Source organism: Parenemella sanctibonifatiensis, from assembly GCF_002250565.1.
Taxonomy (GTDB): Bacteria; Actinomycetota; Actinomycetes; order Propionibacteriales; family Propionibacteriaceae; genus Parenemella; species Parenemella sanctibonifatiensis.
On record NZ_NMVJ01000007.1, the window covers coordinates 1 to 57671 of the forward strand.

The window sequence follows — 57671 nt, forward strand, 5'->3', positions numbered from 1 at the left end:
ACAACCGGATCCGCTTCTTCGCCTCGCGCAGCTCGGCCGCGGACCGATTGTCCCCGGCCGGAGCATCAGCACGGTCAGCTTTCGACAGCCAGTTACGCAGGCAGGACTCGCTGATCCCGAAGTCCTTGGCGATCTGACCGATCGAGGCCTCCCCTCTGCGAGCAACTGCGACCACATCATCACGGAACTCTTTGGGATGGGGCTTGGGCATGACATACATCCTCTCACCAGGCCCTCACGGACCTGAGCTGTCGATGTCAACCAAACCCGGGGCAGTCCCCACCTGCGGGTCTGGTTCCTGCGGCGCCATCCCGCACGGTGTACGTCCCCAGAGGTGGCGCGTCACGCTGTTCGGTCCTGAGGAGGCGCCTGATGTTTCGTACTGATTTTGTCCATACCTACGAGTCACTGCTGGAGTTCAGCGCCAAGGGTGTGCGCGTGCTCGGCCCCGGGCGGCACCGCCGCCAGCGTGACTGCACGTACACGTTGGTGGACCGCCGCGCCTTCACGATCGAGATCAAGCCCCAAGAGATCCCGACTGCCGGTGGCATGGCGGTGCGTGCGTCCGCGGTGGTGGAGGCGCGGGTGATGGAGCCGGTGGCCTACATCACTGAGTCCGTCGAGCCGCGCAACCGCGTCTATGCCGCGACCCAGATCGCGCTGCGGGAGGCGATCTCCTCCCTCACCTTCGAGGAGGTGCTGGAGCGCAAGGTCGACCTGAGCGAGCAGTTGCCTGCGGTGCTCGCAGCTGCCGCGGCGGTGGGCCTGGAGGTGCTGGACGTCAGCCTGAAGGATGTCGGCGCACCGTACGACCTGGAGCAGGCACACCGGGCGACCGCGATCGCGGAGCTGACTGCGAAGGCTGACCTGGAGCGGGCGCGTTCTGAGGCAGCGACACTGCGGATCCGCGCCAACAGCGTGAAGCTGCTCGAGCAGCACCCGCTGCTGGCACGGCTTCAGCTGCTCGAGGCGATGCCGATGGGCACCAAGCTCGTCATCAACGGCATCGACGTCGAGGTCGACAGCGACCAAGGCTGAATCGGGTGGGGCCGCATGCTGCGGCCCCACCCGATTCATTCAGGGACCGCGGGACCACGGTCGGTCCGGCTTGGGGACTCACCTCGTCCGGCCGCGGCCCTGAAGCGTCCCCGCCACGCAGCCGCGGACTGCGCATTGCAAGCGGCCCCGCCGGGAAGCGGACATCTCAGGGAGACCTGGCAAGACGTCACATCGGCCACCACCCGTCGGCTCCGGAGGTGGGGTCCGACCACCAGCCGCCCCTCTGAAACGTCCCGGGCACACCCCTGTGCACCGCGCATTGCGACTGGCGCCGCCCCACGCGGACATTCAGGTGCCGAACTGCCGGCTCCGTCAGCCGGACCCGGTCTGCGGTCCCGGTCGACTCACGGCCAGGGGTTGGGCGCGGCCAGCAGCGCCGGCAGCCGGGCCAAGTACTCGTCGCGGTCGATCTCGATCGCGCCCAGCGTGGCCAGGTGATCGGTCAGCCACTGGACGTCGATGAGCGTCTGGCTCGTGTCGTCGTAGGTCGACTCCAGATGGTCGACCAGTCCGATCAGGGCGACCTTGGAGGCGTCCCTACCCTGCGGCAGGTGAAACATCGACTCGCCGGCGAACAGTCCGCCGAGGCTGATCCCGTACAGGCCTCCCACCAACTCACCGGCGAGCGTACGGGTTTCGAAGCTGTGGGCGATGCCCCGGTGGTGGAGCTCGAGGTAGAGCTCGCGCATACGTGAGTTGATCCATGCCCCCGTCCGGTCGGGGTTGGCGCAGGCGCGTACCACCGCGTCGAAGTCGGTGTCGATGGTGACCTGGTAGTGCTTGGCGGACTTACGCAAGGAACGGCTGACCTTGAGCTCAGTGAGGGGCAACACGCCACGCCGGAGCGGCGACCACCAACCGATCGGGCTGTCGTTGGGGACCGCGGCGTCGTCGTCGAAGGACTCCGGGTCGATCGGCATCGCGAACACTCCGGCCCGATACCCCTCGACCATGACGTCAAGGTCAATGCCGGGCGAAAAGAACAGCAGGTCGCGCTCGGGCCACCACTGCGGCTGCGTGAACATCTCGCCCGCCGTCCTGGGGCGCTGTCGCATCTGTCCTCCGCTTGCTCATCCAGCCTGTGCAGCCTCGGAGTCAAGCAGCGAACTCCAGGCTGGTCCATTGTTACGCGCCCGCGGCAATGTCCGCCGTAGGACTGCGCCGACTGCAGTACGCCATCGGCGGCTGCCTCCAGCGACACTTCAGGGCGGGCTGGGTCGTCCACAGCCGGCAACGGACGAGAAGTGTTGTCCACAGATGTGCCCGGGGCCGACGAAACTTGCCTTGGCGAGCCTCTGGTGTGGGTATGCGAGACAACCGAGTCATCTGTCGGACCAAGCACCTGAAGGAGGAGGGATGGAGCGATTGGCAGATTCGTAAGGCGCTCAGCCGGGGCGAGATCGCCCGGCTGCGTCGAGGCTGGTACGCGCTGGGCCCAGTCGACTCAAAGGTCGTGACTGCGGTGACAAAGGGCGGTGCGCTGTCGTGCATCAGCGCGCTGGGCGAGTACGGCGTGTTCGTTCCGATCCATCACACCCTCCACATCCGCAGGCCTGAGCGTGGGCATCGGCAACGGGGCGGCTGTCGTGGTCATGGTGATCACGCTCCAGTCAACAGCGGGATCGACAGCCCGGCCCAGGCCCTGCGGTGCGCCGTGAAATGCATGCCAGCCGAGTGGATTGTCGTCATCATCGAGTCAATACGGGTGAAGGAAGTGATGACGACCGCGCAGATCCTGGATGCGATAGCCGGCGTACCGAAGTGGATCAACCGGCTGCTGCAGAAAGTGGACAAGGGCGAGTCTGGCACCGAAACGTTGGTGCGGCTGCGGCTCCGTGCACTGGGGATCCGGCTGACCTGTCAGGTCGAGATCGACGGGGTGGGGCGGGTTGACATGATCATCGGCGACCGGCTCGTGATCGAGGTGGACGGTGTCGAGTTTCATTCATCGCCGGAACAGTTCGAAGACGATCGGGAACGCGACCGTAGGCTGACGGCTCTGGGATACACGGTGGTGCGGCTGAGCTGCAAACAGGTGATGTACGGCTGGGGCGAGGCTCTGGCCGACATTCTGGGGATGGTCCGCCAAGGCATCCATCGCCGCCGACGTAACCGGTGGCGTACGCTCGTGTGACCTCAATGCTGACCTGAGCGGCGCCGGCTCACGAACTCTCGGGCCGCCGTACGCCCGATCCGCTGCGTCGTCCAACCGTCGGCCACCAGACCCACGGCACCGCCCACCACCGGAATCCGCTTTGAAGCAAAGACGGCCAGGCGCTTTCCGCCGACCCCGGCAGCCATCTCCCCTGCAACCCGGTCGGACACCTGGCGGTCCAGGGCCAGATCAAACACGGGTGCGGTGGCTACTGACAGCGCCGACCGCGGGATGTCCTCGTCCTGCAGCGCGGACAGGTTGGTCATCATGCACATCAGCAGCGCGGTCCTGACCCGGGGCTCATCAACGTCATAACCGCGTACGTGGGCGATCGCCGCCACCATCCGCACCTGTAGAAGGGCGAGCCCGAGCACATTGGCCGGCAGCGCGACGATGGCCGTCGCGAAACCACCCAGATTGGTCACAAATCCCTGAGCTCCCGCCAGCGAGGTGTGCTGAGCGATGAGTGTGGCCACGGCACGGTCGTGATCGCCGGCGTGGTGCTGCAGGTGCCGCCCTGCGGCCTGCTTGGCTGAAGGCAGTGGACCGACCCCGCCGATACCGGCGTCGAGCAACCTGCGCAGCACGCCCCCGGACGCGGGCGGCGCCATCATCGGCACCAATGACGACACAACCTTGCCAACCTTGGCCATCTGGACTCCCCTCGTTTCACCGCCAGATTACGGGACCCTCCGAAACCGCACCTCAGGGACACCCCTGACCTGCGCAACCCTGCAACGCCCGCCCCAGACGCCTGTCGATCGCAATCCGACCTCCGCATGCGGCAGCGGAGGACGGATCAGGGAGGAGCGGACGTGCAGACGTGTTGAGGTTGATCTTCACGCAGCCCCCTCCCCAGCCTCGAACTGCTGGGGACGCGAGCAAGCGGCAGATGCGGTGGCCACGTGGGCCACGACCTTGGGCTGAGCCCGGACGCCCAGCAGTCTGAAATGTCCGGTGCAGAGGATCGCCAGACGCAATCCGCACACCCAGGCCCGGGGAGGCGGACGATTCGGACCGGGTGGGGTGGCGGGCATCCCGTTCAAGAGATCGGCTGTTGCTGCGCCACTGTCCAGCACCAGTACCCGCGCCGAGCCTTCGCCAGCGACTCGCTCCAGGGCGATGCTCGGTAAGGTGGAACGGCTCCACGAAAGAGACTGGGACGGAGACCCCGATGAGCAGCACTCGCGCCGAGATTGACCTCGGCGTCCTGCGCGCAAACGTGGCCGCCCTCGCTGAGCGGGTACGCCCCCGCTCCCTGTTGGTTGCGGTGAAGGCCAACGCGTACGGACACGGCGCAGTCGAGGTGGCGCGAGCACTGGAGGCTTCGGGAGACGTCGACAGGCTCGGCGTGGCAACGATGGCCGAGGCCATCGAGTTGCGGAAGGCCGGGGTGAATCTACCGATCCTGCGACTGTCGGTGACGCTGCCTGATGAGGTACCGGCTGCAATCGAGCATGACGTCGAGGTGATGATCGCCGATTCGGAGCTCGACTGGCTGTCCGGTGCTGCCGGGCTACGAGTCCACCTGAAGGTCGACACCGGAATGCATCGGATCGGCGTACGCCCCCAGGATGCCGCCGACGTAGCCCGAAAGTTGGAGGAGTCGCAGGTAGAACTGGTCGGCATCGCGACCCACCTGGCGACCGCCGACGATCCTGGCGCGGACGAACGTACCGGGGCCCAGTTGGCAAGGTTTCAGGAGGCAGTTTCTGCCGTGGAAGTGGCGATTGGGCGACAGCTGGACTTGGTGCACAGCGCAAATTCGGCCGGCCTGATGGCTCATCTGGGCCGGACAGGACCGGGCGATGCGCGCGAACTGGTCCGCGCCGGGATCATGGCGTACGGGTACCGGCCAGGTCCCGAGACCCCGGGCACGGTGCGGACCCGGCCGGTTCTGAGTTGGTATGCGCCGCTGGTGCAGGTGAAGCGAATCGAGGCCGGTGAGCGGGTCGGCTACGGCGCAACATGGGAGGCCAGCGAGCCGACGTGGATCGGGACCGTGGCGGTTGGCTACGGCGACGGGTACTCGCGACAGGCATCGAACCGCGGCCACATGTTGGTGGCGGGGCATCATTGCCCGATCGTGGGCCGCGTGTGCATGGACCAGACCATGATCGACCTGACCGAGGTCGTCGCCTCCGGTCTGAATCCGTCGCCTGGCGACGAAGCGGTCCTGATCGGCTCGAGTGGACAGACCCGCATCACCGCCGACGACCTCGCCAGCTGGATGGGCACCATCAGCTACGAGGTCACCTGCCTGATTTCACACCGAGTCCCGCGCCAGTACGTCTGACCGGGCACGCCACTCCCGCGGCTGCACTCTGCAACGTCCGCCGGAGGCAGCGATCGAGAGCGCATCGCAGCTCTCGGCCGGCGCTGGCGGACATTCCCGGGATTGCCGGGCCCAGCATCCTCCAGGCTCGAGCCCGCAGTCCCAGCGCCACAAGGTCCCCACCCCCGGCGTCACAAGGTCCCCCGCGTCCTCACACCGGGCCGGACCCCCTGTGACGTCCGGCCCGGGCGCTCATGGATTGCGCATGGCAGTTCCCGACAGCTCTGACCGACGTTGCAGGGCAGCGATCGGCGGACTCGGTGGGGCAGACGTGATCGGGCAGGCCGGCGGGCGGGCGCATCGCGGTCACGTTCGCTCCATGGAGACGGGACGAGGCTGTCTCGAGCACAGCCGCCCACGAGTCGAGCCCCCGTACGCCGGCGGGCCTGGCCAGCTTGGACTCCCCCGCAACGTCCGCCACGGGCACTCATCGACTGCACATGGCGACTCCCACCAGTGTCCGGAGGACACTTCGGAGCTGCCTCGGACCGGGTAGCCGTGTCGACTGGCGTCCCGCGGGTGCCGGTCGCCAGGAGCCGCCCGGCCAGACTCCCCTGCAACGTCCACCGCAGACCGCAGCAGACTCCAATGGACGTTGCAGAGCCCGCCAACCGACCGCGCACAACCCAAGCCGCACCCCATCGGTACAACGCAAGCCGGCCAGACTCCCCTGCAACGTCCACCCCAGACACACACGAGTCGCCCATCGCAGACCGCAGCAGACCACGATGGACGTTGCAGAGCCCGACAACCAACTGCGCACAACCAAGCCGCACCCATCGGTGTGACGGCGGCCGAGGCGAGGTGCGGCGCAGGTCACGCCGGGGTGGCCGGTGACCGTGCGCCGGCGCGAGCGCCGACAAATGGCGCCTGTGTGCTGGCAGCCATGGGAAAGGTGGGCGCTGATGCCCAACGCCCCGGAGTGGACCTGTGGGCACGGACAAACTGGCTGCCGTGGCCTTGTGCAATTCGCACGATCTTGCCCGGTTGGCCGCTGCTAGCGTGAAGGACGGACATTCAGGAGGCCACGTGAGGGACAGTTCGACACCAGGATCCTTTGAGGACCGCGGGGAACCCGTCCAGTTGCTCACCCCGGACGGCGTCCGCGTCGAGCACTCCGACTTCAGCTTCACCGGCGACGACAGCCTGCTGGTCGACTTCCACCGCGACATGTTCATGACGCGACGCCTCGATCGCGAAGCAACTGCCCTGCAGCGACAGGGCGAGCTCGGCCTGTGGACCCCGCTACTCGGCCAGGAGGCTGCCCAGATCGGATCGGGCCATACCGTCGGCCGCCACGACTACGTCTTTCCCAGCTACCGCGAACACGGCGTCGCCTGGGTGATCGGGCTGCCCCCGGTCGATCTGCTCGGCCTCTTCCGCGGCACCGCCATGTCGGGCTGGGACCCCGCCAAGTACCGCTTCCACCCCTACACGCTCGTCATCGGCGCCCAAACCCTGCACGCCACCGGGTATGCCATGGCGATGCAGATGGACGGACTGGTCGGCCACGAGGACCCCGACACCAGCGGTGCCGTGCTGGCGTACTTCGGTGACGGCGCCATCAGCCAAGGCGACGTCAACGAGTCGATGGTCTTTGCCGCCTCCTACCAAGCACCGGTGGTCTTCTTCTGCCAGAACAACCAGTGGGCGATCTCCGAGCCCATCGAACGCCAGTCACGCATCCCGCTCTACCGCCGAGCAACCGGCTTCGGCATCCCCAGCGTCCGCGTCGACGGCAATGACGCGCTGGCCGTTCACGCCGTCACCGACTGGGCGATGCGGCACGCCCGCTCGGGCCAGGGCCCGGTCATGATCGAGGCCTTCACCTACCGGATGGGCGCCCACACCACCGCCGACGACCCGACCAAGTACCGCCTCCGCGAGGAGGAGGACCACTGGCGCGGCCGCGATCCGATCGCCCGCCTGGAAACCTATCTGCGCAGCCGCGACCTGCTCACCGACGCGGACCTGGCCGACTTGGAGGAACAGGGCGACCAACTCGGCGTCGACCTGCGGGAGGGCTGCCGTACGCTACCCGAACCGGACCTGGCGCGTACGTTCACCGAGACCTACGTCGAGCAGACCGGGGAGCTCACCGACCAGCTTGAGGAATACGAGGCGTACGCCGCGAGCTTCGAGGGAGACGCATGAGCGTGACCACCATGACCCTGGGCAAGGCCATCAACGCGGGCCTGCGCCGGGCGCTCGAGGCGGACCCGAAGGTGCTGCTCGCCGGTGAGGACATCGGCAAGCTGGGCGGCGTGTTCCGGATCACCGAGGGTCTCCAGAAGGACTTCGGCGAGGACCGGGTGGTCGACTCCCCGCTGGCCGAGTCCGGCATCGTCGGCACCGCGATCGGCATGGCGCTGCGCGGCTATCGACCAGTGTGTGAAATCCAGTTTGACGGTTTCGTCTTTCCGGCGTTCAACCAGATCACCACCCAGTTGTCCCGGATGTATGGCCGAACCCACGGGCGTACGCCGATGCCAGTCGTGATCCGGATCCCAACCGGTGGCGGAATCGGCTCCGTGGAACACCACTCCGAATCGCCCGAAACCTACTTCTGCCACACCCCGGGCCTCAAGGTGGTGTCCTGCTCCAACCCGAACGACGCGTACTGGATGATCCAGCAGGCCATCGCATCCTCGGACCCAGTCATCTTCCTCGAGCCGAAGCGGCGCTACCACGACAAGGGCGAGGTTGACACCTCGATGGCGCCGCCGCCGCTGCACCAAGCCAAGATCGTCCGGTCCGGCACCGACGTCACCCTGCTGTCCTGGGGCCCGATGGTGAAGACCTGCCTGGAGGCGGCCGAGATCGCCGCCGAGGAGGGCCGCAACGTCGAGGTGGTCGACCTGCGTACGTTGTCCCCGATCGACACCCCTACCCTGCTCGCGAGTGCGCGCCGCACCGGTCGCGTGGTCGTGGTGCACGAGGCGTACAAGACGTTGGGACTGGGCGCCGAGCTCGCCGCTCGGATCAGCCAGGAATGCTATTTCGAGCTGGAGGCGCCCGTGCTCCGCGTCACGGCGCCGGACATCGCGTACCCTCCCAGCCGGGTGGAAGAGGACTATCTGCCCACCCTCGATCGCGTTCTGGACGCGGTCGACGAGAGCCTGTCGTACTGACCCATTGGAGACGTCATGAAGGATTTTCGACTGCCGGATCCCGGCGAGGGCCTGGTCGAGGCCGACATCGTTTCCTGGCGGGTCGCCGTCGGTGACGAGGTCAAGGTCAACGACGTGCTGTTGGAGATCGAGACCAGCAAGTCGTTGGTGGAACTGCCAAGCCCGTACGCCGGCACCGTGGTCAAGTTCCTCGTCGAGGAGGGCCAGACCGTCGAGGTCGGCACGCCGATCATCACCATCGACGACGGTGAGGATGAGGCCCCCGAGGGCTCCGGGCCCAATCTGGTCGGCTACGGCTCAACCGGCCGCGGTCCCAAGCGTCGGCCCCGGCGTGAGAAGGATCCCAGCCCCGAGCACGAGCTGATCCAGCAGTCACTGGACTACACCGGCCCGGTGGGGCGGCGCTCCGACGACGTCACCCCCTTCGAGCCGGAGGCGAATCGCTGGCAGGCCGGCGAGCCGCTGCCCAGCCCAGGCGTTCCCGAACGGGTCGACTCGGGCGCAGACCGCCCCAAGGCCAAGCCGCCGGTCCGCAAGTACGCCCGGGAACGCGGCGTCGACCTCGCCGAGGTCAGCCCGACTGGCCCCGACGGCACCATCACCCGCGAGGACATCGACCGGGCGCTGGCCAATCCCGGCACCGGCAAGGAGACCCGCATCCCGGTCAAGGGCGTACGCAAGGCGACCGCCGACGCGATGGTGAAGTCGTTCTATTCGGCGCCCCATGCGTCAGAGTGGATCACCTTCGACGTGTCCAACACGATGGAGTTGGTGGAACAGCTCAAGGCGCGTCGGGAGTTCCGCGACGTACGCGTGACGCCCCTGCTGGTCTACATCCGCGCGATCTGCCTGACCCTGAAGAAGCATCCGGAGTTGAACGCGACCTGGGATGAGAAGAATCGGGAGATCGTCCAGCACGGCCAGGTCAACATGGGTATTGCCGCCGCGACTCCACGTGGCCTGATGGTGCCCAACATCAAGGGCGCCGAGCAGTTGACGCTGCTGGAGCTGGCCCAGCAGGTGACCGACCTGGTGGCGACCGCACGCGCCGGCAAGCTGCAGCCCCGCGACTACGCCCACGGCACCATCACATTGACCAATGTCGGCGTCTTCGGTGTCGATTCGGGCACGGCGATCCTCAACCCGGACGAGACCGTGATCGTAGCGATGGGCTCGATCGAACGGCGGCCCTGGGTCCTCGGTACGGGCGCCGATGAGCGGATCGAGCCGCGCTGGGTGACGACGGTGTCGATGACCTTCGACCACCGCGTCATCGACGGTGAGCAGGCATCGCTCTTCCTCAAGGACCTGGCCGGGCTGCTGCGCGATCCGGCACTGGCGATGATCTACTGAGGCGCCTCGCCGGCGTCCGAGCAACACGAAGGGGATGGGCGCGATGCCCATCCCCTTGGTGTTGCGTGAGTGCTGGAGGTCAGCCCTCGAGCTTGATGCGGATCTTGCGGACTTCCTGCGCGGTGCGCACGGTCGCGATCAGCGCTTCCAGGCTCATCCGGATCAGCGCCGTGTAGAGGAAGAACCCGATGGCGAAGCCCACCAGCGCGAGCAACGAGAGCAGGATGCCCAGACCAGCCTGGTCGTTGACCGCCATGCCGATGAAGATGATGCCGACGTAGGACAGCGCGCCGAGTGCAGACAGCACGATCCACAGGATGTAGGCGATCTTGATCAGCGACGGGGTTGCGAACTTCTGGAAGGAGAAGTCGAACATCGCGGTGAACGGGTTCTCGTCCAGGTCGTCGTCCTCACCGCCGACCGGCGAGTTGTACATCGACGCCGCATACGGGTTGCTGCTCGGGGCAGGCTGCTGCCCGTAGCCACCCTGGTCGGACGGGTAGGAGGCTGAAGCAGCGCTCGAGGGGTACTGCGAGGCGGAGTCGAAACCGCTCGCGCTCGGCTGCCCGTAGCCGCCCTGGCCAGGGTTGGGCGAGTAGCCGCCCGGGTTCGGGCCCTGGTTCTGGTTCTGGTCATAGCCACCCTGGCCGTAGCCACTCTGGCCGAAATTATCCTGAGACATGGGCCCCATTGTGCCTGTCCGGGGCGTCACCGCAGAACCCAACCGGCTGAAAAGCCGATAAGTCCGCAGAAATAATCGCTGCTGGCCCGACGCCGTTCAGCTCTGGCTCGGTTGGGGTCCGCCCTGAAATGTCCAGCCAGCCCGGGCGCGGAAGGCGTATTGCAATCGGCGATTGCCAGACGCAGACACTTCAGGGCGGGTCGGCCAACAACGGGATGGGACTGTGGGCGGCTGGAGCTGCCGGCGGCAGGTGCTGGCGGGAGTTGCCGTCGGGCTGGCCCGGTTGGGGTCCGCCCCGAAATGTCCAGCCAGGCCGTGCGCAGGAGACGTACTGCAATCGACGATTGCCAGACGCGGACACCTCAGGGCGGGGCGCCGCCACGCAGTACGGTCCCGCACGAAGTGCGGGGTCCTGCCGTTGTCAACGTCAGGATCGGCGGCGTGCCGCGGCGGCGCCGGCGGGAATCCGCAACGTCACCACCTGGAACGGTCGCAGATCCAGCTCGATCCGGTCCGCGCTGGCGGTCACCACCGCGGCGGTCACCAGTGGGGAACGGTCGTCGAAGTCGTGCTCCAGCAGGTCCACCTCGCGCACCTGATCCAACGCCAGATCGCCGGTCAGCACGGCGCTACGTCGGTTGCCGGTGGCCTCGTAGAGCCGCAGCACCAGGTCGCCGCTGCGGTCGCGGGCCAGCTTGATCGTCTCCAGCACGGCCCCGTCCAAACGCACCAGCGGGCCCTCGTCGGCAGCCCCTCCAGCACCGGCCGCCTGCTCCAGCGGCAGGTTGAGGTGGTGTCCCAGTTCGGCGGCACCGGCGACGTCGCGGCCCGGCGCCAGCCGCCAGTTCCATCGGTGTACGCCTTGGTCGGCGCGCGGGTCCGGATAGCGCGGCCCCCGCACCACGCTGGCGCGCACCACCGAATAGGTGCCACCCGTGGGCTTGGCGCAGCGGCGTACGTCCCAGCCGTAACTGCCGGTGTTGGCGATCGCGACCTGATAGTCGGGCTCGCCGAGATGGACGAAGCGGTGCGCGTTCACCTCGAAACGGGCGTGATCCCAGCTGGTGTTGGTGTGGGTGGGCCGAGTCAGGTGGCCGAACTGCACTTCGAACCGGGCGTGGTCGGTGTGGACGTCCAGCGGGAACGCGAGCTTGCACAAGGTGTCCTGCTGCTGCCAGTCGATCTGCAAATCCAGTTCGAGCTCGTCGCCGCTGGTCGGCAGCCGCAGCTCCTGCACGAAGGCCGAGTCGCCGTGGTGGCGGCGCACCCGGATGGTGGTGCCGTCCACCTCGACCTGGTCGGCGTCGTTGAGGTCGATCACGGTGTGGCGGTGGGCCTCGTCGATGTCCCAGGCATCCCAGGCGTTGGGGAAATCGTGGTGCAGCTGCAGCAGGTTGCCGGCCTCGCCGGCCGGGATCAGTTCCCGGCCTGCCCGCAGGTCGACCAGCGAGGTCACCAGGCCGCGGGCGTCGATCCGGACCCGCAGGGTGCCGTTGTCGAGCAGCAGATCGCTACCGTCCCGCTGCGGGGTGACGTGCTGGTCGAAGCCCGCGTCGGGGGTGCCGGAGCCGTACGCCGGGATGCCCGCGCGGGCGTAGGGTGCCGGGTTGAACCAGCCCCCACCCAGGGCACGCTGAGCTTGGTCGATGATGTCGCGGAGGTCGCGGTGCAGCTGTTCGGCGCGGGCGACCACCTCGCGATAGACCCAGGCGATCGAGGAGCCGGGCAGGATGTCGTGGAACTGGAAGAGCAGTACGTCGCGCCAGATCCGCTGCAGTTCCTCGTACGGGTAGGGGTGACCGGCTCGGATCGCCGCGATCGCGGACCACGCTTCAGCTGAGTGCAGCAGCGACTCGCTGATCCGATTGGTGCGCTTCACCTCGACCTGACTGGTGAACGTGCCGCGGTGCAACTCCAGATAGAGCTCCCCCACCCAGGTCGGGGCGTCGGCGTACTCCGCCATCGCTTGGGCAAAGAAGTCATCAGGGTCGGCGATGCGGATCTGCGGCGACCCGGCCAGGTCAGCGCTGCGACGGGCCTGTTCGATCATCTCGCGGGTCGGGCCACCACCGCCGTCGCCGTAACCGTAGGGCACCAGCGAGGACTGGGCGCGGCCCTTGTCGCGGAAGTTGGTGGCGGCGTGGTGCAGCTCGGCGGGGGCCAACGTCGCGTTGTAGGTGTCGACCGGCGGGAAGTGGGTGAAGATCCGCGAGCCGTCGATGCCCTCCCACCAGAAGGTGTGGTGGGGGAAGTCATTGATCTGGTTCCAGGAGATCTTCTGAGTCAGGAACCAGTCCATCCCGGCCAGCTTCGCCAGCTGCGGCAGGGCGGCGGCATATCCGAAGGAGTCCGGCAGCCAGACGCCGCGGCACCGCTTGCCGAGGTGTTCGTCGAACCAGCTGGTGCCCTCGACGAGCTGGCGTACGAACGCCTCACCGCCGGGCAGGTTGGCATCCGACTCCACCCACATGCCTCCGACCGGGATGATCCGGCCGGCGGCCACCTGCTCCTTGAGGCGGGCAAACAGTTCGGGCTGATCCTCGGCGAGCCAGGCCGCATGCTGGGCGGCCGGCAACACGAACAGGTGCTCGGGGTGATCGCCGGACTCGATCAGCTGGAGCTGGTTGGCGACCGTTCGGGCGACCTTGCGGCGGGTTTCCCGCAGCGGCCACAGCCAGGCCGAGTCGATGTGGGCGTGACCGACGGCGTACGCCCGGTGAGCGCTCGGGTGGGCCGGGGTCGCCAGTGCTTCGGCGAGATCGGCCCGAGCCGCGGCGGCGGTGCCGGGAATGTCGTTGGGGTCGAGCTGGTCGATCGCCCGGTCCAGTGTGATGTCGAGGCCGGCGCGGTGGCCGGAGTCCTCCGGCAGGGTCGCGGCCAGGCCCGACAGTGTCGCCAGGTCAGCGGCCAGCGCGCGTACCTCGGCGCGCACCTCGACGAGGTCAGCCCGGGCAAAGACGTAGCGCGGGTCCCGGCCGGCGGTCAGCACGTCACCCAGCTCGGTAGGCCCCTGTCGGCTGACGATCGGGTTGGCGGCCGCCTCGATGTAGACCTCGATCCGGCCCTGGTCGTCGGCCTCGACCGGCAACCAGGCGTTGCGCGGGTTGAGCGCCTTGATCACAGAACCGTCGGGTCGCAGCGCCAGCCCTTCTGCCTGGAAACCGGGCCCGGCGCCACGGTCCCACCCCAGGTCGATCTCCAGTTCCAGGGGCAGGTCGGCTGCCTCGGTGGGGACTGCTCCAGTGAGTCGGAACCAGGTGGTGCCCCAGGCCGGGCCCCACGGCGTACCGGTCTGGAAAGGTGTGTAGGTCGCCGCGAGCGCAGTCTGGTGGTCGACCGGGTCGCCCTGCCCCGGTGCGGCCGGGGCATCGGTGACCTCCCAGTGCTCAATCGTCAGCGGTGCCACCACCCGGCTGATGGCCGGGATGATGCGCTCGCCGAGGTGGCGGGCAACCCGCTTGTTCAGGATCGGCCGGTGGTCATGCATCGCTACTCCGTGAATCGTCGCTCTGGTCTGAAGTCTCGGTGGTCAGGGCCGGTACGCCGGCCAACTGCGCCTCAAGGTGGGCCCAGTCGCGGTAGCTGGCGCTGGGGATGTGTCGGGCCAGTTCGGCGAGCCACTGGGCCTTCTGTTGGGAACTCTTGAGGACGTCCTCCGCGGTCAGGCCCACCGCGGTGTCCACCAGCCACCGTCCCTTGATCCAGAAGTCGTCAGGCTCACGGGACATCAACCAGGTCATCATCACCGGATTGATCACCTGGTGCGCATACCGCTGCGCCACCGGGGACCTGTCCCAGGCCTCGACTGCGAATCGACGGTTGAACTCGGCGGACTCCAGATCGATGACGGGCCTGGCGCCGATGGTGACGGCCAGCCAGACCCGCAACGGCGGCAACCAGCCGTCCATCTCCACCAGCACATAGTTGATGGTGTCCCGTTCCAGATGCAGGAATCGACGTCCGTCCACCTCGCCGATGATGAGGTGCCGGATCGGCCCCGACCGGCCAGTCGGCTCGTGGGCGCCCCAGTGGTCGGCCTCGAAACGGGCCAGTTCAGTGACCTCGGCGGTGTAGGTCATCCCCTCGGGCAACTCGAGGCGTTGCCATTCATCCTTGCGGGGACCCGACACTGCACCCCACAGGAGCAGTGCGACCAACAGAGCGGCCGGCAGGCCGAACAGCCACAACAGGAAGTCGGGCACCGCCACCCCGACCAGGGCCAACACGAACAGCACCAGCCACACCAGCGGTGTCGCGAACCACAGCAGCGCGACCGCCGCGAGCACCGGTTCGTCCTTGACCTCGTGGAGTTTGGGCAACGCCATGTCGGCACTCTACGCAGCGGCCATCTCAGTCCGAGAGAGACATGGGATCGTGGACCCATGACGACCGAATGGACGCCCGAGGCGATCGCGCAGGCGTACGCCTATCCGCTGGCTGACCGGACCGACGACGAGGATGCCCAGCGCGGTTGGCTGCGCGCCAACATGGTCACCAGTCTGGACGGCGCCGCCCAGATCGACGGGCGGGTCGGCGACCTGACTGGCAGCGCGGACCAGGTGCTGCTGACCGCCTTGCGCGCGATGGCGGACTGTCTGATCGTGGGCGCCGGCACCATCGAGGCGGAGGGCTACGGTCCGCTCATCACCCCACCGCAATGGCGGCAGTACCGGGCCGATCTGGGCATGGCGCCGGATCCGCGGCTGGTCATCGTGACCCGTCGTGGCCGAGTCGACGTGCGCCGACCCGAGCTCGCCGCCGCCGACCCGCTGGTCGTCCATCCCTCAAGTTGCACCGCTGATTTCGGGGACGCCGAGACGCTGGTCTGTGGCGAGAGTTGGGTGGATCTGCCGAGGATGGTGGCCGACCTGCACGAGCGCGGCTGGCGTCGCATGCTGTCCGAGGGCGGCCCGACCCTGCTGGCCGAACTCTTCACCGCCGACCTGGTCGACGAGTTGGACTGGGCAATATCCCCCACCGTCGTCGGCGGCCCCGGGCTGCGGCTCAGCCACGGCCCCGCGATCACGCCGCTGCGGTGGCATCAGCTCGCCGCGACCACCGTCGGGGAACATCTGTTCACCCGGTGGACCCGCGACCGGGGCTGAGGCACGGCCGCGGACGTACGCCTCAGGCCACCCGATCCATGTCGGCTGCGGTGACCTCGCACAGCATCGGCTCGCCGGCACGGAAGCGTTCCAACTCGGCGACGATGTGGCGACCGATCCGCAACCGACCGTTGCCTGCCAGCCCCGCCAGGTGCGGGGTGGCGTGGGCCAAGGTCCGCAGCGGATGATCCGCGGCGGGCGGCTCGGGGTCGAAGACGTCGAGGAAGACCGGTCCCAGATCGCCCTGCTGGAGCCGAGCCGTCAACGCCTTCTCGTCGATGAGGGAGCCGCGGGAGGTGTTGACGAGCACCGTGCCCGGCTGCAGCAGCGCCAGCGTCTCGGCATTGAGCATGTGGCGGGTGGCGGGCAGCTCGGGGGCGTGGACCGAGACCACCTGGCTGGTCGCGAGTAGTTCGTCCAGGTCGAGCTTGATCGCTCCCATCGCGGCGGCGTCGGACTCGCTGAGGTAGGGGTCGTACACCGCCCGCTCCACCTCGAAATTGCCCATCAACTTGAGGTAGTGGCGCCCCACCCAGCCGGCGCCGAGCACGCCGACCCGGATGTCGTTGACCTCACCGACCCCGTCGCGACTCCAGCCGCCGGCGGCGACCTCGGCACCAGTCGCGACAATGTTCTTGCGGCCCACGATGGTCAGGCCCAGCGCGGTCTCGGCGACCCCCTCACCGAGCGGCTTCACCGCCGAGGTGACCCGAGCTCCGGACTGCCACAGGGCGTCACTGACGACCGGCTTCACCGAGCCGGCGGCATGCAGCAGCACGGCCGGCTTGGCTGCGGCGATCACCTCGGTGTCGACCCGGGGGCTGCCCCAGGAGGTCAGGATCACCTCGGCGCCGGCGGCGGCGTCGACCGCCGCTGCGGTGTCGTGCGGGTCGACCAGTTCGACGACGTCGCCGAGCTGGGCCCACGCCTGGTCGGTGAAGACAGTGCGTCGGGTGTCGGGCTTGATGAGGCTGAGGATGCGCATGTCACTCTCCGTATCCGGGCAGGTAGTGCCCGGCGAGGTCGATCAGGTTGGGGGCCGGCTCGCCGGGCTGCTGCTGCGGCAGCCGGGCACTGAGATCAGCCCAGTGCAGGTAGTTCTGCGGACCGTTGCTCTCGAAGGTTGCTCGTTCCAGTCCGGGCAGTGGGGTGAGTCTGCTGGCGACCTCCCGATTCCAGGCGACCAGCAGCGGCGGCGCGGTGAGGTCGGCGACCAGGCAGTTCATGCCGGCCCGACCGGCGGCCTCGATCATGGCGAAGCTGCGGGTGAGGGTCTTTGCGCTGGGCTTGACGGCGATGACCGAATACCCGGTGGCCGCGCGGCGCTCCACGCTGGCTGTGTCGAAGGCGGATTCGTCGGCACCGATCGGGACCGGCAGGTCGCCCAGGTGTTCGTCGTTGGCGACCGGCAGCGGCTCCTCGACCAGAGCAATCCGGTGCAGCGCTCCGGCGTCGTCGATCCGGTCCAGCAGGGTGAGCAACGTGGCCTTGTCGGGATAGCGGCCGTTAGCGTCCAGATAGAGGCGCACCCCGGTGGCGCCGGCCTGTTCGGCACGGTCGACCATGGCGGCCACCTCGATGACCCGGTTGGCGTCGAAGTCCAGCATCGCGCTGGGGTCCTTGTCCCGATTCGGGTCGGCTCCGATGCGGATCTTCAGCAGCGGCAGGCCGCGGGCCAGCAGCTCCCCGATCTCCTCGGCGCCGGTGGTCGGCGAGACCAAAGGGATCTCCGCGGCCGGCGGGGCGTTCGCCGGGTCAACCGGCAGATAGGGGCGTACCGAGGGCGGAATCAGGTCAGCAAAGTCGCGGATCTCGTGCCGCCTGGCCCAGCGTTGCCACATCGCCTGGTCGATCGGCACCAGCGCATTCATGACGAAGCTCTCGGCGATCGACTCGTTGGTCATCTCCCGGGCCAGCAGCAGGACCTCCGGCATCAGCCGCGCCTGCACCTCGACCGGATCGAGGTCCTCGGGCAGGTCCGCCGCGACCCGAGCCGCGTGCCCCGTGATCGCCGCCATCATCATGTTGGCGCCGTCGATGCCAGCCAAATCGACCACCATCGGGTCGCCCCAGACCGGTGATTGGGCGCCCAGCCCCCAATCGATGCCGCCGGCGCCGTCAGGGAGGCCGACGATCACCTGCCACAGTTCGTTGATCTCGTGGGCCTTGAACGCAAAGGGGCCGATCAGCGGCTCGCGTACGACTTGGAAGGTGACCATGACTCTCGCAACCATGCGGGGACAGTTTCGAGGGCCACGCTACCCGGGGTTGACCACCGTGGTGACCGAGTCGCGCAGCACAAGATGGGTGCCGACCACGATCGGGCCGAGTTCCGGACGCCAGGTCTCCTGACCCTGCACCAGCCGGGTGGCGCGGCGGCCCAGTTCCTGCCACGGCATGTGGACCGTGGTCAGCGCGGGCTGCAGGTAGCCGCCGACCGGGCTGTCGTCGAACCCGACCACCGACAGATCCGTACGCCCGAGATCCGCGGCAGCCTTGTAGACGCCGAGCGCCAGGTCGTCGCTGTCACCGAAGAATGCCGTCACCTCAGGGTGGGCCGCGAGGATCTCCTTGGCACCTTGCCAACCGCCGGTGCTGGAGCGGGGCCCGGCGCGTACCAGCTCGGGATCAAGCTCGATGCCGGCCTGCTCCAAGGCAAGCTCATAGCCACGGGACCGCTGGATGCTGGTGCTGAACGTTTCCGGGCCGCGGACCAGGCCGATCCGGCGGTGGCCCCGATCGATCAGCATCGACACCGCGGCCACGGCGCCGCCGACATTGTCATAGTCGACCACCATGGCGCCGGCCTCGATCAGTGGCAGTGGGTCAGGCAGTGACCGGCCACACAAGACCACCGGTTTGTCGTTCGATCGCAGCGTGCTGACCAATGTCTTCTCGCGACCCGGGTCCAGATGGGTGCCGCCGATGACGACCACACCGGCGATGCGGTCGTCATCGAGCATCGCCGCCAACGAACCGCGCTCCCGCTCCGGATCACCATCGGTGACGGTCGCGATGGTCCAGCTGCCCGCCTCGCTGGAGGCATCCTCGACTCCCGCGACCACGCCGACGGTGACGAGATTGCGCAACGACGGGGTGACCAGGCCCACCACCGGTGCCGCCTTGCGGTGCCGAGCCTGCCCCTCGTAGCCGAGCTCCTCCACCGCAGCCATCACCTTTGCCTTGGTGGGCGCCGCAATCGAGCTGTTGCCCGTCAGGGTGCGGGAGGCGGTTGCCACGGAGACGCCGGCGCGCTCCGCGACCATCCGCAGGGTGGGTCGCTTGGGTTCGGAGGTCGTCACGAACGCCAACTATACGGAGACCGCCCACGAGACGGACGATTCGTGGTGGGTCAGCGAGCAGCGAGTGCCTGCCGGATCATGGCGGGGCGGTTGGTGATCAGGTCCCGGACCCCCAGGCCAACCAGTTCGGCGGCCCGCTCGGGATCATCGACCGTCCACGCCCGTACGTGCAGTCCCCGCTCGGCGCAGGCCGACACGGTGGCCCGGTCGATGCTGTCGCGGTGCAGGTGAACAGTGGGGATCGCGTTGTCGACCAGCCAGGCGTACGGATCCTCCGTCGGCTTGCCGCCGAACATCTCCACGGCTTGCGGGAGGACGGACAGGCCTTGCTCGGGCAGCAGCACGGCGAGCTCGGCCTCGGGCAGCACCTCCCGGACGCCCAGCAAGCCAACCGGATTGAACGAACTGAACACCACCCGGTCACTGGCACCGGAACGTAGGACCTGGGTCGCCGCCGCAGCGGGAAGCCCCTGGTCGCGTACCGATGTGTCCTTCAACTCCACGTTGATCGGGATCGTGGTCGCCTCAAGGACCTGCGCCAGGGTCGGTACGCCGAGTGCCTCCAGTTGAGCCGTGGTGCAGCTCGTCACCTCGCCGGTGGCACCCGGGAAGGTCCGGTCGAGAGTCTGGCCGTGGATCACCACCACGTCGCCGTCGGCGCTGCGGTAGGTGTCGAGCTCGATCCCATCCGCCTGCTGGTCCTGCGCCAAGGCAAAAGCGGCCAGGGTGTTCTCGGGGGCATCCGCACTGGCACCGCGGTGCGCCCAGATGATTGCGGCGGCACCCGGAACGGGCTGGGGCAGGATCACAGAAGTCACCATGGGGACCAGTTCATCACGTCCGACGCAAGCCCGTTCGACGGCCTGAGACGAACATCGTGTGAACTCTTCGGAGTCCCGCATGAACTCTTGCGGACCAGGATGAACATTGCCTCCACGCGGTTGCGGCGCGCCGAGCCGTCGGCCGAATCTGGGAGAAATCTGCGCATTTTCCGGAGGAGAACTCATGTCCAACCATGCCCGCTTCCGCAGCTTGGCTGCGGTCGCCTGCGCCGCTGCGCTGCTGGGCGGACCGGCTGCTGTAGCCGTCGCCCAGCCCGGCCCCGCCCCCTTGCAGGCTGCTGATTGCACCGCGATCACCATCCTCAGCTTCAACGACCTCCACGGTCACATCGACCCCGAAGAGATCGTCCCCTTCGCTGGCACCATCGAGGAAGAGCGCGCCGCTGCCGGCGAGGAGAACACCGTGGTGGTCTCCGCCGGCGACAACATCGGTGGCAGCCCCTACATTTCCTCCAGCCAGCAGGACAACCCGACGATCGACATCCTCAACGAGTTGGAGATCGACGCCGCAGCAGCGGGCAACCACGAGTTCGACAAGGGCTGGGACGACCTCAACGGTCGCGTCTCCGAGCGGGCCAACTTCTCCTACCTCGCCGCCAACGTGCAGCTGACCGACGGTTCGCAGCCGGCCAACCTGCCGGCGTACGAGATCGTCGAGAAGCAGGGCATCCGGGTCGCCTTCGTCGGCGCCGTCACCTCAGACCTGACCTCGCTGGTCTCCCCCGCCGGCATCGCTGACCTCCAGATCAGCGACCCGGTCGAGTCCGTCAACCGTGTCGCCGGTGAGCTGCAGGACGGCGACGACAGCAACGGCGAGGCCGACGTGATCGTCGCCGTCTACCACGAGGGTGGCCCGAACTCCGGCTCGGTTTCGGAAAACCTGGACAACTCCACCTTTGCCTCGATGGTCAACGACACCGATGAGAGCGTCAGCCTCATCATCAACGGCCACACCCACCAGACCTACGCCGAGGCGTACAACGGCCGTCCGGTGATCCAGTCGACCCAGTACGCCGAAAACATCGGCAAGACCGTGCTGAGCGTTGATGCGACCGGTGCCGAGTGCGCGGCTCCGACCGTCGAGAACCTCGACCCGTCCGAGACCCCTGCCGACTCGCTGATCGGCGCGTACCCGCGCGTGGCGGCCATCAGCACCCTCGCCGAGGACGCTGCGGCGACCTCCGACGAGATCGGCCAGGAGGTCATCGGCGATGCCTCCGCACCAGTCTCACGTGGCGTGAAGGCTGACGGCTCGATGGATGATCGTGGCGCCGAGTCGACCATGACCAACTTGATCGCAAACATGTTCCGCGAGGTCCTCTCCGAGCGCACCGGCAAGGACGTCATCGGCGTCCAGAACCCGGGCGGCACCCGCGACGACTTCGACGCCGGCGAGATCACCTATGGTGAGGCCGCCGCGGTGCTGCCCTTCGCGAACACCCTGATGACCACCGACATCACCGGTGAGCAGTTCAAGACCATGCTCGAGCAGCAGTGGCAGCCCGAGGGCGCCAGCCGCCCCTTCCTCAAGCTCGGCCTGTCGAACAACGTCAGCTACACCTATGACGAGTCGCTGCCCGCCGGCGAGCGGATCACCTCGGTGACCATCGACGGCCAGCCGCTCGACCCGAACACCACGTACACCATCGGTTCGGGTAGCTTCCTGATCTCCGGCGGCGACAACTTCACCGTCCTGGCCGATGGTCAGAACTCCGCCGACACCGGTCTGGTTGACCTTGAGGCCTGGGTCCAGTGGATCGCCGACTACGACGGCGCCGTTGAGCCCGACTACCGCAAGTACGCCGTGAACGTCTCCCCGCTGCCCACCGAACTCACCGCTGGTGAGACCGTGACCTTCTCGGTCAGCGACCTCAACATCTCCGGCCTGGAGATCACCGAGGCCCAGACCCTGCAGGTCCGTATCGGCGACGACGTGGCCACGGTCGACGTCACCGACGGCGCCGCTGAGGTCACCTTCACCGTGCCCGCCGGCCTGTCCGGTGCTCAGGTCCTGACCCTGGTCAGCCCCGAGACCCAGACCGAGGTCACCCTCCCCGTCCAGGTCCTCGCCGCCGACGCCGGTGACGACGACGGCGACGACGGCGACGACGGCGACGACGGCGACAAGCCGGGTCTGCCCGACACCGGCTCGTCCACCGGTGGTGTCGCCGCCGCGCTGGTCCTCACCGTCCTGGTCGGTGCCGCCGCAGCCCGCCGGCGCTGAAGCTGAGCCGCCAGCCCGATGAGGGCGTGATCGGCTGACGCACGGCCCCGCACTCCGGTGCGGGGCCGTGCTGTGTCCCGGCCATCTTCCGTGTCCGGGCTCGCCCTGAAACGTCCCCGCCAGCGGCTGCGGATCGCACATCGCCATCCCCGACCGCCCCAGCCGGACACTCTGGGATGATGCGGGTGTGGACTTGCTGGCGGCGTACGACGCGCAGCTTCGCGCCGAGGCCGAACTGGGCGGAGCGGTGCATGTCGCGACCCACGGCCCGCTGTTCTGGGCGACCTTCCATGGCGGGCGCGGGTTCGTCACCTATCGCGATCTCGCTGGATCCGGTGATCTGGAGGCGCTGGTGACGGCAACGAAGCAACACTTCAGCCGGCACCGGTCTGTCGTCGAGGTTGAGTGGAAGGCCCGGGGCCACGACCTGACGCCGGGGTTGGAGGCGATCCTGGCTCGCCAGGGTTTCGTCGCCGGAGACGTGGAATCCGTGATGATCGGCGAGACCGCCGGGGTGCCGAGGCTACCGCCACCGGAGGGAGTGCGCCTGCGGCAGGTCCGGGCGTACGCCGACGTGGAAGCGGTGGCCCGACTGCACTCCCAAGTCTTCGCGGATCCCTACCCGCTGGATCAGCGGGTTGGCTCGTTGATGCGGCAGCTGAGGGAGAACGAGGGCCTTGAGATCTGGGCCGCAGAGGCGGACGGACTCGTGGTGAGCGCCGGCCGGCTCGAGCCAGTACCCGGGACCGATTTCGCGGGGCTCTGGGGTGGCGCAACCCTCCCGGAGTGGCGAGGGCGAGGGATCTACCGCGCTCTGGTTGCGCGGCGGGCAGACGCGTCGGCCCGCGCCGGCAAGCGCTGGCTGCATTCCGACTCGACCCCGTTCTCCCGCCCGATCCTCGAACGGTGCGGGTTTCACCGGGTCACCACGACCATCCCGTGGACTTGGCACCCCTGAAACGTCCCCGACAGCCGGTCGCCGATTGCACATGGCACACGGCAGGCCGTTCAGGCGGACATTGCGGTGGACTGCAGCAGCGGTCTGTGCAAGGCTGACGCGATGACCGCTGATCCCCAGCCGCACCGTTACGAATCCACCGCAGCATGGCGGGAGGTCGACGACTACTTCGCTGATGCGCTGGTCCACGAAGACGAGGCACTCACCGCCGCACGACAGTCGAGTTCGCGCACCACCATGCCCAACGCCGAGGTGGCGCCACATCAGGGCGCACTGCTCGGGCTGATCGCTCAGATGATCGGGGCACGGCGCGTGCTGGAGTTTGGGACCTTGGCCGGTTATTCAACGATCTGGTTCGCTCGGGCCGTCGGCAACACCGGCTCCGTCACCTCCCTCGAACTCGAGGAGCAGAACGCCACCGTTGCCCGCGCCAACCTCGCTCGGGCCGGCGTCGGCGATCGCGTGAGGGTCATCGTCGGGGACGCCACTGCCTCGGCCCGTCAGCTCATCGACGACCGAACCGAGCCCTTCGACCTGGTCTTCATCGATGCGGACAAGCCGAACAACCCCCGTTATCTGGCCGCTGCCCTCGAACTGACCGGGCCGGGCGCGGTGATCGTCATCGACAATGTCGTGCGCAACGGCGCGGTCACCGACGCCGACAACACCGATCCGCGGGTCACGGGCGTACGCGCCGTCGTGGCCGACATCGCCGCCCATCCGGGACTGTCGGCGACGGCACTCCAGACTGTCGGCGTCAAGGGCTGGGACGGACTCATCCTGGCGCGCCGGCTCTGAAACGTCCGCGCCAGCCGGTTGCCGGTTGCGCATGGCACTCGGCGACCCGCTGGCGCGGACGTTTCAGGGCGAGCCTCAGCTCTGGGAGATGGTCACTTCGTACAGGTGGGTCTCGTCGACCGTGTAGAGCTTGCCGGTGGCGGCAACGCTCAGCCGCTTGAGGGCGTGTCCGTCGTCGAGCACCTGCCAGGATTCGGTGGCCGGATCGAGCGCGAACAGCTTGTTGTCGGCCAACCCGTAGAGCAGCCCGTCGCTGGGATGGCTGACCAGCGTGCAACCCGAACCCCAAGGCGATCCGGTGCCGCCCATGCCGTGGGCGATGGTCGTGGTGACCGTCCGTGATTCGATGTCGAAGGCGAAGAAGGAGCCGCTCTTGGTGATGCCCCAGACCTGACCGTCAGCACCCAGCGCGAGCTCACAGATGGTGTCATTCTTCGCGACCGGCACCACATGGTGCACCAGCGAGCCGGCGTCCGGGTCGAAGACCAACAGCTCGGCGTCTCCGGAGCCGTTCGGGCTGGAGAGGCCACCGCGGATCGAACTGCCGGCGTACACCAGACCATCCGGTCCCCACAGCACCGCGACGACGCTGTGACGATCGATGAGGTCGCGGTACACCTGGCGGCTGCCGTCTGCTTCGACGATTGTCAGCGCACCACCGGTGACGCCATAGTCCGCCACGGTGCCCATCGCATACCGGGTGCCGTCCCCGTCGGCGGCGACGATGCGGTCCTGGGCCTCCGCCTTGAGATTGAAGTCCAGCGCAGGGTTGGTCCCGAAGTCCCATTCTTGGGCCGGGTCGCCGCTGTGGACCAGCGCACCGGGATAGCTGCCCAGCAACAGTTGGGAGCCAACGGTGAACACGGTGTCGACCTGACCCGGGCTGGACAGTTGCTCGCTGGTCCCCGCGACCGGGTCGAAGCGTGTCGTGACGCCGGGCCCCAGATAGGTCGGCACGTACACGCGGCCATCCGGGCCGACGCCCAGTGAGTTGGTGGTGAGTGGCGCCCCCTCGACGACGGTGTCGAAGAACTCGTGCTCGCCGCTGGCCGGGTCGAAGCTCCAGAAGGAGCCGTCATTGTTGCCGCCGTAGAGCATCGGCCGAGCTGTCCGGCCGCGGCCCACCATCATCATCTCCAAGGTCCGATGACTGCCGGTCTCCTCCAACCCGGTGTCGATCCACCCGGTTGCGGTGACCTTGCCGGTGGCGGAGTTGAACTCGTGGATCTCGCCCTCCGACTTGTACCAGACCCGACCGTCGGGGGTCGCCTGGGTGATCGGCCCGTTGAGGCTCAGGAAGGTGGGGATCCCGCCGTCGTGGACCCAATCCTCGGCTTCGGTGTCCCAGAACAGCACATTGGTGCCACCCTCCAGACCCGGCGAGAATGCCATCGCCACCAGCGAGCCGATCCGGCGGAACCAGTAGAAGTAGGTGAGCCGCTCGTCATACTCCTGGGGCAGCGGCAGCTCGGTCTTCTCACCGGTCTCGATGTCAATCTTGACGGCGTGGCCCTGCCCGATGCCGGTGCCCACGTACAGGTTGCCGCCGACCTTCTCGAAGCCCCAGGCGTACGTGTCGGTGCCCTCGGCGACCTTGCCGTAGTCACGGGTCTCCCCGGTGACGAGGTTGTACGCAAAAGCCTTGGCTCGCGGGTAGGTGCAGCCGTACATCATGTCGCCGTCGACCCGCAGGTTACGGGTGACCGCGTCTCCGGTGGGGCTTTCGACGAGGAACTCGACGTCGTTCAGTTTCGGGTCGTAGCGGTAGACCAGGGTGCTCTTCCCATCCCGGACCGTCAGATAGACCCGGCCGTCGTCGGCGACGCTGGGGTAACCGCCGACCGACTTGGGCGGCAGCGGGAAGGAGCCAACGAGCTCCCCGGTCTCGGTGTCAAGCACGTTGAAGGACACCGGATTGCCGTCGGACAGCAGATAGAGCAGCGGGGTCCGGCGAAGCGAGGGACCGATCGCGCCCGAGCGCACATTGCGTTCCGTGGCCACGACGCCGCGATCGGCAACGTGGGCGGTGAGACCGAGGTCGGCCTCGGCGGCGTACGCGCGGCTGGTCAGGCCGGGCAGTCCGACCAGGCCGACGCCGGTGAGAGCGCCGGCAGCGAGAAGACCGCGCCGACTGAGGTTGAAGGGCTGAACAGGGCTGGGCTGGGCAGGGGTTGGACGGTCGTTGTCCATGGTCATCATCTCCGATGCTGGGGGTTTCCCCAGCATAGAAATCGGTTCCCGATGGGTCAAGAGCGCCGCCCTGAAACGTCCACCCCGGTCGATCATCGATCGCGTATTGCCAGCGGCGACGCGCACCGGCGGACAGTTCGGGGCGAGATGAAACGAGCGGAGCCAAGGGCCCCGAGGGCAGGGACCCGCAACACCAAGGAATCGGGCAGGCTGGATCGGGCAGGCGAAGAGAGTCCGGAGGCACCACGCGCTCGGCGCCGCCCCTCGGAGAGGGACGGCGCCGAAACGACAGGGCTGGCGAGGTCAGGCCAGGGAGGCAACCCAGGCCTGGTGGAGGGCGGCGTAGCGGCCGCCTTCGTCCTGGATCAGTTCCGCGGGGCTGCCGTCCTCGAGGATCTGGCCGTGTTCCAGCACCAGCACCCGATCGGCGACCTCGACGGTCGACAACCGGTGCGCGATGATCACCGCCGTCCGGTCCGCGAGGATCGTGTTGAGGGCACGCTGCACCAGCCGTTCACTGGGTACGTCGAGGCTCGAGGTGGCCTCGTCCAGGATCAGCACCGCCGGATCCGCCAGGAACACCCGGGCGAAGGCGACCAGCTGCCGCTGCCCCGCCGACAACCGCGACCCGCGCTTCTCCACCGAGGTGTCATAGCCCTGCGGCAGCGCCGAGATGAACTCGTGCGCGCCCACGGCCCTGGCCGCCGCCTCGATGTCGGCCTGACTGGCGCCGGGCCGCCCGAAGGCGATGTTGTCCCCGACCGACCCGTCGAACATGAAGTTCTCCTGGGTCAGCATCACGACGGCACGGCGCAGATCTGCCTCGGACAGTTCCCGCAGCGGTACGCCGTCCAACCGCAGGTCGCCCTCGTTGGGGTCGTAGAAGCGGCTGATCAGCTTCGCAATGGTGGTCTTGCCGGCACCGGTCGTGCCGACCAGCGCAACCGTCTGCCCCGCCGGGATGTGCAGGTCCAGGTCCGGCAGCACCGGCCGGTCCTCGACATAGGCGAAGTGCACGTGGTCGAAGTCGACCTTGCCGTGCGCGTGCGGCAGCGGCGTCGGATCGGTCGGCTCGGCGACCTCCGGCTCCTCCTCCAGCACACCGGAGATCTTCTCCAGTGCCGCGCTGGCGGACTGGAAGGTGTTGTAGAACTGGCTGATCTCCTGCATCGGCTCGAAAAACATCCGCAGATAGAGCAGGAAGGCCGTCAGCGTTCCGACGGTCATCGTGTCGTCCGCCACGAACAGACCGCCGATGATCAACACCGCGCCGATCGCGAGGTTGCCGATCAGCTTGATGCTGGGCATGAAGATCGCGACGTTGTGCATCGCCTCGACGTTGGAGTCGGCGTACTTCACTGCGACATCGGTGAAGATCTGCTGGTTGCGAGGTTCACGTCGGTATGCCTTGACCGCCTTGATGCCCGACATCGTCTCGACGAACTGCACGATCACCAGCGCCGCGAGCTCACGCACCCGCCGGTAGGTCCGGGTGCTCGCCCGGGAGAACCAGCGCAGCAGCAGCACGATGAAGGGGAAGGTCACCAGACAGATCAGGCCCAGCCGCGGGTCGAGATAGATCAGGATCACGCCGACACCGACGAGCGTCAGCGCCGCCGTGATGAGGCCATCGATACCGCTGACGAGGAGCTCGGACAGCGAGTCGATGTCGTTGGTCATCCGGGAAATCACCCGGCCCGAGGTGTACCGGTCGTGGAACTTCACGTCGAGCTTCTGGAAGTGCCGGTACTGCCGCCGTCGGATCGTCCGCAGCATCTCCTGCGCCATCCGGCCGGACAGGCGTACGAAGGTCACTCGCCCGATCGCCTGAATCGCCAGCGCCACCGTCATGATGACGACGGTCGTGATGATCTCCGACGCGTTGCCGTTGTCCATCAGCGGCGGCACGCCCACGTCGATACCGCGTCGCACCAGCAGCGGCACGGACAGCCGTGCAGCCTCGCTGAGGAGGACCGCGATGACAAGGATCCACAGATACTTCAGCCACGGCTGGATCAGCTCACCGAGCAGGCGGCGACTGCGCTGCTTGAGCACGACTGATCCGCGCTCGCTGATCTCCTGTTTGCCCTCGGCGGCGATACCGCGCCAGGCCTCCAGGTCGGCGACGGTGGGCTGGCTCCGGGTACGCCGGTCGCGCAGCTTGCCCAGCAGTCCGGTCGTGGCCGGGTCCTGCTCGGTGTGAACCTCGGTACGGTCATCGGTGGAGGTGCTCATGCCAGATCTCCTACCCGCTCGCCGGCGAGCTCTTGCTCAGGATCGAACTCCGCAGACAGGAGTTCTCGGTACGCCGGGACGTTCGCCAGCAGGTCGCTGTGCGTCCCGACGTGGGTGATGGTGCCTTCCTGGAGCAGCGCCACCCGGTCGGCCAGCATCACCGTGGAGGCACGATGCGCGACCACGATCGAGGTGGCGTGCCCGAGCACCGACCCCAGCGCTTCCTCGACCAGGGCCTCGGTGTGGATGTCCAGCGCCGACAGGGTGTCATCGAGCACCAGGACGGTCGGCTCGACGAGCACCGCACGGGCGAGCGCGAGGCGCTGCCGCTGGCCACCGGACAGGCTCATGCCTTGCTCCCCGATCCGGGTGTCAAGACCCCAGGGCAGGTCGTACACGAAGTGGGCTTGGGCGATGTCAACGGCGCGGGCGACCTCCTCGTCGGTGGCATCCGGGTTGCCGAGGGTGAGGTTCTCCCGGGCCGACATGGAAAACAGCGTCGGCTCCTCGAAGGCGGTGGCCACGTTGGTACGAAGGTCGGCCAGGTCGAGGTCGCGGATGTCATGGCCGTCGAGCAGGATGCTGCCGCCGGTGACGTCGTAGAGCCGGGCCACCAGACCGGTCATGGTCGACTTGCCCGAACCGGTGCCGCCAACCAGCGCCAAGGTCTCCCCGGGCTCGAGGGTGAGGTTGATGTCGTGCAGGACGTCGTGGTCACCGTCGGGGAACTGGAAGCTGACGTTGTCGAACTCGAGTCGACCGGTCGCGCGGCCCAACCGGGTCGGTCCACCGACGATGGTGAGTTCGGAGTCGAAGATGTCGCAGACTCGGTCGGCCGCGGTCATGGCGTCCTGCATCATCGACAGGATGTTGCCGAGCTGGGTGACCGGGCCCACCAGCAGCAGCAAGAGGTTGATGAAGGCGACCAAGGTGCCAAGGGTGACGGCGTGCTGAGCGGCCGCGACGGCACCGGCACCGAGCACGAGAATCATCGTGATGCCGGGGATGATGGCGAGGAAGGTCCAGAACTTCGACGTCAGCTGGACCCGCTTCATGGAGGTCTCGTAGAGGGCATCGGCCCGCTCGTCGAACTTGGCGACCATGTGGTCGCGGCGACCGAACGCCTTGACCACCCGCAGGCCTTGGATGCCCTCCTCGACCGAGGAGGCGACGTCGCCGGTCTGGTCCTGGATCTTGCGGGACAGCTTGACGTACGCCCGCTGGTTCTTCATGACGACGTAGACGACGGGGATGATCGAGATCAGCACGATCACGCCCAGCGGCCAGTACATCGACAGCAGCAGGATGATCACCGCGGCGATCTGGACGGTGGAGGTCAGCAGGAAGACCAGACCGAAGGAGAGGAATCGGCGTACGACTCCGAGGTCAGTCATCATGCGCGACAGCAGCTGTCCGGACTGCCAGCGGGCGTGGAAGGCCATCGGCAGTTTCTGGAGGCGGGCATGCATCTCGAGCCGGATGCCTGCCTCCATGCCCATCGTGTAGCGGCCGGTGATCCACCGCCGGCCGAACAGCAGCACGGCTTCGGCGATGCCCAGGCTCAGGGCGCCGAGGCCCATCGCGAGGATGCCGGCGCGGTCGTGGCCGGCGATGGGACCGTCGATGACGGCTCCGGTGACCAACGGGATGAGGATGCCGCAGGCGATGCCGGTGGCAGAGAAGAAGAGCATCCAGGCGAAGCGCCCCAAGAAGGGGTACATGTACTTGCGCAGCCGCCACAGCGACGTCTGCGGCCGGGCCTTCTCGGGTCGGTCGGACAGTCGGGGCGGCTGGACCAACGCCGTGTCATAGAGCTGATGGAGGTAGGCCGCACCCCCACTGTCAGCTGATTGTTCTGGCGTGTCCGGACGTGTTGCCGCAGGGGCGGACATGAAGGAACCTCGTGCGTCCTCGTGGTGGGTGCTCGCCGTTGCCACCCGGCGGCCGGCGGGCCACACCCGCGGAACTTCCCTCGGGTGCTCATTGAGCCTAGGCCAGCGGGACGCAGAGTCAAGTTTGTTTCGGCAACTAAATACCTCTCATTGCGAATCTCACTGTCACTGCAAGCCTGAATCACCGATTGTCATGATTCGCGAGCGATCGATGGCGATTCACTCAGCGCCGAAGGCGATTCACTCAGCGCCGAAGGCGATTCACTCAGCGCCGAAGGCGATTCACTCAGCGCCGAAGGCGACCCGAAACCCGGTGTGCCCCAGCGTGGTGTCCGGCTCCGTCTGCGTACGCGCGGCCACCCGATAGCGATTGCAGTAGGAGCGGTGACACAAGTAGGAGCCGCCCCGCACCACCCGCGCGGTGCCGCGCGGCGGACCCGTCGGATCCACCCGAGTACGTTCCTGGTCACGTCGGTGCCAGTGCGGCGAGAACCAGTCCGCGGTCCATTCCCAGACATTGCCCGAGGTCTCGTACAGACCCAGCCCGTTGGCGGGGAAACTGCGCACCGGCGCGGTGCCCAGCCAACCATCGTCACCGCTGTTGCTGCTCGGGAACGTCCCCTGCCACAGGTTTGCCCGGTGCTCGCCACCGGGGGTGAGCTCGTCACCCCACGGATAGCTGGCCTGCTCCAGCCCGCCACGGGCCGCCTTCTCCCACTCCGCCTCGGTGGGCAGCCGGCCACCGACCCAAGCGGCGTACGCGCTGGCGTCCCGATGGGACACGTGGACCACCGGATGGTCCGGCTCGGCGGCTGAACCGGGTCCGCCCGGATGGCGCCAGTCCGCACCGCGTACGCCCAGCCACCACGGCGTCTCGGGCACCTGACCCTCGACGACCGCGTCCTCGGCGCCCGGCGCCAGCAGGTGGTGGAAGACGAAGGACCAGCCGTACCTCTCGGCGTCGGTGCGGTGGTCGGTCGCCTCGACGAAGGCGGCGTACTCGGCCACCGTCACCGCGGTCGCCCCGATCCGGAACTCACCCACCTCGACCTGGCGCAACGGCCCCTCGCCGTCGGCCGGGAACCCTTCGGGCGCCTCGCTGCCCATGACGAACGGGCCGGCTGGCACGCTCACCAGCTCGCCGGGGTGACTGCCGCTCGCGCCTTCCCCCGCCACTGACCCGGGCATCACCTGGTCGCCGGCACCGGGCGTAAGCCGGTCCGGCTGCGGTCCGCAGCAGCTGCTCAGGCCGTCTCGCCGGTCAATGCCCACACCAGCACCGCCTTGATGGAGTGCATCCGATTCTCTGCCTGGTCGAAGATCACCTCGGCGTTGGCCTCGAAGACCTCGTGGGTGATCTCGAGCTCGGTACGCCCGGTGCTGTCGTGGACCTCCTGCGCCAGGGTGGTGCCGAGGTCGTGATAGGCGGGCAGGCAATGCATGGCCTTGACCTGGTCGTTGCCGGTGGCTGCCATCGCGGCCGCATTCACCTGGTAGGGCGACAGTTGCTCGATCCGTTCCTCCCAGACCTCGGCGGGCTCACCCATCGAGACCCACACGTCGGTGTGGAGGAAGTCACAGTCGGCCACCCCTTCGGCCACGTTGTCGGTCACCCGCAGCGTCGCGCCGGTCTCGGCGGCGATCCCCTCAGCCAGCGCGACGACCTCGGCTTCCGGCTGCAGACCCGACGGGCCCACCAGGCGTACGTCATGTCCCATCAGGGCGCCGGCCACCAGCAGCGAATTGGCGACGTTGTTGCGGGCATCGCCGAGGTAGGCGTAGCTGATCCGCTCCTTGCCGCAGTGCTCGGCCATGGTGAGCATGTCGCACAGGCTCTGGGTCGGATGCCATTCGTCGGTGAGGCCATTGAGGACCGGCACCCCGGCGTACGCCGCCAGCTCGCTGACCCGTTCCTGGCCGAAGCCGCGGTATTCGATCGCGTCGTACATCCGACCCAACACCCTGGCGGTGTCAGGGATGGATTCCTTGTGGCCGATCTGGCTGCCGCGGGAGTCGAGATAGGTGGTGGCCGCACCTTGGTGGGCGGCGGCGACCTCGAAGGCGGAGCGGGTCCGGGTGGAGGTCTTCTCGAAGATCAGCGCGATGGTGCGGCCCAGCAGACGCTGCTGTTCATTCCCGGCTCGACGCTCGGCCTTGAGGAAGGCCGAGAGGTTGACGAGGGAATGCCACTGCGCGGGCGTGAAATCGGCCTCGCGCAGGAAGTGCCGCTGATCCATGCGTTCACCCTAGTTGTTGGCCGGGTGCGAGGCAGCCGGTGACCCGCGAGGCCCATGGGGCACCTGAGCCCGCGGTCTGTCCCAAGGCGCACAATGGTTGCCATGCGCACCCTGCTGCAACTCATTGCCACCGGCCTGGCGGTCGCCGCCGCGACCTTGCTGGTGCCGGGCATCATGCTGGCACCGGGCGATGCCCAACAACAACTGCTCACCATCAGCCTGGTCGCGGTCATCATGGCGTTGGTCAACCTGATCGTGAAGCCAGTCATGAAGTTCCTCACCGGCTGCCTGATCATCCTCACCTTGGGCCTGTTCCTGTGGGTGGTCAACGCCTGCATGCTGATGCTGGTGTCGTGGGCATGTGCCCAGTTCGGGATCGGGTGGAGCGTGGCTGACTGGCCCGCCGCCTTCCTCGGCGCCCTCGTGATCTCGCTGGTGACCGCGCTGCTGACGTGGGTGTACAAGCGGCAGGACGACTGATCACGACAGTGACCTGCCGCTGGCCCCGTCTGCCACGATGGGTGCCATGCGAGTCCTGACGATCTGCCACGGCAACATCTGCCGCTCCCCGATGGCCGCCATGGTGCTGGCCGATGCCCTCCGCTCCGAGGGCTTGGACGCCGAGGTGACCAGCGCCGGTGTCTCCGCCGAGGAGTCCGGCAACCCGATTGACCCGCGCGCCCGGCGTACGTTGGAACGTCACGGCATCCCCGTCACCGACCACGTCGCCCGACAGGTCACCGCCGCCGATCTGGCCGACGCCGACCTCGTCATCGCGATGACGCCTGGCCACCTGCGGCAGCTCGACGCCATCAATGGCGCCCCGGTGGAGCAGGCGGTGCTGCTCACCTCCTTCGATCCCAATGCCGAGCCGGGTGCCCCGGTGCCGGACCCGTGGTACGGCGACGAGTCCGATTTTGAGGACACGCTGACCGCGATCCGTGCCGCGCTGCCCGGGATCGTCTCGCAGGTCCGCGCCGAGGACTGACCCCAAGATCGGCGACCGGGCCCGGTCAGAGGGGAAATCTTGGCCGTGAAGTGGCAGTCTTGACCCATGCAGCAGCAGACCATTCTCGTCGTTGACGACGATCAGGCTGTCCGCGACAGTCTGGCTCGGTCGCTGAAGTACAGCGGCTACGAGGCGATCACCGCCAACGACGGCGTGGACGCGCTGGCGATGCTGTCCTCCCACCGCCCCGACGCGATCATCATGGACGTGATGATGCCGCGGCTGGACGGCCTGGAGACCACCCGGATGCTCCGCGCCAACGGCAACGACGTGCCGATCCTGGTCCTGACCGCCCGCGACGCGGTCGGGGACCGGGTCGACGGCCTGGATGCCGGCGGCGACGACTACATGGCCAAGCCGTTCGCGCTGGACGAGTTGTTGGCGCGGCTGCGGGCATTGGTACGCCGGGTGCGCCCCAGCGAGGAACGCGAGCACGACAAGTTGCTCAGCTTTGATGACCTGTCGATGGATCTGCAGACCCGCGAGGTGCGGCGCGCCGGCCGCAAGATCAGCCTGACGCGGACCGAATTCGCCCTGCTGCAGACCTTCATGGAGCATCCGCGCCGGGTCTTGGAACGCAGTTGGCTGCTCAACGAGGTCTGGGGTTTCGACTTCCCCACCAACGCGAACTCCCTCGAGGTCTACATCGGCTACTTGCGCCGCAAGACCGAGGCTGAGGGCGAGACCCGACTCATCCACACCGTGCGGGGCATCGGGTACGCCCTGCGCGACTCTCCCCCGTGATCGGTCGCTGGCTGCGCCAGCAACGGTCCCTGCAGCAACGCGTCGCCATCCTCGCGGCGCTCGCCGTGGCCGCTGCCGTGCTCATCACCGGCGGGTCGGCCTGGTTGACCGCTCGGATCTCGCTCTATGACCAGCTTGACCAGGAGTTGCAGTCGCTGGCGGTGTTGACCAGCCAGAGCATCTCCCAGGACCTGTCCACCATGGGCGGCCTCAACGCCGATGCGCTGCGCACCGCCAATGTCACCATCGTCGTGGTGCGCGCCGACGGGCAGCAGTTGCACGTGCCCGGCGTACGCCAGTTGGACGTCGGCCCGGCCGAAGTCGCAGTGGCCCGGCTCGGCTCTGGGTCCTCGTCGCGTACCGGTCAGGCCGGCGACGGCGAGGAGTTCCGCATCGTCGCGGTCCCGATGGAGGTCGCCAACAGCCCGGAGCGGTATGCCCTGGTGATCGGCCGATCACTCGCCCCGACCAGCGGTCTGCTGCGCGCAATGACGGTGATCGTCTTCATCGGCGGCACCCTCGGTGTCGGGGTGGCAGCCGCCGCGGGTGCCTGGATCGCCCGCTCCTCGCTGCTGCCGGTACGCCGGCTCTCCGAGGCGGTGGGCCGGATCACCCGCACCGACGAGTTGGAACCGATCGCGGTGGAGGGCGACGACGAGTTGGGCCGGCTCACCCGCTCCTTCAACACGATGTTGCGGTCGCTGTCCTCTTCCCGCGACCGGCAGCAGCGCCTGATCGCCGACGCCAGCCATGAGCTGCGTACGCCGCTGACCAGCCTGCGCACCAATGTCGAGTTGCTGGTGGCCGACGAACGGACCGGGATGCTGCCGCCCGGCGCCCGCCGCGAGATCCTGCAGGACATCGCCGCGCAGCAGGTCGAGTTCACCACCTTGGTCAACGACCTGGTGCAGCTGGCCCGCGACGACAAGGTCCACACCGAGCCCGAACCGGTCGACATGACCCGGGTGATCTCCCATGCCCTCGAACGGGCCCGGCGCCGCGGCCCGCACATCACCTTCGAGGTGAATCTGGCGCCGCTGCACCTGATGGGCGACCCGGAGTCGCTGGAACGGGCGATGACCAACCTGCTGGACAATGCAGTGAAGTTCTCCCCCGCCGACGGCACCATCCGGGTGTGGATGGAGGGCACCTCCATCCACATCGCCGACGAGGGGCCGGGCATCAGCGAGGCGGACGCGCCGAAGGTCTTCGACCGGTTCTATCGCTCCGACCTGTCCCGCAACACTCCCGGTTCGGGCCTGGGCCTGTCGATCGTCAAGCAGGCCATCAACTCCCATGGCGGCACCGTGTCGGTGCACCGCGCCCACCACCGCGACGGCAGCGAGGCCGGAGCCGAGTTCGTCGTCACGCTGCCCGGCACCCGACGTCGCAACGACCTCTACGACGACTGACGGACGCGCGCGCCTCGGCCGAGCTCAGACTTCGTCGTCGGCAGCGAACGGGTTGCTGGCCGGGGACGCGCTGGTCGCGCTCTTGTCCTCGAGTTCGTCGTTGGGGTTGCGGAAGGTGTTCGCGTCGTCGAAGCCATCCGACTTCGCATCCCGGCCGGCAATCACGGCGACGCCGAGCGCGGTGGTGACCGGCACCGACATGATCAGGCCGATCGCGCCGACCAAGGTGCGGATCAACTCGGCGGCGAACTGTTCCGACATCACCGCGTCCAGCGGCGGCCGGTCATAGATGTAGAGCATCAGCAGCATCGGGAGCATCGCGCCGGCGGCGGCGAACGTGATGGTGTAGACGCTGGAGGCGATGTGGTCGCGGCCGATCCGAAGCGCCGAGGTGAAGATTCGGGCTCGCGAGATGCCTTGGCCGGCGAGCTCCCAGACCGCCGAAGCCTGGGTGATCGTGACGTCGTTGAGGACGCCGATGCTGGCGATGATCATCGAACAGACCACCACCGAGGTGAGTCGCAGATCCGGCGCCATCGACGACAGCGTGAAGTCGTCCTCTCCGGCGACACCGGTCAGATGGGCCCACTGCGAAAACAGGAAGCCCAGCAGTGTCGCCAGGCCGAGACCGAACAGCGTGCCGACCAGCGCGGTCGCGGTTCTGGCACTGAACCCGTGCGCGGTGAAGAGCACCACGTAGAGGATCGCCGTGCCGCCCACCAGTCCCACCAAGAGCGGATTGGAACCGGCCAGCAGTGCGGGGAACATGAAGCTGACCAGGATGAAGGCACCGAACGCCAGTCCGACCAGCGCCATCGCGCCGCGGAAGCGCGCCACCGCGACGACGGCCACGACGAACAGCAGCGCCAGCACGATCACTGGGGCGGTCCGCTCGAAATCAGCAAACTGGTACGCCGCGGGTGCCCCCTCGATCGGGAGCCGGTAGAGGCGTACGGAATCACCGACGTCGACGCCGGAGGCGTACACCGGCGCGGTCAGCTCGGTCTGGATGATCTGCCCGAGCTCAGGTCCCTCCCGCAGTTCCACGTCGATGGTGGCGCAGGTGTCAGTCCGGTCAGTGGCACCGCCGGGGGAACTGTTGCAGGGAAACTCCTCCACCGCGGTGATCTCACCCGAGAGCATCTCCACACCCGGCTGGGCGTACATGGTGGCGGCCGTGTTGACGTTCTGGGTGCCGCTTGGCCACATCCAGATCATCGCCACCAGAGTCCACACCGCGATCGGGATGAGCACCACGACCAGGATCCGCAGCGCGCGTCGCTGCCGCGCCGGATCCAACGGCGCGGCGTCACCGATGTGGCTGTGTGAGTGAGACAAGACGGGAACCTCGGGGGAGACTGACAGGACAAACCGCAATTGCGACACGCCGAGACTAGCGCGGCCGTGTCTGCAGCCGCCCCCGAGGCGGGCCGATCAGGTCCAGCGAGGAGGCTCCAACGCCGGCGACGTAGCGGCTGGAGTTTCCTCGAGCAGGACGAACGCCTCCTCGATGGCGCGGTCCAACTGGCTGTCGGTCTCGGCCTTCCAGTCGGCCGGGCTCCAGTTGACCTCGATGTCGGGATCGACACCGTGGTTTTCCAGACCGTAACCCTGCTGACCGAACCAGTGCGCGTACCGCGGCTGGGTGATCCGGGTGCCGTCGACCAGGTCGAAGCGGCCATCGATACCGACGACGCCACCCCAGGAACGCTGCCCGACCACCGGGCCGAGCCCCATCGTCTGGGCGCCGCCGCAGACGATGTCGCCGTCCGAGCCGGCGTACGGGTTGGTGACGAAGACGACCGGTCCGCGCATCGCCTGGTCGGGATAGCTCATCGGCGAGTCGTAGTGGCGGGCGATGCACCAGCCGGTGACCTTGCGGCTGAGCCGCTCCAGGATCAGCTGCGAGGTGTGGCCGCCGCCGTTGAACCGGACGTCGACCACCACGCCTTCGGCGCGGCTCGCAATCTCGATCTGCCGGTGGAATTCGGCCCAACCGTTGGCCATCATGTCGGGCACGTGGACATAGCCGAGTCGACCACCGGAGTGGTCGGCAACGTACGCGGCTCGGCTCGCGACCCACGCGTGGTAGCGCAACGCCGTCTCGGACTCCAACGGCACCACGACCACCCGCCGCGCCTGGCCGTCCCGTTCCAGGGTGAGTTCGACGACCCGATCCACCGAACCCTGCAGTAACTCGCCCACCGTCCGGGCCTCGGCCACCGATCGTCCGTCGACCGCCAGGATCCGGTCGCCCACATCGGCCCCGACACCGGCCGCACGCAGTGGCGACCGTGCCTCAGGGTCAGACGATTCGCCCGGCAGGATCTCCTCGATGACCCAGGCATCACCGTCGCGACGCAGCGAGGCACCGAGCCGGCCCACCTTGGCGGACTGGTCGCCGGCCGGGGCGGGCGGCATCACGTACGCATGGGAGGTGTTGAGCTCACCGACGGTCTCCCACAACATGTCGACCAAGTCGTCGTGGGTCCGCAGCTTCTCCACCAGCGGCCGGTAGCGGTCCAGGATCGCCTGCCAGTCCTGACCCTCCATGTCGGAGCGCCAGTAGTGGTCGCGCATGATGCGACCGTTCTCGTCGAACATCTGGCGCCACTCGTCGCGGGGGCGGATCTCGCGGCGCAGCCGGGCCACATCGATCGTCACCTTGGAGGTGTCGTCATCGCCGGGCTTGGCGTCGGCAGCCTGCACCCACCAGTCCCCGCCCTTGCGGACCACGATCCGTTCGCCGTCCCCGGACACCGCGAAGCTGTCGGCGGCCTCGACGACGGTGCTGGTGCGGCGGGTGTCGAAGGAGAAGTGCTCCACCAGATCCTTGGGGGCCTCGCCCTCCACGCCGGCGCGGCTGCTGCCCAGCACGCCGCTGCGGTCCACCTTCTTGCGCCAGGCGATGCCCTTGGCGGTGGCGCGCAGCGACGCGTACTGGTCGCTGGGCACCGGGAAGGCGACGATCCGGTCCTCGAAGCCGGCCACCTCGGCCGTTGCCGTGGTGACCTCCTTCTTCTTCGGCTGGTCCTCGGCGTTCTCATCAACCACGGCGGCGATGGCCCAACCGTCGGCCGACGGGCCGAACGGTGCCGGCTCATCGGCAGCCAACGGGGCCAGCCACGGGCGTACCGAATGGGTGTTGCCCAGGTCGAAGGCGAAGTCGTCATACGTCGGATCCAGCGTGCGGCTGGACAGGAAGGCCAAGTGCTTGCCATCCGCGCTGAAGGCCGGGGAGAAGTCGTTGAAGACGCCTCGTGTGAGCGGCACCGACTCGTCCGTGCCGTCGGTCTCGACGATCATCAGGCGGCCCAGCTCACCTTCGCGACCGATCGCCTGGCGCCACACCAGATAGCGGCCGTCCGGGGAGAAGACCGGGTCGGTGGCCTCGCCCTCGGGTGAGCGGCCCACCGGGCGTACGGTGCCGCTGGCGACCTCGACCAGGCTGACCCGACCGTCGTGGCTCACCACCGCGACGCGTACGCCGGCGGGATCGCTGGTCAGGTGCAGCACCCGACCCAGCTCACCGTGGCAGATCCGTTCCGCATCACCGGTGCCGTCGATCGCGGCGATCTCGAGGCAGTCCTCGCCCTCGGCGTCACTGGCCCAGATGCCCTTGCCGGTGCGGCCCAGCAACTGCGGCTCCCGGATCCGTACGCCGGGCAGGTCGCTGACGGCGCGGGCGGGGCCGGCGCGATGGGTCAGGAAGTACGCAGCGCCGCGCCACTCCACCAGTGAACCGTTGGCTCCGTGGTCGGGGCGCGGGTCGCTGAGCCGGTCGCTGGGATCCAGCCGGATCGGCTGCGGTTCGCCCAGTCCGGTCTCGATGTCGAGCTTGACCGGCTTGGCCTTCAGCGAGGACATCAGATGGATGCTGCCGCGGCAGTGGTAGACGATCTGGGTGCCGTCCGTGCTGGGGTCCCGGACGTAACCGTCGTCCACGGTGTGCTGGGTGTGCTGGGTGAGGTCCTTGCCGGACTTGTTCACCGACCACAGCTGGCCCTGGGCGGGGTGATCGCCGCGGTCGCTGGAGAAGATCAGCCGTTCGCCGACCCAACCCGGGGCGTACTTGCCGGCCGGCTCGTCGGGCAACACCTCGCCCCAGTCACCCCGGTCCTGGCCGGCGCGCCGCTTGGCGGTGCCGCCCTTGGGGTCGGACCACAACTTGGCTGCCATGCCGCCGCGGTAGCGCTTCCAGGCGGCCGAGTCGCGGGTGTTGCAGGTGGCCACCGCCAGCGCGCCCCGGCGGGAGACGGCTGCGCCGATCACCGGCCCGTACGGCAGCGGGGTCACCTCGCCGTCGAGGGAGACCAGGTGCAGCTCCGCAGTGCCGCGCTGGCCGGTGTTGTGCATGGACACGAACATGACGTGGTCATCGTCGTACCACCCGGTCACCTTGGCCAGCCCGTCGCTGACGAACGTGAGCCGGTCGATGCTGCCCTCAGGCTGGCGTACGTAGACATCCTTGCCGCCGGCGACCGCGGAGGTGAACGCGATTCGGGTGCCGTCGGGGGAAAACTTGGGGTTGATCACCGGTGCGCCATCGTCGGTGATCCGGCGCGCCGCACCTCCCTTGGTGCTGGTGAGCCAAAGGTCATTGTCGGCGACGAAAACGATCTGGTCCGCATGGACGTCGGGATAGCGCATGTACACATCTGCCATGGGTTCAACCTAGTTCCCGGATCTGACAGATCTCGACCGGTTTGTCGCGCCGTCGAGCGCCGGACCTCAGTTCGTCGGCGACGCAGGGGAATCAGTGGTGGCAGGACCACCGCCGGCTGCACCAGCAGCAGGCGAACCGGCTGCCGAGGCCTCCGCCCGGCCGACCTCGGCTTCCTCGTCCTCCTCCTCGGCGACCTCGTCGACCAAGTCGTAGAGGTGGGTGAAGCGGCGCAACACCTGGTCGATCGCCAGCCCGAAGAAGAAACCGAGCACCACCGAGATGCCGGCCGCGACCAAGGGGTGGGTCTCCAGCCACTGCCCAGCGGCCAGGCCGAGACCGACCGACCACAGCGCCCAACTCAGCGAGCTGAGGATCGTCAGCAACATGAAGCGGCGGCGCGGAAAGCCACTGGCGCCGGCGGTGAGGTTGACCGCGGTACGCCCGACGGGGACATACCGGGCCGCCAGCAGCAAGGTGGCGGCCCGGCGGTCGAGCTGCCGACCTGCCCAGTCCAGCCCCTCGTGGAGCTTGGGCCACTTGATCCGCCGCAACCCATGGGTGCCGATGCCGCGGCCGATGGCGTACGCCACGTTGTCGCCCACCCAGGCCCCGGCGGCGGCCACCAGGAAGAGCAGGCCCACGTGCAGCCAGCCCTCCGAGGCGGAGATGGCGGCGACGGCCACCACGGCTGATTCTGAGGGAACGGGCGGAAAGAACGCGTCGATCGCGACGAAGAAGAACAGGATCAGGAACATCCACGGCGATGAGCCCGCGGCAACGACCCAGTCGACCAGTTCCTGCATCGGCACGCTCCCGGATCCTTCGCGGCGGGGTCTGGCCCCGAACGCCCCCAGCCTAATGTGTGGGCCACGCGTCGGCGGAACAGCTGACCCGTGAGTGAACTGATCCCGGTGGCTTCGGCCACCGGGATCAGTGCGTTTCTGGGGCGGTGTGTACGCCAGCGGAGCCCGGGCGGATGGGCGTCCGGGCCCCGCCGGTCTGTCGGCTCGGTGCCGTGCCGCCTCAGGTCAGGGACCGGCGCCGCCGACGAAACCACAGCAGGCTGTAGTTGTGCAGGCCAACTGGCCCAATTCACCTGCGCAGCTACGGGAAGCTGTAGTTGTGCAGGCCGGGGGCTTACCGGTCAGGCAAACGGGTCGTCGGCCAGGCGTCGGGTGCCCGACGGCTGGTCCGGGCGGCCCTGTTCGGCCGCCTGCATCCGCAGCAGCGCCACCCCGACGCCGGAGGCACCGACCTGGTGGCCAACCTCGGCCTTGAGCCGACCGACGGGCAACACGAAGGCCTCGCTGTACCACCGGCGGCCCCGCTGGTCCACGGTCGAGCGGATCACCAGGTCGTCGGCCTGCACCCGAGCCGCGTCCAGCCACAGTTGGTCCCCGGTCTCCCACCACAGTCCCAGGAAGGCCTCCAGGATCCCGGCGCCGCCGCAGCACTGGTGCTGCACCCACAGATTGCCCGGGGTGTGGCGCCCCGGTACGCCACTGCGCAGGATGCCGCGGCCGAAGCGTTCGGCCCACTCCAGCCAGGCTGGGTCCCCCGTCGCCCGGAACACCCCCACCAGACCGCGGATCGCGCCAGCGCTGCCGCTGCAGTAGCCGAACGCATAGCCGCGGGCCCCGCCTTGCAGCACCGCATCCTCGCCGACCGGCACCGCTGCCTCGACGATGCTGGTGGCGCCACGGACCGACGCGTCGACGAAGCGGGACTGACCCGTACGCCGCCCCAGTTCGGCCAGCGCGTACGCGATGCCCGTGGTGCCGACCTCGAAGCCCTCGCCCAGCGAGGCGGGCGGCCCGTCGGTGGCGGGCGCCCCGAGGTGCTGGGCGGTGACCCCGATCCAGCTGGACCGGTTCTCGTCCCGGCGTTCCTCGGCCAGCAACAGCTCGCCGACCGCGACGGCGGCGCTGCGGGCCCGGTCGGCCAGCGGTGCGTTCGACGGGTCGAGGTCGGCCACCTGGTCGGTGGCCTGCAGCAGCACCAGCAGTGGTCCGGCGTCACCGAGCAGTGCGTTCACGCCGGTCCAGCCGGCCTCTCGACCGCCGGTGCGGCCCTCTCGGTCGAGGATCTCGGCGACGATCCGGGGCGCCAGGTCGGCCGCCACCGGCGACTGGTCGGCCAGTCCCAGGGTGACCGAGGCGAGCCCGCCCAGGCCGCCGTAGAAGCCGACCCCGAGCCCCGCCAGGGGCAGCCGGATCTCGGCGTCCAGGTCGTCTTGCCAGCGGGCCGCGACCGTGGCCAGCGCCCGGTCGCGGCGTTCGGCGGCACCCGATCGGCCGGCGTCGGCGGCCAGCCCTGCATACCAGGCGATGCCGGCGGCGCCGGTGTTGAGGCTGATGGTGCCGTAGCTGGGCAGATAATCAGGATCATCGGGCCACGCCGTCCACCGGGACACCTCGGGGAGCTGCGGGTCGGGCGCCTCGGCGCTGTCGATCCATTGCTCAGCGCCGGTGAGGACCTCGTCGAGGTCGGCGATCTCGGTGCCGGGCACGGGCTCACCTGCGACGGTCGGCCGCAGGTTGGGCAACACGATCGGGTCGTTCGATGTCGTGCTCATGCCGCCTCCCGCCAGGCCGGCGTCGGCACAGCCGACAGCAGGGCCTGGGTGTAGGGGTGTTGGGGGTCGGCGAAGACCTCGGTGACCTGGCCGCGTTCCACCGCGTCACCGTTGTGCATCACGATCACGTCGTCGCACAGGTGCTGCACCACGCCCAGGTCATGCGAGATGAACAGGGTCGCCAGCCCGAGCTGGTCGCGAATGTCAGCGAACACGTCCAGCACCTGCGCCTGGACGGTGACGTCCAGCGCCGAAACCGGCTCGTCACAAACCAATACCTGCGGATCCCGGGCCAGCGCCCGAGCGATGGCGACCCGCTGCCGTTGACCACCGGACAGTTGCCGGGGTCGCCGCTCCAACAGGTCCGGCGCCAGGCCGACCTGGCGGGCCAGATCCCCGGCCCGGTCCCGTCGCTCCCGCCTCGGCACACCACCGACGGCGAGCGCTTCGGACAGGATCTGTACGCCGGTGGCGCGGGGATCGAAGGAACTCAGCGGGTCCTGCTGGATCGGCTGAATCAGGTGGCGTCGGGGTCGGCGCAGCCGCTCCGACAGCCCGCTCCACGGCTGCCCGTGGAGGGTGACCTCACCCGCATCGGGACGCTGCAGGCCCAGGATGATCCGGCCCAGCGTCGTCTTGCCGGACCCGGACTCGCCAACGATTCCCAGAGTCTGGCCGGCCCGCAGCTCCAGCGAGACGCCGTTGACCGCGGTCAGCACCGATCGGTCGGGCCGCCGGAAGGTCTGGTGCACCGAGGTCGCGCGGAGCACCGGCGTACCTGCCTCGACGCGGTCCGCCAGGCTGCGGCGGGCCTTCAGCTCCGCCCGCGGGGTGTCGCTGAGCCGAGTGCCGCGGCTGCCGGCGCTCGGGATGGCCCGCAGCATCGCGCGGGTGTAGTCGTGGCTGGGATCGGTGAGGACCTGCTGCACCGGTCCCTCCTCCACGATCCGGCCCGCCTTCATGACCGCGACCCGGTCGGCGATCTGGGAGACCACGGCCAGGTCGTGGCTGATGACGATCAGTCCGGTGCCCTCGGCCTTGAGCTGGGCCAGCACCTCCAACACCTGGGCTTGGACCCGCAGGTCCAGCGCCGTGGTCGGCTCGTCGGCGATCAGCAGCGGCGGCCGGGCAATGGTGGCCGAGGCGATCAGCGCGCGCTGCCGCTGGCCGCCGGAGAGTTGGTGGATGTACTGCCGGCGCCGCTGGTCCGGTTCGGGGATCGCCATCCGCTCCAGTTCGGCGGTGACGGCGGCGACGGTGGCCAGGCCGGACTCCGGCCGTAGCGAGCGATGGGCGCCGAGCACCTCGCCAACCTCCTGGCCGATGGTCCGCAGTGGGTCCAGCGACACCAGGGCGTCCTGGCTCACCAGCCCGACCCTGGCGCCGCGGAGCCGGCGCCACTGCCGATCGGTGGCCTGTCGTAGGTCGACACCGTCGACCTCGAGGGTGGTGGCCTCGACCCGTCCCGGCGTCGGCACCAGGCCCAGCAGCGCTCGAGAGGTGAGCGTCTTGCCAGAGCCGGATTCACCGACCAGAGCCAGGCACTCCCCAGCTCGCACGGTCAGCGCGACGTCATCGACCACGCGGCGGCCGTCGAAGCTGATGGTGAGTCCGGCCACCGTGGCCAGGACCTCAGGCTCGGCCGGGACGGCTTGGCCCTCCTCGACCTCGGGGACCCGGTCATTCACGGTTTCGATCATGAGGTGGTTCCTTCGAAACGGGCCTGCAGATGGCGGCCCAGCAGGGTGGTGGAGATCACGGTCGCGGTGATGGCCAGGCCCGGAAAGACCGCCACCCACCAGGCGTTGCGCAGCGAGTCGCGGCCCTCGGACAGCATCAGGCCCCATTCCGGGGTCGGCGCGACCGGGCCGAGGTTGAGGAAGCTCATCGCCGAGCCGGCGATGATCGCGTTGCCGACGCCGATGGTCGCCAGCACCAGCAGCGGGCCGACCACGTTGGGCAGCACGTGTCGCACCACCACGGCCGTACGCCCCACGCCCAGCGCGGTCGCCGCCTCCACGTAGCCCGAGGTCCGGACCTGGACGGTCGCGATCCGCACCATCCGGACGTAGACCGGAATGGCCGAGATCGTGATGGCGATGAGCACGTTCTGGGTGCCGGGCCCCAGCAGCGCGATGACGACCAGCGCCAGCAGCAACTCTGGGAAGGCCAGCACCACTTCGAGGATCCGCATCGCCAAACCGTCGAGCCAGCGCGGCGCCAGCCCGATCAGGACGCCAGCCACGACCGCGATGGCGACCGCAGCGCCGGTGGCGATGAAGCCGATCCCCAGCGACACCCGGGCGCCGTGGACGACCCGGGCGAACTGGTCGCGGCCCAGCCGGTCGGTGCCGAACAGGTGCTCGGCGCTGGGAGGGCGATGGGATTGCACCGGATTGGTGGCCAGCGGGTCGATCGAGGTGAGCAGGCCCGGGACCAGCGCGGCCAACACCAACAGCACCAGCACTGCGGCCGACAGCCACGCCGCGACCGGCACCTTGCGTTGCCGCGGCGCTTCCAGAGCCTGGTCAATCACGAGTTGGGCAGCCATCAGGCACCTCGCAGTCGCGGGTCGAGGACGGGCGAGAGAGCATCGAGCAGCAGATTCACCGCGACGAACACGATCGCGGCGAAGACCACCATCGCCATCACCACCGGCAGGTCGCGGTTGGTGATCGCATCCAGGGTGACCCGGCCCAACCCGGAGCGGCCGAAGAGCTGCTCCACGATCACGGTGCCGCCCAGCAGGTTGCCGACGATGTACGCCCCCAGGGTCAGCACCGGCAGCGAGGCATGGCGCAGCAGGTGTCGTCCCAGCAACACCGGTTCGGCCAGGCCGCGGGCACGGGCACTGTCGACGAAGGGCTGCCGTTCAGCACCGTCGATGCCGTGTCGCAGCAGCTGGCTGAGGATGCCGGCGATCGGCAGGGCCAGCGTCAGGGCGGGCAGCACCAGGCCGCGCAGCCCGACCCCGCCGGTCACGGGAAACCAGTGCAGCTGGAAGGCGAAGACGGTCAGCAGCAGCATCCCGGTCCAGAAGGCCGGTGAGGAGATCGCCAGCAGTTCGATCAGCGACGAGACCCGACGGGCGTACCGGCCCCGCAGGAGGATCGCGGTCAGCCCTGCCAGGATCGCGGCAAACAGGATCGCCAGCAGCGCGAGTTGCACCGTGGGCCACAGCTGCGCGCCGATGATCGCCAGCACCGGCTGGCCGAGGCGATAGGACGTGCCGAAGTCCAGCACCAGCAGCCGCCCCAGGAAGCTGAAGTACTGCAGCAGCACCGGCTGGTTCAGGCCCAGCTCCTCGCGGATCCGGTCCTTGCCCGCCTCGTCGATGCTGCCGCTGGTGCCCACCATGATGTCGACGGGATCGCCGGGCACCAGGTGGAGCAACGCGAAGGCGAGCGTGGCGGCGCCCCAGATCACGGCCAAGGCGCCGGCCACCCGCCACAGGATGCGGATCGCCACGTCACTGCACCGCCGTGGTCCACACGGTCCGCAGCTGCGGCCACCCCGCGATGTCGGTCTCGACGCCACCGACGCTGACCCGTGAGCCAATGATGTTGTGGCTGGGCAGGATCGGGATCGAGTACGCCTGCTCCAGCGCTCGCTCCTGCACCTGGCGATAGAGCTCGGTGCGCTCGGCGCGATCAGTCGTCCGGGTCGCGGCGGTCACCCATTCGTCCAGTTGCGGGTCGTTCACCCAGCCGGCGTTCTGGATCGGCGCCAGCTCGGAGTGGAAGTGGAGCCGCAGCACGTCGCCGTCGGTGCGGACGTAGCTCCAGGCTGCGATGTCGTAGCCCTCGCCGGACTGCAGCTGCTGCAGGAACACCCCGGTGTCGGTGGGCACCAGCTTCAGCTCGAAGCCAATCTCGCGCAGGTCGGCCTGGAAAGCCTCGGCGAGATTGCCGCGCCGGTCCCGGTCCTGGGTCAGTGACCAGCTCGCCGAGAGTCGCTGCCCGTCCTTGACCCGGTAGCCCTCGGCATCCCGCTTGGTCCAGCCGGCATCATCCAGCAGCTGGTTGGCGGCCTCGGGGTCGTAGGGCCAGCTGTCCTGAAAGGTGTCGCTGTATTCGGGAGTGTTGGCGCCCAGGAAGGACCAGGCCCGATGGTAGGTGCCGGCGTACACGGCCTCGATGGCGGCGCTGATGTTGATGCCCTTCTGGAAGGCCTGGCGCACCTGCAGGTCGGTGAAGATGCCGCTGCGGTTGTTGAGGAAGAGCGTCCACGGCAGGCCCGGGGACTCGCTGCGGGTCAGGTTGATCTGGTCGTCCTCGGCGAAGCTCAGGGCATCCTCGGGGCTCAGGTGTCCGGCGATGTCGACGTCGCCGCTGGCGAGGGCGCCGGCGCGGACCGAGGCCTCGGGCAGCACCCGCAGCACCAGCCGGTCCGGATGGCTGGGGCCCTGGGATTCGCCCTCGGGGCCCCAGGCGTACGCGGCGTTCTTGGTGAAGGAGACCTCCTGGCCGGCGACGATCTGCTCCAGCACGTAGGGTCCGGTGCCGACGGTGACCTCGGGGCCGCCGGCGACCAGCTGGTCGGCGGACCCGGCCAGCACCTTCGGCGAGATGAAGCCCAGGTAGGTGCTGCTGAGGTTGGTCAGCAGCGGGGCGTAGGGCTGGTTGAGGTTGATCCGCACCGTCTGCGGGTCGATCACCTCGGTGGAGTCGTACGCCGTGCCGCCCAGTAGGTTGCTGGCCAGCTTCGATGCGGTGCCGGGGTCGCGGACGTGGTCGAAGTTGGCCTTGACGGCCGCCGCGTCAAAGGGCTCACCGTCGTGGAAGGTCACGTCCTCGCGCAGGGTGAAGGTGTAGCTGAGCTGGTCCTCCGACACCTCCCAGGAAGTCGCCAGCCAGGGCTTCAGCTCACCCTCGGGTGTCAGGTACACCAGCGAGTCGAAGACCGCGCGGAGGGTTTCGGCGGCGATGTCGGTGCCGGACTCGTGCGGGTTGAACTGGCCGGCCGGGTCGCTCTCGATGGCCACGGTGACGGTGCCGCCGTCGACGGGGTCGGTGCCCGCCGGCTCCGCCTGGCTTCCGCAGGCGCTCAGCACCAGCATCATCGCCACCACTGCCGCCAACCAGGACGTTGTTCGCTTCACTGTCAGACCTTCCGGCTCGAAACTGCACGGCGGACACCCCGCCACCGAGAAGATAAAACAACTTGTTGGGGTAATACAAACGGACGTTATGGCAGTATCAGTATTCGAGACCTCGGCTCACGGGCTAGAGTCCGGGCGTGGCCCCTGATTCGTCTCCTGACGCGACCGCTGACCCGCCCCCCGTACGCGGACACCGGCGCCAGATCCTGGCCCTGGCGGTCCCGGCGTTGGCCACCCTCATCACCGAGCCGCTGCTGCTGCTGTCCGACACCGTTGTGGTGGGGCTGCTGGGCACCGAGCCACTGGCAGGTCTGGCGATCGGCACCAGCGTGATCATGTTGGTGGTGGGCCTGTCCGTCTTCCTGGCCTACGGCACCACCGCCACCGTGGCGCGACAGCTGGGCGCCGACCGGCCGGACAAGGCGCTGGCAGCCGGTCTGGACGGGATGGCGCTGGCCGCGGTGATCGGCTCCGTCGTCGGCGTGACGCTGTCGCTGACTGCCCCCGTAGTCGTCAGTTGGTACAACGCCACCGCCCCGGTGTCGGCGTACGCGGCCAGCTATCTGCGGATCCTGGCGCTGGCCACCCCCGCGGCTCTGGTGATGCTGGCGGCCACCGGCGTACTGCGCGGACTGCAGGACACCCGTACGCCGCTATGGGTCGCGATCGGCGCCAATGTGGCCAACATCGTCATGAACGTACTCTTCGTGCTGGTCTTCGGTTGGGGACTGCCCGGGGCCGCGATCGGCACGCTGATCTCCCAGTACGCCGCCGCCACCGTGCTGACCGTGATCGTCATCCGGGGCGCCCGCCGCGCCGGCGCCCAGCCGCGACTGGACCTCGGTGGCATCCTGCGCGCAGCCAAGGCCGGCAGTTGGCTGCTGTTGCGGTCGGCGAGCCTGCAGGTCGCCACCCTGACCGCCACCATGGTCGCCACCAGCCTGGGAACGGTCGCGCTGGCCGCCCACCAGGTCACCCACTCGGTGTGGAGCGTGCTGGTGATGATCCTGGACGCTCTCGCCATCGCGGCGCAGGCACTCACCGGCCACGGCCTCGGCGCGGGCGACGTGACCTCGGTCCGCCGCCTCACCGCCATCACCACTCGCTGGGGTCTGTGGGTCGGAGTCGCATTGCTGGTGCTGCTGATCCCGGGCCACCTGCTGATCCCGTTGGTCATCACCCCAGATCCGGCGGTCGCGGAACTGCTGCGCGGCAGCCTGCTGGTGCTCGGCATCGTCGCCCCGATCGGCGGCGTGGTCTTCGTCCTCGACGGTGTCCTCATCGGCGCCGGCGACGCGCGCTACCTGGCGCTGGCCGGTCTGATCGCGGTGGCGGCGTACCTGCCGCTCAGTCTGCTGGTCGGCTGGAGTCAGGCCGGCGTGGCCTGGTTGTGGGCCGCTTGGGGCGGGTATCTGCTGGCCCGCGCCGCCACCCTGGTCCTACGCGCCCGCGGCGAGAACTGGATGCGGCTGGGGGGTTGAGCGTACGCCGCCCAGCCCCCAGCCCGACGATGTTTACGGCGAGACATTGAGCGCGCCGATGCACGACCGCGCCAACCAGCATCGGGCTCGCCAGCTCACCCCGATTGGCCACCGGTCGCTTGATCGGCGCGGTGGGGTGGCGACGACTTCGTCACCATCGAACCCACCCAACCGATGATTGCTCGTCTCCTCGCGAGCCCAGATTCGTGTTGCCAGTGTGCCGCGGTGCAAACTGGTTCGGGAATACAACGATCGGTGGGGGTCTCGTGAGCGGTCTGACCAAGCTCAGTCTGATGAATCGTGCCGTGGTGGCGCTGTTGTGCATCACCATCGTCGGCGTCGGGCTCTATTCGGCAGGGGTCCTGCGGCAGGAGTTGATCCCGAGCCTGCGGATCCCGACCGCAACCGTGATGAACGTCTATCCGGGCGCCACCACCGACGTGGTCGCCCAGCAGGTCACCGATCCGATGGAGTCGGCGCTGCGCGGTGTCGACGGCGTCACCGAGGTCAGCTCGGTCACCACCAACGACATGGCCCAGGTCACGGTCCAGTGGGACTACAACGAGAACGCCACCGAGATGGAGTCCAAGCTGCGGACCGCCGTCCAGGGCGTCGGTCCACAACTGCCCGACGACGTCACCTCCACGGTGGTGGTGGGCAGTTTCGATGCCTTGCCGATCGTCTACTACGCCGTCTCCTCCGACGGCGATCCGGCCCAGCTCGCCGAGGACCTGCGCGCCGTCGCGATCCCCCAGCTCAAGCAGATCCCCGGCGTACGGGACGCGTTCGTTGCCGGTGAGACCGACCGCGAGGTCGTCGTCACGTTGCGTCAGGACGATCTGGACCGGCTCGGCATCGATCCCAGCCAGATCAGCCAACTCTTCCAAGCCAACAACCTCACCTATCCCGGCGGTCAACTGGAACGTGACGGCGAGGAGATGCAGGTCCAGATCGGCGGCAAGCTGACCTCGGTCGAGGCCGTCGCTGGCATCATGCTCCAAGGCACCGACGGGGCGGTCCCGCTGCGGGACGTCGCCGATGTCGTCGAGCAGCCCGCCGAGGCGAGCTCGATCGCCCGCGTCAATGGCGAAGCCTCCCTCAGCCTGGGCGTCACCAAGCTTGCCGACGCCAACACCGTCGAGGTCGCCCGGCTGTCCAACGAACTGATGCCTCAGATCATGCGCGACATCGGCGGCGGCGTCAGCTATGTCACGATCTTTGACCAGGCCCCCTTCATCGAACAGTCCATCGAGGACCTCGCCGTCGAGGGTGTGCTGGGTCTGGTGATGGCCGTGGTCATCATCCTGGTCTTCCTGTGGTCGGCCCGCTCCACCATCATCACCGCCATCTCGATCCCGATGTCGCTGCTGATCGCCCTGATCGCGATGTGGCTCACCGACAACACCCTCAACCTGTTGACCCTGTCGGCGTTGACGGTGTCGGTGGGCCGTGTGGTGGACGACTCGATCGTGGTGATCGAGAACATCCGCCGGCACCAGGCGCTGTCACCGCCGGCTGATTTCGGGCCGAAGATGATCCTGCGCTCGGTGGCTGAGGTCGCCGGTGCGATCACCTCCTCGACGATCATCACGGTGGCGGTCTTCCTGCCCATTGCGACGGTGTCGGGCGAGACCGGTGAGCTCTTCCGACCGTTCGCCCTCACCATGTCGGTGGCGCTGCTGGGGTCGCTGTTGGTGGCCCTCACCATCGTGCCGGTGCTGGCGTACTGGTTCCTCCGGCCCACCGTGAAGCAGGAACGGGCATGGCTGTTGGCGCAGCAGGAGGGTGCCGCTGAGAGCGTCAAGGACACCGACGAGGCGCCGTCGCGGATGCAGAAGGCGTACCTGCCAGTGTTGGGCTGGACGCTACGGCACCGCTGGGTGACCCTGGCGATCGCCGCCGTCGTCTTCGTCGGCACCCTGGGGTCGACCGCCTTGCTCAAGACCGACTTCATCGGCGATCTGGGCGAGACCTCGCTGACGGTCTCCACCGAGCTGCCGGCCGGCACCTCACTGGCCGAGACCGATGCGGTGGCGCAGCGGATCGAGGAGATCGTCGCCGACCACGACGGCATTGAGACCTATCAGACCACCGTCGGTGGCGGCGACGCAGCCACGGCCGGCCTGGGCATGGGCGGCGGCGGATCGAACACCGCCTCCATCTCGATCACGATGGCCGAAGGTACGCCGGCCAGCGCCCTTCAGGAGGAGTTGCGGGTAGCCCTGGAGGCCGAGGAGGGGTTGGGCGAGATCCAGATCCAGACCGCCGGTGGCATGGGCGCCGACACCGACGTATCGGTGATCGTCCAGGGCCGCGATGCCGACCGGATCGAGGAGGGCGCCCGGCTGGTGGAGCAGGAACTGCGCCAGCAGAGCTTGGTCACCAATGTCAGCTCCGACCTGGGCGACCAGTACACGGTGCTCCAGGTGGATGTCGACGCGGCGAAGGCGGCCGAGTACGGGATGAACCAGGCCACCGTCGGCGTGGCCGTGCAGCAAGCGATGGGTGGGCAGCAGATCGGCCAGGTCGAGATCGATGCGACCACCCAGCGGGTGGTGCTGCGTTCGCGTACTCCGATCGAGACCAAGGAGGAGCTCGAGCAGCTGTTGCTGCCGGTCACCCAGCTGCAGAACGCCAAGGCCCAGCAGGACGCGGCCGAGCGGGTCACCGAGCAGCAGGACGAGATGGCCACCGAGCAACGGGAGCAGGCCAACCAGGAGTTCGAGGACGGGTTGGACCAGATCGCCGAGCAACGCGATGCCCTCGATGAGCAGATCGAGGAGATGACCGAACAGCTCGAGGCGGCCGAGGCGATGCCGTTGCCTGAGGTCCAGATCCCGCCGCAGCCGTTGCCCGACCTGACCCCGCCCACCGATCCGGCTCAGCTGGAGGAGTGGATCCGGGGCCTGCTCGAGGCACAACGGCAGCAGCAGGAGGCCGCCCAGCGGCAGGCCGCCGAAGCCCAACAGCAGCAGATCGCGGCCCAGCAGGAACAGCTGGCGCAGATGCGGGAGGGCCTGGAGCAGCTCGAGGAACAGCGCGAAGCGCTCGATGAGCAGATGTCGGACATGATCGACCAGCGCGACCAGTCCCAGCAACAGCAGGAACGTAGCGAGGACCTGCAGCAGCAGGCCGAGGACGCCCGCGAAGCCACGGGTGACCCGATCCCCCTCAGTGAGGTTGCCACGGTCAAGGAGGTGCAGGGCCCGGCCGCCGTGCACCGAATCGACGGCAACCAGTCGATCACGATCAACGCGACCCCGGTCGGGGCCGACCTGGGGGCCGTCACCACCCAGCTGGAACAGGCGCTGGCGGGGCTGGACATGCCGGACGGCGTCACCTACGAGATCGGTGGCATCTCCCAGCAGCAGACCGAGGCATTCGAACAGCTCGGCATCGCCATGGCCATCGCCGTCGCGATCGTGTACGTGGTGATGGTCGCGACCTTCAAGTCGCTGATCCAGCCGGCCATCCTGCTGGTGTCGGTGCCGTTCGCGGCCACCGGCGCGATTCTGGCGCTGTTGGTCACCGACACCGCGCTGGGCATCCCCTCGATGATCGGCCTGCTGATGCTGATCGGCATCGTGGTGACCAACGCGATCGTGCTGATCGACCTGGTCAACCGTTATCGGGACCGCGGCGAATCGATCGAGGACGCCATCACCCACGGCGCCCGGTTGCGGCTGCGCCCGATCGTCATGACGGCCCTCGCCACCATGATGGCGCTGGTCCCGATGGGGCTGGGCCTGACCGGCGGCGGCGTGTTCATCTCGCAGTCGCTGGCGTTGGTGACCATCGGCGGTCTGGGCTCCTCAACCCTGCTGACGCTGCTGCTGGTGCCGGTGCTGTATGACCTGATCGAGCGGGCCCGGGTGGGCTCGGCCGAGCGACGGGAGCGCAAGGTTCGCGCCGGCATCACCGAGCCGTTGCCCGCCGACGGGCCAAGCCACGACGAGGGCGATCAGAGCGATCCCGAACTCAACGACGGCCTGTCCGTGTTCGACGCCGAGGAAGCGGGGCCCGAAACCGGTGCCGCCGATGCCGACGAGGCGCCGCGACGGGGCCGGGACTGAGGGCGTACGCGCTGACCTGAGCGGATGCTGGCCGGATCGTCAGCGTCGGTTGGCCAGCACTGGGACCTCGTCCCGGGCCCGGTCGACCAAGCCGAGGTCCAGGTCGACGACGAGTTGCTCCGGGCTGGCGGCGGCCTCGGCCACGACGTTCCCGTAGGGGTCGACGACCAAGGAGCCGCCCACCCCCAGCGGCACCGGTCCGGACGCTTGAGCGGGGGCCGACTGGCCGCAGGCCAGCACCCAACAGGTGCTGTCCATGGCTCGGGCGCGGGCGAGCGTACGCCACTGGTCTGCTTTGTTGGGGCCGGCTGCCCACGACGCCGCAACGATGATCACTCTCGCGCCGCCATCGGCCAGGGCCAGGAAATGCGCACTGAAGCGGAGGTCGTAACAGATCGCCGCGCCCACCCCGACGCCGGCGATCTCGGTGACGAGCAGGTCGTCGCCGGGTGCGACGGTGCGGGACTCGGTGAAGCCGTAGGCGTCGTAGAGGTGACGCTTGTGATAGCTGCGGTGCTCAGTCCCGTCGGTGACCAGCAGGGTGTTGCGTACCCGTTGGTCGTTGGTCGTGCGGTCGTTGGCCGCTGGCTCGTCCGGCCAGGTGAACATCCCGACGGCGATGGTCAGCCCAGCTTTCCGGGCGACCTCGGCGACCGCCTGTGACCACGGCCCGCCCTCCGGTTCGGCGGCTCGGCGCGGCGCCGCGCTGAAGCTGGCCATGGTGGCCTCCGGCAACACCAGCAAGTCCGCACCCTGCTCGGCCGCAGCGGTCGCCTGATCGGCCACCAGCCGCAGGTTCAGCTCCGGATCCTGGTCGGCGGTGATCTGTCCAAGGCACACGCGCATGCCCCGAGGGTAGTGCGCGGCCTACGATGACCAGTTGCGGCGTACGCCACCCAGGCAACGATCATACAGTCGCAAAAGGCGCGAGGCGACCCCTAGTAGCCGAGCTTGGGCCGGACGAAGCCTCGCTGAAACCACTGGACGACGGTTACGGCGAGGAACAGAACTGCTTCAGTCTCGTTCGGGTCCGGGGGCTCTGGTGCTTTGCCGTCGTTCGAGGAGTGCCGCTGGTGGTTCTCCCAGACAGTCCTTAGTATCGCGAGCAATGTCGCAGCGGAGGCTTGTCCTCTGTCATCCAAGGAGGAGACTGTCCACTTTTCAGCTGAGTTGCTGAGGTTGTTGATCGCCTTACCAAGCGTCGCGGACGCGTCATTCGGACTGAGGATAGGAAGCGCCACGGCCTCGATTGACTGCACGATCCGTGCGTATGCCGTGAGGTAGTCGGGCTGCTGGCGGAAGGTCGCTTCCCAAGCCTGCGCCAGAAGCCATGCGGCGTCACCGCCTTCGTCCCGAGTGCGCTCAAAGGCACTGGTCGCCGTCGCATCAACCAGCTGTACCAGTCCCCATCTGGGCCGCTTCGTAAGGGTCCATGCTGAGTCTGCTTCGTGGAGACTTATCTTCAGGTCCTCGAAGCGGTGACTGGCATCAGCCGCACGATAAGAGTCTGCCCGGTTCACTTGACCGAGATAATTGATCAGCACGTCGAGGACGTCGAGGGTGTTCTCGCCAGATGCCGATGCGTGGCGCTTCAGCGCCCCCTCCGCTGTCATCTGACCCGGCACCGTATAACGGAGTGCCCGCTGGCATACTCCGACAGTGTCGGGATACTGAACGATCATCATCTGGATCCACCTGTCCACCGACGGGCGGAGGTGGCCCGGGATGCCGGGAAAGAGCACATCCCACGCTCTCGTCGTCTGCGGGTCCGAGCTCGTTCTAACGCTGAGCGGCGTGTACCGATCATTCATGTGTCTCCAATCAAAGCCTGATGCCCGAGACAAGAATCTCACCTGACACCGACAGACCCAGACAACTGTCGGGGAGATTGCAGTACGCCTACGATGACGATGTGGACCCCTCCGACGTCGCCGACCTGTTGACCGGGCGTCGCTGGCTGGTCCTCACCGGCGCCGGCATGTCGACCGATTCCGGCATCCCCGACTATCGCGGGCCGGACCAGAAGCGTCGGATCGAACCCATGACCATCCAGGAGTTCCGCGGCTCGGCCGGCGCCCGGCAACGCTACTGGGCCCGCTCCTTCATCGGCTGGCGCAACTTCGCCAGCGCCCGGCCCAACGCCGGCCACCTCGCCGTCACCGACCTGCAGCGCGCCGGGGTCACCGGACCGATCATCACCCAGAACGTCGACGGCCTCCACCAGGCCGCGGGTTCGCGTGACGTGGTCGAACTGCACGGCAGCCTCGCCCGGGTGATCTGCCTCAGCTGCGGGGCTGACCTGCCGCGTACCGAACTCGACGCCCGGATCGCCGACGCCAACCCCGACTTCCACCCCACCACCAGCGAGATCCGGCCCGACGGAGACGTCTCCTTGGAACAGATCGACGTGGATCGTTTTGTCTCGCCACGCTGCTGGCGGTGCGGTGAGGACCAGCTCAAACCCGATGTGGTCTTCTTCGGCGAAGGGGTGGTCCGGCCGATCGTCGATCACTGCTATCAGCTGGTCGCCGACGCCGAGGCGCTGCTGGTGCTCGGCTCCAGCCTGACCGTGATGAGCGGGCTGCGATTTGTCCGCCGGGCGGTCGCCCGGGAGCTGCCGGTAGCGGTCTGGACGGTGGGCTCGACCCGAGCCGACGAGCTGGGCGTACGCCGCCTCAACGCCCCGCTGTCACCCGCCCTGGGCGCCGCCGCGGAACTTCTGCAGGACTGAAAGTCTCAACTCTCAACCTGATTTTCGGCCACTGGGATTCCCAAACCCTCCACCCGTAGGGACACTGCTGCCATGACTCAGCTCCGTGGGTGGGCAGGCCGCCGAGGCCGCCGCTGTCTGGCCGTGATCGCGGCCCTCGCCATCGTCCTCACGACCGGTTGTACGCCGACACTTCCCTTCACCACGTCGCGCGACTTCAGCTCCCTGTCCTGGCCCGGCGTGGCGCCGACCGGCGACACCCTGGCGCCGGCCGATCTCGGCCTGAGCGCACCCTCCCTCGAGATCGAGGTTTCGTCCATGGCGACTCATGTCGCTGCCGACGGCATCGTGCACGTCACTGACCCGGGCCGGGGCCGCGACCTGGTGGTCGAGATGACCGGTTGGGACGGCCACCAGCGGTGGCGGGCCGAGGTGCCCGGCCTGGCTGATCGGGAGGGCCTGACCCTACGCACCAGCGTGGACTCCGGGCTCGGCGTCGTGGCGATCTGGTGGGGCGTGGGTGAGCCTGACGACACCGTCTGGGCCGAACTGGTCAGCGACATCACCTGGTTCGAGCTCGACAGTGGCAGGAGCGGCACCATCGTCACCAGCGTCGTGGCCGGCGAGTCCGCTTGGACTCACTCCACCCTGGTTGGCTACTTCAGCGGCCCGGCCGACTCCAATGCCATCTCGTTCATGGCCCACCTCGACGCCGACCTCAATCCGGTTGAGAGCTGGGCCGGGGCCTACCCGCCCGGTTCGTCGATCCTTGGGGCGGTCGCCGGCCAGCCGGTCTGGTCCCGGCTGCAACTCGGCGATCACGAGTGGATCTTCGTCGGCGACACCATGGTGGCCGAGGATCCCAGCTGGCTGGTCTGGGGCGGCGACACCTTCGTAGCAGAGGAACTGCCCGATGGTCGCCGACTCCTGGTGACCGGCTGGGACGGCCGGGTCCGAGCAGAGACCACCGGCGCCTGCAGCCTGTCCGAGATGCTGATGGTGGGCCTCGGTGGCGAGGTCATCAGCGGCAATCTGGTGCACCTGCCCGAGCTCGGCCGCACGGTGTGCCTGGACCGGTGGATCCCGCCGGGCGCGCAGGTCTCATCCGTCACCCCGGACGGCACGGTCTTCTCAGTCCGACACAACGAGGTCTATCTCACCACGATCGGCCAGCCGGCGGTCCACCTCACCGGACTGTCCGATGCGCCGATTGTGACCCCGACCCACCTGGTCTTCGTCGAGGACTCGCGCGGCACCCGGCGGATCACGGCGTACGCCATCGGCGACCTGCAGCTCCCCGTCTGAGCAGGCGTACGCGTGCAGAAACGACGGTGATTCCCGCCGTTCTGCACGTCAGACGCACAGTGCCCGAAGTTACCGTCGTTATCGCACGGTCAGCGCG

43 protein-coding genes are annotated in these 57671 nt (G+C 68.3%); 18 read left to right on the forward strand and 25 right to left on the reverse strand.

Features of this window, described 5'->3' with window-relative positions:
• Positions 1–211, reverse strand: a 211-nt coding sequence (locus CGZ91_RS14265) for a transposase (RefSeq protein ID WP_179229280.1), incomplete at its 3' end; no start/stop codon positions are given.
• 161 nt (positions 212–372) lie between these two features.
• Between CGZ91_RS14265 and CGZ91_RS08225 the strand changes: the two genes are divergently transcribed.
• Positions 373–1038 (forward strand): SPFH domain-containing protein, encoded by a 666-nt coding sequence (locus CGZ91_RS08225; protein ID WP_094454197.1) that lies wholly within the window; start codon positions 373–375, stop codon positions 1036–1038.
• Positions 1039–1403: 365 nt separating this feature from the next.
• Here the strand turns inward: CGZ91_RS08225 and aat are convergent, their stop codons facing one another.
• Positions 1404–2084, reverse strand: a complete 681-nt coding sequence (gene aat, locus CGZ91_RS08230; protein ID WP_094454199.1) for a leucyl/phenylalanyl-tRNA--protein transferase — start codon at positions 2082–2084, stop codon at positions 1404–1406.
• Between the two features lie 638 nt (positions 2085–2722).
• Here aat and CGZ91_RS14270 point away from each other — a divergent pair.
• Positions 2723–3193 (forward strand): endonuclease domain-containing protein, encoded by a 471-nt coding sequence (locus CGZ91_RS14270; protein WP_229116542.1) that lies wholly within the window; start codon positions 2723–2725, stop codon positions 3191–3193.
• Positions 3194–3195: 2 nt separating this feature from the next.
• On the opposite strand, the gene CGZ91_RS08240 is transcribed toward CGZ91_RS14270, so the two are convergent.
• Positions 3196–3867 (reverse strand): EcsC family protein, encoded by a 672-nt coding sequence (locus CGZ91_RS08240; protein ID WP_094451959.1) that lies wholly within the window; start codon positions 3865–3867, stop codon positions 3196–3198.
• Positions 3868–4388: 521 nt separating this feature from the next.
• Here CGZ91_RS08240 and alr point away from each other — a divergent pair.
• The 4 genes from alr to CGZ91_RS08260 all read left to right on the forward strand — a co-directional run bounded on the left by alr (position 4389) and on the right by CGZ91_RS08260 (position 10033).
• Positions 4389–5510 (forward strand): alanine racemase, encoded by a 1122-nt coding sequence (alr, locus tag CGZ91_RS08245; protein ID WP_094454203.1) that lies wholly within the window; start codon positions 4389–4391, stop codon positions 5508–5510.
• A 1068-nt stretch (positions 5511–6578) separates the two neighbouring features.
• Positions 6579–7703, forward strand: a complete 1125-nt coding sequence (pdhA, locus tag CGZ91_RS08250) for a pyruvate dehydrogenase (acetyl-transferring) E1 component subunit alpha (RefSeq protein WP_229116524.1) — start codon at positions 6579–6581, stop codon at positions 7701–7703.
• A complete protein-coding gene (locus tag CGZ91_RS08255) occupies positions 7700–8680 on the forward strand; it encodes an alpha-ketoacid dehydrogenase subunit beta (protein ID WP_094454205.1) in 981 nt (326 codons plus the stop codon). Before pdhA ends, CGZ91_RS08255 begins: the two co-directional genes overlap by 4 nt.
• 30 nt (positions 8681–8710) lie before the next feature.
• Positions 8711–10033 (forward strand): dihydrolipoamide acetyltransferase family protein, encoded by a 1323-nt coding sequence (locus CGZ91_RS08260; RefSeq protein ID WP_229116543.1) that lies wholly within the window; start codon positions 8711–8713, stop codon positions 10031–10033.
• Between the two features lie 79 nt (positions 10034–10112).
• Here CGZ91_RS08260 and CGZ91_RS08265 read toward each other — a convergent pair whose 3' ends face one another.
• The 3 genes from CGZ91_RS08265 to CGZ91_RS14275 form a co-directional block, all read right to left on the reverse strand.
• On the reverse strand, positions 10113–10715 hold the full coding sequence (locus CGZ91_RS08265; protein ID WP_144276835.1) for a DUF4282 domain-containing protein: 603 nt from the start codon (positions 10713–10715) through the stop codon (positions 10113–10115).
• Between the two features lie 427 nt (positions 10716–11142).
• A complete protein-coding gene (locus tag CGZ91_RS08270; protein WP_094454211.1) occupies positions 11143–14202 on the reverse strand; it encodes an alpha-mannosidase in 3060 nt (1019 codons plus the stop codon).
• On the reverse strand, positions 14195–15040 hold the full coding sequence (locus CGZ91_RS14275; RefSeq protein WP_179229282.1) for a hypothetical protein: 846 nt from the start codon (positions 15038–15040) through the stop codon (positions 14195–14197). The genes CGZ91_RS08270 and CGZ91_RS14275 overlap by 8 nt, the downstream gene beginning before the upstream one ends.
• A gap of 57 nt (positions 15041–15097) precedes the next feature.
• On the opposite strand from CGZ91_RS14275, the gene CGZ91_RS14280 reads away from it, so the two are divergent.
• Positions 15098–15820 carry a dihydrofolate reductase family protein gene (locus CGZ91_RS14280; protein ID WP_179229283.1) on the forward strand — a complete coding sequence of 241 codons (723 nt, stop codon included), beginning with the start codon at positions 15098–15100 and terminating at the stop codon, positions 15818–15820.
• A 22-nt stretch (positions 15821–15842) separates the two neighbouring features.
• Here CGZ91_RS14280 and CGZ91_RS08285 read toward each other — a convergent pair whose 3' ends face one another.
• From CGZ91_RS08285 to CGZ91_RS08300, 4 genes are read right to left on the reverse strand one after another with little or no spacing between them, the layout of a single operon-like run.
• On the reverse strand, positions 15843–16805 hold the full coding sequence (locus CGZ91_RS08285; protein WP_094454217.1) for a hydroxyacid dehydrogenase: 963 nt from the start codon (positions 16803–16805) through the stop codon (positions 15843–15845).
• A 1-nt stretch (position 16806) separates the two neighbouring features.
• Positions 16807–18039, reverse strand: a complete 1233-nt coding sequence (locus CGZ91_RS08290; protein WP_144276836.1) for an enolase C-terminal domain-like protein — start codon at positions 18037–18039, stop codon at positions 16807–16809.
• A gap of 39 nt (positions 18040–18078) precedes the next feature.
• Positions 18079–19122, reverse strand: a complete 1044-nt coding sequence (locus tag CGZ91_RS08295; RefSeq protein WP_144276837.1) for a LacI family DNA-binding transcriptional regulator — start codon at positions 19120–19122, stop codon at positions 18079–18081.
• Positions 19123–19172: 50 nt separating this feature from the next.
• Positions 19173–19943 (reverse strand): glycerophosphodiester phosphodiesterase, encoded by a 771-nt coding sequence (locus tag CGZ91_RS08300; RefSeq protein ID WP_179229284.1) that lies wholly within the window; start codon positions 19941–19943, stop codon positions 19173–19175.
• A gap of 184 nt (positions 19944–20127) precedes the next feature.
• Here CGZ91_RS08300 and CGZ91_RS08305 point away from each other — a divergent pair, with 184 nt between their 5' ends.
• The 3 genes from CGZ91_RS08305 to CGZ91_RS08315 all read left to right on the forward strand — a co-directional run bounded on the left by CGZ91_RS08305 (position 20128) and on the right by CGZ91_RS08315 (position 23944).
• Positions 20128–22188 carry a bifunctional metallophosphatase/5'-nucleotidase gene (locus CGZ91_RS08305; protein ID WP_094454223.1) on the forward strand — a complete coding sequence of 687 codons (2061 nt, stop codon included), beginning with the start codon at positions 20128–20130 and terminating at the stop codon, positions 22186–22188.
• A gap of 187 nt (positions 22189–22375) precedes the next feature.
• Positions 22376–23146, forward strand: a complete 771-nt coding sequence (locus tag CGZ91_RS08310; RefSeq protein ID WP_229116525.1) for a GNAT family N-acetyltransferase — start codon at positions 22376–22378, stop codon at positions 23144–23146.
• Between the two features lie 102 nt (positions 23147–23248).
• Entirely contained in the window at positions 23249–23944 is a 696-nt protein-coding gene (locus CGZ91_RS08315) for an O-methyltransferase (RefSeq protein WP_094454582.1), read from the forward strand.
• Between the two features lie 75 nt (positions 23945–24019).
• Here the strand turns inward: CGZ91_RS08315 and CGZ91_RS08320 are convergent, their stop codons facing one another.
• From CGZ91_RS08320 to argF, 5 genes are all read right to left on the reverse strand, one after another.
• The gene (locus tag CGZ91_RS08320; protein WP_144276838.1) at positions 24020–26134 is read right to left on the reverse strand and encodes an NHL repeat-containing protein; all 2115 of its coding nucleotides are present in this window, start codon (positions 26132–26134) and stop codon (positions 24020–24022) included.
• A gap of 303 nt (positions 26135–26437) precedes the next feature.
• Positions 26438–28369 (reverse strand): ABC transporter ATP-binding protein, encoded by a 1932-nt coding sequence (locus tag CGZ91_RS08325; RefSeq protein ID WP_094454227.1) that lies wholly within the window; start codon positions 28367–28369, stop codon positions 26438–26440.
• The gene (locus tag CGZ91_RS08330; protein WP_094454584.1) at positions 28366–30261 is read right to left on the reverse strand and encodes an ABC transporter ATP-binding protein; all 1896 of its coding nucleotides are present in this window, start codon (positions 30259–30261) and stop codon (positions 28366–28368) included. Before CGZ91_RS08330 ends, CGZ91_RS08325 begins: the two co-directional genes overlap by 4 nt.
• 282 nt (positions 30262–30543) lie before the next feature.
• A complete protein-coding gene (locus CGZ91_RS08335; RefSeq protein ID WP_094454586.1) occupies positions 30544–31449 on the reverse strand; it encodes a formylglycine-generating enzyme family protein in 906 nt (301 codons plus the stop codon).
• A 56-nt stretch (positions 31450–31505) separates the two neighbouring features.
• Complete coding sequence (gene argF, locus CGZ91_RS08340; protein WP_094454229.1) at positions 31506–32498, reverse strand: ornithine carbamoyltransferase; 993 nt, start codon at positions 32496–32498, stop codon at positions 31506–31508.
• 102 nt (positions 32499–32600) lie between these two features.
• Between argF and CGZ91_RS08345 the strand changes: the two genes are divergently transcribed.
• From CGZ91_RS08345 to CGZ91_RS08360, 4 genes are all read left to right on the forward strand, one after another.
• Complete coding sequence (locus tag CGZ91_RS08345) at positions 32601–32978, forward strand: phage holin family protein (protein WP_229116204.1); 378 nt, start codon at positions 32601–32603, stop codon at positions 32976–32978.
• Between the two features lie 46 nt (positions 32979–33024).
• On the forward strand, positions 33025–33486 hold the full coding sequence (locus CGZ91_RS08350) for a low molecular weight protein-tyrosine-phosphatase (RefSeq protein ID WP_094454231.1): 462 nt from the start codon (positions 33025–33027) through the stop codon (positions 33484–33486).
• Between the two features lie 66 nt (positions 33487–33552).
• Positions 33553–34251, forward strand: a complete 699-nt coding sequence (locus CGZ91_RS08355) for a response regulator transcription factor (RefSeq protein ID WP_094454233.1) — start codon at positions 33553–33555, stop codon at positions 34249–34251.
• On the forward strand, positions 34248–35663 hold the full coding sequence (locus CGZ91_RS08360) for a HAMP domain-containing sensor histidine kinase (RefSeq protein ID WP_094454235.1): 1416 nt from the start codon (positions 34248–34250) through the stop codon (positions 35661–35663). The genes CGZ91_RS08355 and CGZ91_RS08360 overlap by 4 nt, the downstream gene beginning before the upstream one ends.
• A gap of 24 nt (positions 35664–35687) precedes the next feature.
• Here the strand turns inward: CGZ91_RS08360 and CGZ91_RS08365 are convergent, their stop codons facing one another.
• The 8 genes from CGZ91_RS08365 to CGZ91_RS08400 all read right to left on the reverse strand — a co-directional run bounded on the left by CGZ91_RS08365 (position 35688) and on the right by CGZ91_RS08400 (position 48005).
• Complete coding sequence (locus tag CGZ91_RS08365) at positions 35688–37001, reverse strand: YibE/F family protein (RefSeq protein ID WP_094454237.1); 1314 nt, start codon at positions 36999–37001, stop codon at positions 35688–35690.
• Between the two features lie 96 nt (positions 37002–37097).
• On the reverse strand, positions 37098–40328 hold the full coding sequence (locus CGZ91_RS08370) for a S41 family peptidase (protein ID WP_094454239.1): 3231 nt from the start codon (positions 40326–40328) through the stop codon (positions 37098–37100).
• A gap of 66 nt (positions 40329–40394) precedes the next feature.
• A complete protein-coding gene (locus CGZ91_RS08375) occupies positions 40395–41132 on the reverse strand; it encodes a DedA family protein (protein ID WP_094454588.1) in 738 nt (245 codons plus the stop codon).
• Between the two features lie 341 nt (positions 41133–41473).
• On the reverse strand, positions 41474–42904 hold the full coding sequence (locus CGZ91_RS08380) for a lanthionine synthetase LanC family protein (RefSeq protein WP_094454241.1): 1431 nt from the start codon (positions 42902–42904) through the stop codon (positions 41474–41476).
• A complete protein-coding gene (locus CGZ91_RS08385; protein WP_094454243.1) occupies positions 42901–44604 on the reverse strand; it encodes a dipeptide ABC transporter ATP-binding protein in 1704 nt (567 codons plus the stop codon). Before CGZ91_RS08385 ends, CGZ91_RS08380 begins: the two co-directional genes overlap by 4 nt.
• Positions 44601–45455 (reverse strand): ABC transporter permease, encoded by an 855-nt coding sequence (locus CGZ91_RS08390; protein WP_094454245.1) that lies wholly within the window; start codon positions 45453–45455, stop codon positions 44601–44603. Before CGZ91_RS08390 ends, CGZ91_RS08385 begins: the two co-directional genes overlap by 4 nt.
• Positions 45455–46372 carry an ABC transporter permease gene (locus CGZ91_RS08395; RefSeq protein WP_229116527.1) on the reverse strand — a complete coding sequence of 306 codons (918 nt, stop codon included), beginning with the start codon at positions 46370–46372 and terminating at the stop codon, positions 45455–45457. The genes CGZ91_RS08390 and CGZ91_RS08395 overlap by 1 nt, the downstream gene beginning before the upstream one ends.
• Position 46373: 1 nt before the next feature.
• Positions 46374–48005: an ABC transporter substrate-binding protein gene (locus CGZ91_RS08400; protein WP_144276839.1), complete on the reverse strand. Its 1632-nt coding sequence runs from the start codon at positions 48003–48005 to the stop codon at positions 46374–46376.
• Positions 48006–48142: 137 nt separating this feature from the next.
• Between CGZ91_RS08400 and CGZ91_RS08405 the strand changes: the two genes are divergently transcribed.
• Both CGZ91_RS08405 and CGZ91_RS14590 read left to right on the forward strand, forming a co-directional pair.
• A complete protein-coding gene (locus CGZ91_RS08405) occupies positions 48143–49486 on the forward strand; it encodes an MATE family efflux transporter (protein ID WP_094454249.1) in 1344 nt (447 codons plus the stop codon).
• A 266-nt stretch (positions 49487–49752) separates the two neighbouring features.
• Positions 49753–53559: an efflux RND transporter permease subunit gene (locus CGZ91_RS14590; RefSeq protein WP_094454251.1), complete on the forward strand. Its 3807-nt coding sequence runs from the start codon at positions 49753–49755 to the stop codon at positions 53557–53559.
• 39 nt (positions 53560–53598) lie between these two features.
• Here the strand turns inward: CGZ91_RS14590 and CGZ91_RS08415 are convergent, their stop codons facing one another.
• Positions 53599–54405 (reverse strand): carbon-nitrogen hydrolase family protein, encoded by an 807-nt coding sequence (locus tag CGZ91_RS08415; RefSeq protein ID WP_094454253.1) that lies wholly within the window; start codon positions 54403–54405, stop codon positions 53599–53601.
• 92 nt (positions 54406–54497) lie between these two features.
• Entirely contained in the window at positions 54498–55244 is a 747-nt protein-coding gene (locus tag CGZ91_RS08420) for a hypothetical protein (protein WP_144276840.1), read from the reverse strand.
• 227 nt (positions 55245–55471) lie between these two features.
• On the opposite strand from CGZ91_RS08420, the gene CGZ91_RS08425 reads away from it, so the two are divergent.
• Both CGZ91_RS08425 and CGZ91_RS08430 read left to right on the forward strand, forming a co-directional pair.
• The gene (locus CGZ91_RS08425) at positions 55472–56290 is read left to right on the forward strand and encodes an NAD-dependent protein deacetylase (RefSeq protein WP_229116528.1); all 819 of its coding nucleotides are present in this window, start codon (positions 55472–55474) and stop codon (positions 56288–56290) included.
• 72 nt (positions 56291–56362) lie between these two features.
• Positions 56363–57574 carry a hypothetical protein gene (locus tag CGZ91_RS08430; protein ID WP_144276841.1) on the forward strand — a complete coding sequence of 404 codons (1212 nt, stop codon included), beginning with the start codon at positions 56363–56365 and terminating at the stop codon, positions 57572–57574.
• Positions 57575–57671: the final 97 nt, after the last annotated feature.

Bases quoted from the DNA above. Each gene is read 5' to 3' on its own strand.
- CGZ91_RS08270 (WP_094454211.1), bottom strand. From the start codon at position 14,202: ATGCATGACCACCGGCCGATCCTGAACAAGCGGGTTGCCCGCCACCTC.
- CGZ91_RS14280 (WP_179229283.1), top strand. From the start codon at position 15,098: ATGACGACCGAATGGACGCCCGAGGCGATCGCGCAGGCGTACGCCTAT.
- CGZ91_RS08300 (WP_179229284.1), bottom strand. From the start codon at position 19,943: ATGGTGACTTCTGTGATCCTGCCCCAGCCCGTTCCGGGTGCCGCCGCA.
- CGZ91_RS08315 (WP_094454582.1), top strand. From the start codon at position 23,249: ATGACCGCTGATCCCCAGCCGCACCGTTACGAATCCACCGCAGCATGG.
- CGZ91_RS08335 (WP_094454586.1), bottom strand. From the start codon at position 31,449: ATGCCCGGGTCAGTGGCGGGGGAAGGCGCGAGCGGCAGTCACCCCGGC.
- CGZ91_RS08285 (WP_094454217.1), bottom strand. From the start codon at position 16,805: ATGCGCATCCTCAGCCTCATCAAGCCCGACACCCGACGCACTGTCTTC.
- CGZ91_RS08255 (WP_094454205.1), top strand. From the start codon at position 7,700: ATGAGCGTGACCACCATGACCCTGGGCAAGGCCATCAACGCGGGCCTG.
- CGZ91_RS08240 (WP_094451959.1), bottom strand. From the start codon at position 3,867: ATGGCCAAGGTTGGCAAGGTTGTGTCGTCATTGGTGCCGATGATGGCG.
- CGZ91_RS14275 (WP_179229282.1), bottom strand. From the start codon at position 15,040: ATGGCGTTGCCCAAACTCCACGAGGTCAAGGACGAACCGGTGCTCGCG.
- CGZ91_RS08265 (WP_144276835.1), bottom strand. From the start codon at position 10,715: ATGTCTCAGGATAATTTCGGCCAGAGTGGCTACGGCCAGGGTGGCTAT.
- CGZ91_RS08305 (WP_094454223.1), top strand. From the start codon at position 20,128: ATGTCCAACCATGCCCGCTTCCGCAGCTTGGCTGCGGTCGCCTGCGCC.
- CGZ91_RS08430 (WP_144276841.1), top strand. From the start codon at position 56,363: ATGACTCAGCTCCGTGGGTGGGCAGGCCGCCGAGGCCGCCGCTGTCTG.
- CGZ91_RS14270 (WP_229116542.1), top strand. From the start codon at position 2,723: ATGCCAGCCGAGTGGATTGTCGTCATCATCGAGTCAATACGGGTGAAG.
- CGZ91_RS08345 (WP_229116204.1), top strand. From the start codon at position 32,601: ATGCGCACCCTGCTGCAACTCATTGCCACCGGCCTGGCGGTCGCCGCC.
- CGZ91_RS08370 (WP_094454239.1), bottom strand. From the start codon at position 40,328: ATGGCAGATGTGTACATGCGCTATCCCGACGTCCATGCGGACCAGATC.
- aat (WP_094454199.1), bottom strand. From the start codon at position 2,084: ATGTTCACGCAGCCGCAGTGGTGGCCCGAGCGCGACCTGCTGTTCTTT.
- CGZ91_RS08325 (WP_094454227.1), bottom strand. From the start codon at position 28,369: ATGAGCACCTCCACCGATGACCGTACCGAGGTTCACACCGAGCAGGAC.
- CGZ91_RS08225 (WP_094454197.1), top strand. From the start codon at position 373: ATGTTTCGTACTGATTTTGTCCATACCTACGAGTCACTGCTGGAGTTC.
- argF (WP_094454229.1), bottom strand. From the start codon at position 32,498: ATGGATCAGCGGCACTTCCTGCGCGAGGCCGATTTCACGCCCGCGCAG.
- CGZ91_RS08350 (WP_094454231.1), top strand. From the start codon at position 33,025: ATGCGAGTCCTGACGATCTGCCACGGCAACATCTGCCGCTCCCCGATG.
- CGZ91_RS08330 (WP_094454584.1), bottom strand. From the start codon at position 30,261: ATGTCCGCCCCTGCGGCAACACGTCCGGACACGCCAGAACAATCAGCT.
- CGZ91_RS08355 (WP_094454233.1), top strand. From the start codon at position 33,553: ATGCAGCAGCAGACCATTCTCGTCGTTGACGACGATCAGGCTGTCCGC.
- CGZ91_RS08320 (WP_144276838.1), bottom strand. From the start codon at position 26,134: ATGGACAACGACCGTCCAACCCCTGCCCAGCCCAGCCCTGTTCAGCCC.
- CGZ91_RS08385 (WP_094454243.1), bottom strand. From the start codon at position 44,604: ATGATCGAAACCGTGAATGACCGGGTCCCCGAGGTCGAGGAGGGCCAA.
- CGZ91_RS08390 (WP_094454245.1), bottom strand. From the start codon at position 45,455: ATGGCTGCCCAACTCGTGATTGACCAGGCTCTGGAAGCGCCGCGGCAA.
- CGZ91_RS08415 (WP_094454253.1), bottom strand. From the start codon at position 54,405: ATGCGCGTGTGCCTTGGACAGATCACCGCCGACCAGGATCCGGAGCTG.
- alr (WP_094454203.1), top strand. From the start codon at position 4,389: ATGAGCAGCACTCGCGCCGAGATTGACCTCGGCGTCCTGCGCGCAAAC.
- CGZ91_RS08420 (WP_144276840.1), bottom strand. From the start codon at position 55,244: ATGATGATCGTTCAGTATCCCGACACTGTCGGAGTATGCCAGCGGGCA.
- CGZ91_RS08375 (WP_094454588.1), bottom strand. From the start codon at position 41,132: ATGCAGGAACTGGTCGACTGGGTCGTTGCCGCGGGCTCATCGCCGTGG.
- CGZ91_RS08290 (WP_144276836.1), bottom strand. From the start codon at position 18,039: ATGGTCACCTTCCAAGTCGTACGCGAGCCGCTGATCGGCCCCTTTGCG.
- CGZ91_RS08380 (WP_094454241.1), bottom strand. From the start codon at position 42,904: ATGAGCACGACATCGAACGACCCGATCGTGTTGCCCAACCTGCGGCCG.